The organism is Fodinicurvata fenggangensis DSM 21160 (assembly GCF_000686045.1).
GTDB lineage: Bacteria > Pseudomonadota > Alphaproteobacteria > Kiloniellales > DSM-21159 > Fodinicurvata > Fodinicurvata fenggangensis.
In genome coordinates, this window is sequence record NZ_JMLV01000002.1 from 337,643 (window position 1) to 393,549 (window position 55,907).

The 55,907-nt window shown below is 60.6% G+C and carries 57 protein-coding genes (1 of these 57 cut by a window edge); 36 read left to right on the top strand and 21 right to left on the bottom strand.

Going from position 1 to position 55,907, the window contains the following annotated elements:
* The 8 genes from argF to holA all read left to right on the top strand — a co-directional run.
* Positions 1-704, top strand: partial view of an ornithine carbamoyltransferase gene (gene argF, locus BP38_RS0104765; protein ID WP_026986799.1) — the 3' portion only. The gene continues 223 nt to the left of window position 1, outside the view; only the last 704 of its 927 coding nucleotides appear in the window; the start codon falls outside the window, past its left edge; it ends in the stop codon at positions 702-704.
* The gene (gene hslO / locus BP38_RS0104770) at positions 701-1,654 is read left to right on the top strand and encodes an Hsp33 family molecular chaperone HslO (protein ID WP_026986800.1); all 954 of its coding nucleotides are present in this window, start codon (positions 701-703) and stop codon (positions 1,652-1,654) included. Before argF ends, hslO begins: the two co-directional genes overlap by 4 nt.
* 175 nt (positions 1,655-1,829) lie before the next feature.
* Positions 1,830-2,357 carry a hypothetical protein gene (locus BP38_RS0104775; protein ID WP_155992200.1) on the top strand — a complete coding sequence of 176 codons (528 nt, stop codon included), beginning with the start codon at positions 1,830-1,832 and terminating at the stop codon, positions 2,355-2,357.
* A 170-nt stretch (positions 2,358-2,527) separates the two neighbouring features.
* Positions 2,528-3,115 (top strand): hypothetical protein, encoded by a 588-nt coding sequence (locus BP38_RS0104780; protein WP_026986802.1) that lies wholly within the window; start codon positions 2,528-2,530, stop codon positions 3,113-3,115.
* Between the two features lie 141 nt (positions 3,116-3,256).
* Positions 3,257-3,802: a DUF3576 domain-containing protein gene (locus BP38_RS0104785; protein ID WP_026986803.1), complete on the top strand. Its 546-nt coding sequence runs from the start codon at positions 3,257-3,259 to the stop codon at positions 3,800-3,802.
* A gap of 136 nt (positions 3,803-3,938) precedes the next feature.
* On the top strand, positions 3,939-6,515 hold the full coding sequence (gene leuS, locus BP38_RS0104790; RefSeq protein ID WP_026986804.1) for a leucine--tRNA ligase: 2,577 nt from the start codon (positions 3,939-3,941) through the stop codon (positions 6,513-6,515).
* Entirely contained in the window at positions 6,502-7,119 is a 618-nt protein-coding gene (lptE, locus tag BP38_RS0104795) for an LPS assembly lipoprotein LptE (protein ID WP_026986805.1), read from the top strand. Before leuS ends, lptE begins: the two co-directional genes overlap by 14 nt.
* A gap of 33 nt (positions 7,120-7,152) precedes the next feature.
* Positions 7,153-8,208 carry a DNA polymerase III subunit delta gene (gene holA, locus BP38_RS0104800; RefSeq protein ID WP_026986806.1) on the top strand — a complete coding sequence of 352 codons (1,056 nt, stop codon included), beginning with the start codon at positions 7,153-7,155 and terminating at the stop codon, positions 8,206-8,208.
* Between the two features lie 23 nt (positions 8,209-8,231).
* On the opposite strand, the gene BP38_RS0104805 is transcribed toward holA, so the two are convergent.
* From BP38_RS0104805 to BP38_RS0104835, 7 genes are all read right to left on the bottom strand, one after another.
* Positions 8,232-9,182: a ParB/RepB/Spo0J family partition protein gene (locus BP38_RS0104805; RefSeq protein WP_026986807.1), complete on the bottom strand. Its 951-nt coding sequence runs from the start codon at positions 9,180-9,182 to the stop codon at positions 8,232-8,234.
* 51 nt (positions 9,183-9,233) lie between these two features.
* On the bottom strand, positions 9,234-10,061 hold the full coding sequence (locus BP38_RS0104810; protein WP_026986808.1) for a ParA family protein: 828 nt from the start codon (positions 10,059-10,061) through the stop codon (positions 9,234-9,236).
* Positions 10,062-10,075: 14 nt separating this feature from the next.
* Positions 10,076-10,711: a 16S rRNA (guanine(527)-N(7))-methyltransferase RsmG gene (gene rsmG / locus BP38_RS0104815; protein WP_035723603.1), complete on the bottom strand. Its 636-nt coding sequence runs from the start codon at positions 10,709-10,711 to the stop codon at positions 10,076-10,078.
* Between the two features lie 8 nt (positions 10,712-10,719).
* On the bottom strand, positions 10,720-12,594 hold the full coding sequence (gene mnmG, locus BP38_RS0104820; protein ID WP_035723606.1) for a tRNA uridine-5-carboxymethylaminomethyl(34) synthesis enzyme MnmG: 1,875 nt from the start codon (positions 12,592-12,594) through the stop codon (positions 10,720-10,722).
* 75 nt (positions 12,595-12,669) lie between these two features.
* Positions 12,670-14,025, bottom strand: a complete 1,356-nt coding sequence (gene mnmE / locus BP38_RS0104825; RefSeq protein ID WP_026986811.1) for a tRNA uridine-5-carboxymethylaminomethyl(34) synthesis GTPase MnmE — start codon at positions 14,023-14,025, stop codon at positions 12,670-12,672.
* Positions 14,022-14,636, bottom strand: coding sequence for a nitroreductase family protein (locus tag BP38_RS19055; protein ID WP_081816456.1), 615 nt, complete (start codon positions 14,634-14,636; stop codon positions 14,022-14,024). The genes mnmE and BP38_RS19055 overlap by 4 nt, the downstream gene beginning before the upstream one ends.
* Before the next feature lie 61 nt (positions 14,637-14,697).
* Positions 14,698-14,973 (bottom strand): DUF6489 family protein, encoded by a 276-nt coding sequence (locus BP38_RS0104835; RefSeq protein WP_026986812.1) that lies wholly within the window; start codon positions 14,971-14,973, stop codon positions 14,698-14,700.
* A 129-nt stretch (positions 14,974-15,102) separates the two neighbouring features.
* Between BP38_RS0104835 and BP38_RS19060 the strand changes: the two genes are divergently transcribed.
* From BP38_RS19060 to BP38_RS0104850, 3 genes are read left to right on the top strand one after another with little or no spacing between them, the layout of a single operon-like run.
* Positions 15,103-17,199 carry a thioredoxin domain-containing protein gene (locus BP38_RS19060; RefSeq protein ID WP_035723609.1) on the top strand — a complete coding sequence of 699 codons (2,097 nt, stop codon included), beginning with the start codon at positions 15,103-15,105 and terminating at the stop codon, positions 17,197-17,199.
* Positions 17,200-17,249: 50 nt separating this feature from the next.
* Positions 17,250-17,948, top strand: coding sequence for a dienelactone hydrolase family protein (locus BP38_RS0104845; protein WP_026986813.1), 699 nt, complete (start codon positions 17,250-17,252; stop codon positions 17,946-17,948).
* Between the two features lie 16 nt (positions 17,949-17,964).
* Positions 17,965-18,942, top strand: a complete 978-nt coding sequence (locus BP38_RS0104850) for a quinone oxidoreductase family protein (RefSeq protein WP_026986814.1) — start codon at positions 17,965-17,967, stop codon at positions 18,940-18,942.
* Between the two features lie 91 nt (positions 18,943-19,033).
* On the opposite strand, the gene rho is transcribed toward BP38_RS0104850, so the two are convergent.
* From rho to hemE, 4 genes are all read right to left on the bottom strand, one after another.
* Positions 19,034-20,290, bottom strand: coding sequence for a transcription termination factor Rho (rho, locus tag BP38_RS0104855; RefSeq protein ID WP_026986815.1), 1,257 nt, complete (start codon positions 20,288-20,290; stop codon positions 19,034-19,036).
* A 249-nt stretch (positions 20,291-20,539) separates the two neighbouring features.
* Complete coding sequence (gene hemJ / locus BP38_RS0104860) at positions 20,540-20,980, bottom strand: protoporphyrinogen oxidase HemJ (protein WP_026986816.1); 441 nt, start codon at positions 20,978-20,980, stop codon at positions 20,540-20,542.
* Positions 20,981-20,992: 12 nt separating this feature from the next.
* On the bottom strand, positions 20,993-22,051 hold the full coding sequence (hemH, locus tag BP38_RS0104865; RefSeq protein ID WP_026986817.1) for a ferrochelatase: 1,059 nt from the start codon (positions 22,049-22,051) through the stop codon (positions 20,993-20,995).
* Between the two features lie 55 nt (positions 22,052-22,106).
* The gene (hemE, locus tag BP38_RS19065; RefSeq protein WP_051608979.1) at positions 22,107-23,159 is read right to left on the bottom strand and encodes a uroporphyrinogen decarboxylase; all 1,053 of its coding nucleotides are present in this window, start codon (positions 23,157-23,159) and stop codon (positions 22,107-22,109) included.
* 435 nt (positions 23,160-23,594) lie between these two features.
* Between hemE and BP38_RS0104875 the strand changes: the two genes are divergently transcribed.
* The 5 genes from BP38_RS0104875 to dnaQ are packed head-to-tail and all read left to right on the top strand — an operon-like array spanning position 23,595 to position 27,198.
* On the top strand, positions 23,595-24,422 hold the full coding sequence (locus BP38_RS0104875) for a pyruvate, water dikinase regulatory protein (protein ID WP_026986818.1): 828 nt from the start codon (positions 23,595-23,597) through the stop codon (positions 24,420-24,422).
* Positions 24,419-25,048 carry a Maf family protein gene (locus tag BP38_RS0104880; RefSeq protein WP_081816457.1) on the top strand — a complete coding sequence of 210 codons (630 nt, stop codon included), beginning with the start codon at positions 24,419-24,421 and terminating at the stop codon, positions 25,046-25,048. The genes BP38_RS0104875 and BP38_RS0104880 overlap by 4 nt, the downstream gene beginning before the upstream one ends.
* Positions 25,045-25,896: a shikimate dehydrogenase gene (locus BP38_RS0104885; RefSeq protein ID WP_026986820.1), complete on the top strand. Its 852-nt coding sequence runs from the start codon at positions 25,045-25,047 to the stop codon at positions 25,894-25,896. The genes BP38_RS0104880 and BP38_RS0104885 overlap by 4 nt, the downstream gene beginning before the upstream one ends.
* Entirely contained in the window at positions 25,896-26,528 is a 633-nt protein-coding gene (coaE, locus tag BP38_RS19070; protein WP_051608980.1) for a dephospho-CoA kinase, read from the top strand. The genes BP38_RS0104885 and coaE overlap by 1 nt, the downstream gene beginning before the upstream one ends.
* Entirely contained in the window at positions 26,521-27,198 is a 678-nt protein-coding gene (gene dnaQ / locus BP38_RS0104895) for a DNA polymerase III subunit epsilon (RefSeq protein WP_026986821.1), read from the top strand. The genes coaE and dnaQ overlap by 8 nt, the downstream gene beginning before the upstream one ends.
* A 97-nt stretch (positions 27,199-27,295) precedes the next feature.
* Here the strand turns inward: dnaQ and secB are convergent, their stop codons facing one another.
* Positions 27,296-27,859, bottom strand: a complete 564-nt coding sequence (gene secB / locus BP38_RS19075) for a protein-export chaperone SecB (protein WP_081816458.1) — start codon at positions 27,857-27,859, stop codon at positions 27,296-27,298.
* Between the two features lie 106 nt (positions 27,860-27,965).
* On the bottom strand, positions 27,966-28,511 hold the full coding sequence (locus BP38_RS0104905; RefSeq protein ID WP_026986822.1) for an FxsA family protein: 546 nt from the start codon (positions 28,509-28,511) through the stop codon (positions 27,966-27,968).
* Between the two features lie 157 nt (positions 28,512-28,668).
* Here BP38_RS0104905 and BP38_RS0104910 point away from each other — a divergent pair, with 157 nt between their 5' ends.
* The 7 genes from BP38_RS0104910 (at position 28,669) to BP38_RS0104940 (ending at position 34,698) form a co-directional block, all read left to right on the top strand.
* On the top strand, positions 28,669-29,382 hold the full coding sequence (locus BP38_RS0104910) for a Tim44/TimA family putative adaptor protein (protein WP_026986823.1): 714 nt from the start codon (positions 28,669-28,671) through the stop codon (positions 29,380-29,382).
* Between the two features lie 37 nt (positions 29,383-29,419).
* Positions 29,420-30,649 carry a murein transglycosylase A gene (gene mltA, locus BP38_RS19080; RefSeq protein WP_051608981.1) on the top strand — a complete coding sequence of 410 codons (1,230 nt, stop codon included), beginning with the start codon at positions 29,420-29,422 and terminating at the stop codon, positions 30,647-30,649.
* A gap of 67 nt (positions 30,650-30,716) precedes the next feature.
* Positions 30,717-31,568, top strand: a complete 852-nt coding sequence (locus BP38_RS19085) for a (Fe-S)-binding protein (RefSeq protein ID WP_051609034.1) — start codon at positions 30,717-30,719, stop codon at positions 31,566-31,568.
* Positions 31,569-31,574: 6 nt separating this feature from the next.
* Positions 31,575-33,017: a LutB/LldF family L-lactate oxidation iron-sulfur protein gene (locus tag BP38_RS0104925; RefSeq protein WP_026986824.1), complete on the top strand. Its 1,443-nt coding sequence runs from the start codon at positions 31,575-31,577 to the stop codon at positions 33,015-33,017.
* Complete coding sequence (locus BP38_RS0104930; RefSeq protein WP_026986825.1) at positions 33,014-33,685, top strand: LutC/YkgG family protein; 672 nt, start codon at positions 33,014-33,016, stop codon at positions 33,683-33,685. The genes BP38_RS0104925 and BP38_RS0104930 overlap by 4 nt, the downstream gene beginning before the upstream one ends.
* A gap of 6 nt (positions 33,686-33,691) precedes the next feature.
* Positions 33,692-34,300 carry a Smr/MutS family protein gene (locus tag BP38_RS0104935; RefSeq protein ID WP_026986826.1) on the top strand — a complete coding sequence of 203 codons (609 nt, stop codon included), beginning with the start codon at positions 33,692-33,694 and terminating at the stop codon, positions 34,298-34,300.
* Positions 34,297-34,698 carry a helix-turn-helix domain-containing protein gene (locus BP38_RS0104940; RefSeq protein ID WP_026986827.1) on the top strand — a complete coding sequence of 134 codons (402 nt, stop codon included), beginning with the start codon at positions 34,297-34,299 and terminating at the stop codon, positions 34,696-34,698. Before BP38_RS0104935 ends, BP38_RS0104940 begins: the two co-directional genes overlap by 4 nt.
* On the opposite strand, the gene BP38_RS0104945 is transcribed toward BP38_RS0104940, so the two are convergent.
* From BP38_RS0104945 to hrcA, 5 genes are all read right to left on the bottom strand, one after another.
* Positions 34,683-35,111, bottom strand: coding sequence for an OsmC family protein (locus BP38_RS0104945; protein WP_026986828.1), 429 nt, complete (start codon positions 35,109-35,111; stop codon positions 34,683-34,685). The two genes, BP38_RS0104940 and BP38_RS0104945, sit on opposite strands and share 16 nt — an antisense overlap.
* A 103-nt stretch (positions 35,112-35,214) precedes the next feature.
* The gene (dnaJ, locus tag BP38_RS0104950) at positions 35,215-36,360 is read right to left on the bottom strand and encodes a molecular chaperone DnaJ (protein WP_026986829.1); all 1,146 of its coding nucleotides are present in this window, start codon (positions 36,358-36,360) and stop codon (positions 35,215-35,217) included.
* 91 nt (positions 36,361-36,451) lie between these two features.
* Positions 36,452-38,389: a molecular chaperone DnaK gene (dnaK, locus tag BP38_RS0104955; RefSeq protein WP_026986830.1), complete on the bottom strand. Its 1,938-nt coding sequence runs from the start codon at positions 38,387-38,389 to the stop codon at positions 36,452-36,454.
* 549 nt (positions 38,390-38,938) lie between these two features.
* Entirely contained in the window at positions 38,939-39,604 is a 666-nt protein-coding gene (gene grpE, locus BP38_RS0104965; protein ID WP_026986832.1) for a nucleotide exchange factor GrpE, read from the bottom strand.
* A 71-nt stretch (positions 39,605-39,675) separates the two neighbouring features.
* Entirely contained in the window at positions 39,676-40,752 is a 1,077-nt protein-coding gene (gene hrcA, locus BP38_RS0104970) for a heat-inducible transcriptional repressor HrcA (RefSeq protein WP_051608982.1), read from the bottom strand.
* A gap of 209 nt (positions 40,753-40,961) precedes the next feature.
* On the opposite strand from hrcA, the gene rph reads away from it, so the two are divergent.
* From rph to hemW, 3 genes are read left to right on the top strand one after another with little or no spacing between them, the layout of a single operon-like run.
* A complete protein-coding gene (rph, locus tag BP38_RS0104975) occupies positions 40,962-41,681 on the top strand; it encodes a ribonuclease PH (protein WP_026986834.1) in 720 nt (239 codons plus the stop codon).
* A gap of 8 nt (positions 41,682-41,689) precedes the next feature.
* Positions 41,690-42,295, top strand: a complete 606-nt coding sequence (gene rdgB / locus BP38_RS0104980; RefSeq protein WP_026986835.1) for an RdgB/HAM1 family non-canonical purine NTP pyrophosphatase — start codon at positions 41,690-41,692, stop codon at positions 42,293-42,295.
* A gap of 20 nt (positions 42,296-42,315) precedes the next feature.
* A complete protein-coding gene (hemW, locus tag BP38_RS0104985) occupies positions 42,316-43,503 on the top strand; it encodes a radical SAM family heme chaperone HemW (RefSeq protein WP_035723612.1) in 1,188 nt (395 codons plus the stop codon).
* Between the two features lie 24 nt (positions 43,504-43,527).
* On the opposite strand, the gene BP38_RS19090 is transcribed toward hemW, so the two are convergent.
* Positions 43,528-44,787, bottom strand: coding sequence for a penicillin-binding protein activator (locus BP38_RS19090; RefSeq protein WP_051608983.1), 1,260 nt, complete (start codon positions 44,785-44,787; stop codon positions 43,528-43,530).
* Positions 44,788-44,839: 52 nt separating this feature from the next.
* Between BP38_RS19090 and rsmI the strand changes: the two genes are divergently transcribed.
* The 10 genes from rsmI (at position 44,840) to BP38_RS19105 (ending at position 55,236) form a co-directional block, all read left to right on the top strand.
* Entirely contained in the window at positions 44,840-45,709 is an 870-nt protein-coding gene (gene rsmI, locus BP38_RS0104995) for a 16S rRNA (cytidine(1402)-2'-O)-methyltransferase (protein WP_035723615.1), read from the top strand.
* On the top strand, positions 45,706-46,068 hold the full coding sequence (locus BP38_RS0105000; RefSeq protein ID WP_035723618.1) for a YraN family protein: 363 nt from the start codon (positions 45,706-45,708) through the stop codon (positions 46,066-46,068). Before rsmI ends, BP38_RS0105000 begins: the two co-directional genes overlap by 4 nt.
* A gap of 91 nt (positions 46,069-46,159) precedes the next feature.
* The gene (locus tag BP38_RS19095; RefSeq protein ID WP_051608984.1) at positions 46,160-46,849 is read left to right on the top strand and encodes a BON domain-containing protein; all 690 of its coding nucleotides are present in this window, start codon (positions 46,160-46,162) and stop codon (positions 46,847-46,849) included.
* 20 nt (positions 46,850-46,869) lie between these two features.
* The gene (locus BP38_RS0105010; RefSeq protein ID WP_245602321.1) at positions 46,870-47,724 is read left to right on the top strand and encodes a SirB1 family protein; all 855 of its coding nucleotides are present in this window, start codon (positions 46,870-46,872) and stop codon (positions 47,722-47,724) included.
* Positions 47,725-47,830: 106 nt separating this feature from the next.
* Positions 47,831-48,787, top strand: a complete 957-nt coding sequence (gshB, locus tag BP38_RS0105015) for a glutathione synthase (protein ID WP_026986840.1) — start codon at positions 47,831-47,833, stop codon at positions 48,785-48,787.
* 46 nt (positions 48,788-48,833) lie between these two features.
* Positions 48,834-49,547, top strand: coding sequence for a ZIP family metal transporter (locus BP38_RS0105020; RefSeq protein WP_026986841.1), 714 nt, complete (start codon positions 48,834-48,836; stop codon positions 49,545-49,547).
* 12 nt (positions 49,548-49,559) lie between these two features.
* Positions 49,560-50,771 (top strand): MFS transporter, encoded by a 1,212-nt coding sequence (locus BP38_RS0105025; protein WP_026986842.1) that lies wholly within the window; start codon positions 49,560-49,562, stop codon positions 50,769-50,771.
* A 132-nt stretch (positions 50,772-50,903) separates the two neighbouring features.
* Complete coding sequence (locus BP38_RS0105030; protein WP_026986843.1) at positions 50,904-52,433, top strand: YifB family Mg chelatase-like AAA ATPase; 1,530 nt, start codon at positions 50,904-50,906, stop codon at positions 52,431-52,433.
* Between the two features lie 79 nt (positions 52,434-52,512).
* Positions 52,513-54,222 carry a cation:proton antiporter gene (locus BP38_RS19100; protein WP_035723625.1) on the top strand — a complete coding sequence of 570 codons (1,710 nt, stop codon included), beginning with the start codon at positions 52,513-52,515 and terminating at the stop codon, positions 54,220-54,222.
* A 135-nt stretch (positions 54,223-54,357) separates the two neighbouring features.
* Positions 54,358-55,236, top strand: coding sequence for an ion transporter (locus tag BP38_RS19105; protein ID WP_081816460.1), 879 nt, complete (start codon positions 54,358-54,360; stop codon positions 55,234-55,236).
* A 21-nt stretch (positions 55,237-55,257) separates the two neighbouring features.
* Here BP38_RS19105 and BP38_RS0105045 read toward each other — a convergent pair whose 3' ends face one another.
* Entirely contained in the window at positions 55,258-55,437 is a 180-nt protein-coding gene (locus BP38_RS0105045; protein ID WP_026986844.1) for a PLDc N-terminal domain-containing protein, read from the bottom strand.
* A 61-nt stretch (positions 55,438-55,498) separates the two neighbouring features.
* A complete protein-coding gene (locus BP38_RS0105050) occupies positions 55,499-55,879 on the bottom strand; it encodes a histidine triad nucleotide-binding protein (RefSeq protein WP_026986845.1) in 381 nt (126 codons plus the stop codon).
* Between the last annotated feature and the right edge of the window lie 28 nt (positions 55,880-55,907).

Below are 55,907 nucleotides of genomic sequence, written 5' to 3' on the forward strand. Positions count from 1 at the left end.
CCATCGTACTGGAGCCCAGCGGTTCACAGCTTGGCCGTGGCGAGACCATTGCCGACACGGCCCGTGTGCTGTCCCGCTATGTGGATGCCATCATGATCCGCACCACCAAGGAAGAAAAACTCCTGGAGCTTGCGGAGTTTGCCACGGTTCCGGTGATCAATGGACTGACCGACCGCACGCACCCCTGCCAGCTGATGGCGGATGTCATGACCTTCGAGGAGCATCTGGGGCCCATCGAGGGGAAAACCGTCGTCTGGTCGGGTGACGGCAACAACATGGCAAGCTCGTGGATTCATGCGGCGGTTCGTTTCGGATTCGAGTTGCGCCTGGCCTGCCCGGCTGCGCTTTCCCCGCCGCGCGAAGTCGTTGCCTGGGGTCAGCAGGAAGGTGGCCGTATCCAGGTCACCGACGACGTGCAGAGCGCCATGAAGAATGCCGATTGCGTCGTCACCGATACCTGGGTGTCCATGGGGGACGATGTCGGAGATTCCATGCGCCGGCACAATCTGCTCAAACCCTTCCAGGTCACCGAAGACCTGTTCGCCCTGGCCAAGGACGAGGCCATCTTCATGCATTGCCTGCCAGCGCATCGCGAACAGGAGGTGACCACGGGTGTCATAGACGGACCGCGTTCCGTGGTCTGGGATGAAGCTGAAAATCGCTTGCACGCACAGAAGGGAATCCTGCTCTGGTGTCTGACATGACCGAAGAAGAGCGCCCCGTTGACTACACCCCCGACGACGACCTGGTTCAGCCCTTCCTGATCGAGCGAACCGGTATCCGGGGGCGCTATGTTCGTCTTGGAAGCGTGCTCGATACCATCCTGCAGCGCGCCGACCTGCCCGACCCTGTCGCTTCCCTGCTGGGCGAACTCGTGGCCCTGGGCAGCCTGCTCGGCAGCACCCTGAAGTACGACGGCATCTTCACGCTGCAGGTCAAGGCGGATGGCGCGCTCAAGACCATGGTCAGCGACATGACCAGCAGCGGCAGCCTGCGTGGCTATGTCGGATACGATGCAGACGCCGTGTCCCAGTTGCGCCAGGAAGTCGGCGACCAACCGGAAGACATCGTGGAATGGCTGGGCGAAGGCTACATGGCCTTCACCGTGGATCAGGGAGAGAACAGCGAGCGTTATCAAGGTATGGTGGAGCTTCAGGGCCCGCGCCTGGCCGATTCTCTGCGCCACTATTTCCGGCAGTCCCAACAGATCAATGCCGGTATCCTGGTGGCGGTGAGCCGGACCGAGCACGGTTGGCGCGGCGGCGCCATGCTGCTAGAGCGCCTGCCGGACAGCACCAAAGGCGATGTGACCGACATTTTGGAGGAAGACTGGCGTCGGGCCCTGATCCTCATGTCCAGCTGTACCGAGGATGAGCTGGTGGATTCGTCCATTTCGGCGGAACGCCTGATTTTCCGCCTTTTCCACGAGGACGGGGTCAGGGTTTTCGATCCGCAGAAACTCGATTCCAACTGTCGCTGCTCACGCGAGAAGGTGTTGAATGTGATCCGTTCGCTGCCCGAGGACCAGGTGCGCGATCTCAGTCACGAAGACGGCTCGGTGACAATGAAGTGCGAGTTCTGCAACACCGACTATCACCTTTCGCCGCAGGAACTCGATATGCTGCTGCAGGGAACAGGCACGACAGAGTCCTGAACGCGGCTTAACGGCAACGCCATCTGTCTTGGCTTTGCCTTATTCCGCTTCTAGGAAAGGGCAGAGGAAAGCATACCGGCCAACAAGAAACCGAGGTCACAAGACGATGTCGCCCCTATCCCGCCGTTCGCTTCTAGCCTCGTTTGCGAGCGTTGTTGTCCTTTCCGGTTGTGAAATGACGCCGCCGCAAAACAATTTCGCGGCAATCGGTTTCAGTCACCTGCAACCTTTGGTGCTCCAGGTGAACAGGGTCGAGATCCAGCAGGACTACGAGATGCCCCGACAGGCCCCTCATGTCGGTCATCGCTTCCCCGATCCACTGCCTGATGTTGCGGAGCGTTGGGGTCGGCAACGCCTGAAGGCCGCTGGGGGCGAAGCGCAGGCCCGTTTCAGGATACTCGAGGCTTCCGTCATCCAGGAGGAGCTGCCCACCACTCAGGGGTTGAAGCGTTTCTTCGTGATTGACCAGAGCGAACGCTATGACGGGCGCTTGCGCGTGGAGCTTGAGATCAGCGACCGCCTGAGCGGCCAAACCAAGACCGTACGCGCTGATGTCAGGCGCTCCGTAACCGTCCCCGAAGATGCTAGCCTGACGGAGCGCGAAGCCATTTGGTTCCAGTTGACCGAGGACCTGATGCGCCGTTTCGACCGAGAGATGGAACAGGCCATGCGAGAGAACCTGGGTGAGTGGCTGCAATCCTGAGGCAATCTCTGTCGTGTACACTGGCCCGCACAAGCCATGGGCCGCGCAAGCCGCAGAGGAAGCCGATCACTCTTGAGTGAATTCCGCTGGCAAGGGGATGACTTTGCATCTTCGCCACCCAATTCTTAGGATAGAATTGGAAATGACAGCAAAGCGCTCAGGGTGATCTCATGAAACGCCTTTCCGCCGCATTCGCCGTCCTGCTTACGGGCGGAGTTCTTGCCGGCTGCACCGCGATTACCATGGACCCGGTAACCATCGAGCCCTCCTACAAGGTCAGTGATCTCTGGTGGGCTGGCAAGGATGATGGCCTGCCGCTTTCAGTCAACGGCGCACCCTATGGCCTGAGCTCCGAAGAGGCGGCCGCCTCCTTTGCAGATCACATGCGCGTGCCCGGCTATGCGCCACAGGTTGAGATTCGTCCACGAACCTCAGCGGATGAGCGTGGTGGCTGGGGCGTGGTCCTGGCCTTCGATACACCGGAAAGCACGGCGGCAAGCGAAGTCTGCGGCATGACGCGCGGCCACGATCTGGAAAGCGTCTCGGCGGCTGATGGCCAGTCCCGCAGAATCTTTGCGGCCTATTGCCGGGGTGGCAGCCGTGTGACCAGCACCCGGGTTTCGCTGCCCGAGGGAATCGAAGGGCCGGATGACCCACAGCTGCACCGCAGCCTGCAGGATATCAGCCGCGCCCTGTTTCCCCGCAACAATCCCAATCTGGATGACCGGGACAATCAGGGCAACGACTGGAACAGCTGACTCCAGGCGTGCCAGACGGAAGACAAAACAAATCCCTGTATCGACACAACGATCTGTTTTACCTGCGGGGGAAATGCTGGCATAGTGCCGCGCATCGGTCTGCCAGACCGCGTTGTCAAGCCTATGCGGAACGTGATCCAGATGAAAACAAGCCAGCTCTTCCGGTTTTTTGCCGTTGTGAGTCTTTCCGGTCTGCTCCTCGCCTGCTCCTCCACGGAGCGGGAGTACGACTATCCCGTCGAAACCGACAGGAGAGGACGTACCGTCTATCAGTCCGAAACCGAACCCGGCGTTTTCGGAACAGACGGTATCCTACTAGTCGGCGAGCGCGAAGAAGATCCCCAGCAGGGTGGCGGCGGTTCCGGGATTGGCGTGAATGCCTATCTCTGGCGCGCCTCGCTGGATACCCTGTCCTTCATGCCCCTGGCCTCTGCGGATCCCTTTGGCGGCGTGATTCTGACCGAATGGTACACGCCCCCTGAAACCCCGGACGAGCGTTTCAAGGTCAACGTCTTCATCCTGGGACGCGATCTGCGTGCGGATGGAGTGCGGGCGACGGTCTTCCGTCAGGAGCGCGACCAGAATGGCAACTGGATTGACGCCGACGTAGAGCCGGACAGCAACCGGGAAATCGAGGATTCCATCCTGACCCGTGCGCGCGAACTTCGTATCGCCGGCCTTAATTGAACGTAGGATTTCGCCTCCACTAACCGATCCAATCCATAGTCAGTAAAGAAGGCGGAAGAGGTTCACGGCGATACGCCGCTCGCCGGAAAATGGCTCCGCGGCGCAGCCCTGTGAAATCCGCCGCGGACCAGAAAACATGAGTCGTTACAATCCGAAGGAAACCGAAAGCAAGTGGCAGAAGGCTTGGGAGACGGCTGACTGCTTCCTGACCCAGACGGATCCCGAGCGCCCCAAGTACTATGTCCTGGAGATGTTTCCCTATCCTTCCGGACGCATCCACATGGGGCATGTGCGGAACTACACGATCGGGGATGTGATTGCGCGCTTCAAGCGTGCCCGCGGTTTCAACGTCCTGCACCCCATGGGCTGGGATGCCTTCGGACTTCCGGCCGAGAATGCTGCCGCCGAACGTGATGTGCATCCGGCCGATTGGACCTATTCCAACATCGATGCCATGCGCGCCCAGTTGAAGTCCATGGGGCTGTCCATCGACTGGAGCCGTGAATTCGCCACCTGCCATCCAGGTTACTACAGTCACCAGCAAGCCCTGTTCCTCGACTTCATGCAGTCCGGGCTCATTGAACGGCGGGAATCCTGGGTCAACTGGGACCCGGTCGACCAGACCGTCCTGGCCAATGAGCAGGTCATCGATGGCAAGGGTTGGCGCTCGGGCGCGGATATCGAACGTCGTCGCCTTTCGCAGTGGTTTTTCCGGATCACTGCATTCTCAGACGAGCTTCTGGACGGCCTGGACGACCTTGAACGCTGGCCCGAGAAAGTCCGCTTGATGCAGCAGAATTGGATCGGGCGCTCGGAGGGTGCACGCGTCTTTTTTGACATCGAGGGGCGCGAAGAGCCCCTGGAGGTCTTCAGTACCCGTCCGGACACTCTGTACGGTGCCACCTTCGGGGCGCTTTCCCCGCATCACCCCTTGGCAGTCGAGTTGGCTGAGCGGGACCCTGCGCTCAAGGACTTCATCGCCGAATGTGATCGCCTGGGCACAAGCGAAGAAGCGATCGAGAAGGCGGAGAAGCGGGGTTACGACACGGGCCTGCGCATGCGGCATCCGCTCGTCGAGGGCAAGACGCTGCCCCTTTACGTGGCCAATTTCATCCTCGTCGAATACGGCACGGGCGCGATTTTTGGCTGTCCGGCCCATGACCAGCGCGACCTGGATTTCGCCCGCAAGTACGGCCTGGACGTCATTCCGGTGGTGCGACCGAAGGACGTGCCTTCTGCCGAATGGAGCATCCGGAACGAGGCCTATACGGGCGACGGCGTACTCTGCAATTCCGATTTCCTGAACGACCTGCCCGTTCCCGATGCCAAGCGCAAGGTTATCGAACGCCTGGAGGCGGAAGGCCTTGGCAAGGGCACGGTCCAGTTCCGCCTGCGCGACTGGGGCATCTCCAGACAGCGCTACTGGGGCTGTCCCATCCCGGTCATACACTGTCCGGACTGCGGGCCGGTGCCTGTGGCCAAGGAACAGCTGCCCATCGAGCTGCCGCGTGACGTTTCCTTCGATAAGCCGGGCAATCCCCTGGACCATCACCCGACCTGGAAGCATGTGAACTGCCCCAGTTGCGGTGGTGCGGCTCAGCGGGATACCGATACCATGGATACCTTCGTGGACTCCTCCTGGTACTTCGCACGCTTCTGCAGTCCACGGGCAGAGGACACCCCGCTCGAGCGTCGGGATGTGGACTATTGGCTGCCTGTGGATCAGTACGTCGGCGGAATCGAGCATGCCATTCTTCACCTGCTCTATTCCCGCTTCTTCACGCGCGGCCTGAAAAAGGCGGGCTATTTGAATGTGGAGGAGCCTTTTGCCGGGCTGTTCACCCAAGGTATGGTCTGTCACGAAACCTACCGCGCTCAGGACGGCCGGTGGCTGTCACCTGAAGATGTAACGCGTGATTCGGCAGGCGCCCTTGTGGATTCGGACGGCAATCCGGTTTCCGTCGGCCGTGTCGAGAAGATGAGCAAATCCAAGCGCAACACTGTCGATCCGGCTGAGATCATCGACAGTTATGGCGCCGATACGGCCCGCTGGTTCATGTTGTCCGACAGCCCCCCCGACCGTGAAATGGAATGGACGGATTCCGGCATCGAAGGGGCCTGGCGCTTTACCCAACGTCTCTGGCGCCTAGTGCGTGAGACGGCCGAAGACAAGCTGTTGCCACCGGCCGGCTTGGCCTGTCCGAAATCTTTCGGTGAGAAGGCTCTGGGCCTGCGTCGGCAGGTTCACAAGACGATCCAGGGCATGACCGAGGACATCGAGGCCTTTCATTTTAACAAGGCCGTGGCGCGCCTCTACGAGTTGACGAACACCCTGTCTTCGGCCACCGCAGCGCGGAATGAGGAAGGCATGGCCTGGGCCCTGCGGGAAGGATGCGAGAGCCTGGTTCGCTTGATCGCACCGATGATGCCCCATCTGGCGGAGGAGCTTTGGCAGGCGTTGGGTCACGACAATCTGCTCGCCGTTCAGGACTGGCCGGTAGCTGATACCAGCCTTGTCCAGGACGAAACCGTCACCATAGCCGTTCAGGTGAACGGCAGGCTGCGCGCCAAGCTGCAACAACCGCGTGACAGCGAAGAAAGCGTGCTGCGTGAAGCCGCGCTAGGCGACGAAACCGTTCAACGCTATCTTGAGGGCAAGGAACCGCGTAAAGTGGTCGTCGTGCCGAACCGGATCGTCAATGTCGTACTCTAGGAAACTCATTGCCCTGGCCATTGTCCTGACCGCAGGCGTCCTGCTTGCCGCCTGCTCGGTGCGGCCGCTCTATGCACCGGGAAGCATGGGAGAAACCAGCCAGGAAGCTTTTTCTTCAATCCGCATAGCGCCTATTCCGGATCGTGAAGGACAGATCCTTCATAACAAGCTGCGAAATCGCCTCAATCCGTATGGGCAGCCCACTGACCCCGATTATGTCCTGGTGGTGCGGCTGCGAGAATCTCGTGACTTCACGGCCGTGCGTCGCAGTGAAACGGCAACGCGCGAGAACCTCACGATCGAGGCCAACTTTGCGCTCCAGGACAGCCAGACACGACAGGACCAGACCGGCGGCCTGGCCATCGGCACCGTCGGCTACAACGTCAATCCATCGGGTTTTGCCACCTTTGTGTCCGAACAGGACGGTAAGGAACGGGCCCTGGAGGGACTTGCCCAGGAGATCCAGCGGCGCATCGGCCTGTTTTTCGCTGCCAGGGAAGAAGGCATCGGACCGGAAATCCATACCCAGGGCCCCTCGCCCGAAGCCTGGTCCACCTATGACGAGGATGACGAGGACGAAGCCACGTTCCAGGGCGATGATTGATTCGCCATCTGTACATTGGCATATGCCTGAGCGATGGAACTGAAGGGCGAACAATTCGACAAGAAGGTCAAGGCCGGGCCTCTCGACTACCGCGCCCTGCTGTTCTATGGGCCGGATCGTGGATTGGTGGAAGAACGCGCGAACGCAGCGGTTCGTTCGGTTCTTGGGGAAATCGACGACCCCTTTCGTCTTGTCGAGCTTACACCTGCGCAAGTAAAGGACGAGCCCGCACGCCTGCATGATGAGGCCTCGTCGCTATCCTTTTCCGGAGGCCAGCGCGTCATACGCCTGCGCGGTCTGGGCAATGAGGCCGGACTGCTGCGGGATTATCTGACAGAACTTCCGGGTGATGCCCTTCTGATTGCCGAAGCCGGCGAAATACCCCGCAAATCGGAGTTGGTGAAGCTTTTCGAGAAAGCGGGCGAATCTGCAGCCGCCGTTGCCTGTTATCGCGATGAAGGCGCCAACCTTGGCCGCTTTATCGATGCCTTTTTCCAGGAACAGGGTCAGCAGCTGGACCAGGAGGCACGCAGCTATCTGGCTGCCAATCTGGGGGGTGACCGGCAATTGACCCGCCGAGAGCTCGAGAAACTCTCCCTCTATGCCGCGGACAAACGAACCATCGATCTGGATGATGCGCGCACCAGCATCGGCGATTCCGCGGCACTTTCCCTGGACGATCTTTCCTTTGCCGTGGCAGACGGGCGGCTTTCGGAACTCGAACGGACTTTGAATCGCAGTTTGGATGAAGGCGTAAGTCCGGTGGCAGTGCTGCGGACCGTTTCACGTCATTTTCAACGCCTGCACCTCACGGCCGGTCTTCTGGCAAGCGGAGAGGATATCGACACAGCCATGAAAAAGCTGCGGCCGCCGGTCTTCTGGAAAGTGGCGGATCGATTCAAGACCCAGGCCCGGACCTGGCCAATCGGGCACCTGACTCGTGCGCTCGAACGCTTGATGGAAACAGAGGCCGCCTGCAAGAAGACGGGCGCGGCCGACAACCTGCTTTGTTCTGACAGTCTGTTTGCCATAGCCCGTGGTGCCCCGAGGCAGCGCAACAGGCCGCGGACAAACCGCCGCTCGCAATAACGGCTATTGATGGAACACGGAATTCACAAACCGCTGTCTTGAGCCGGGGTCTGGTTCAGACGCCGCAGCACATCGTCAAGCTGATCGAGCGTATCGTAGTGAACCGTTAGAACTCCGCCCTCGCCATTGCCATGCAGCTCGATATTCACCTTCAGTCCCAGCAGGGATGAAAGATCGCGTTCCAGAGCCAGCGTATCGGCATCCTTGGCCGCACTCGTCTTGTTTGAGCCGGCCTTCCTGGTCGCTGAGGCAGACTTGCCCTGGGCGTCCGTCTCACCTGCACCGGCTTTTCGGCTGCTGACCAGGCGTTCGGTATCCCGCACGGTCAAACCGCGACGCACCACTTCTTCAGCCAGACGTTCCGGTTCCTCTGCGGAAAGCAAGGCGCGCGCATGACCCGCAGAGAGACTGCCGTCGCCCACACGCTCCTTGACCCGGTCAGGCAGGTTGAGCAAGCGCAGAGTATTGGCGATATGAGGGCGGCTTTTCCCGATCAGACGGCTCAATTCTTCCTGGCTGTGGGAAAAGTCATCGATCAGACGGCGATAACCTTCCGCTTCCTCGATAGGGTCGAGGTCCTGCCTCTGTACGTTCTCGACAATCGCAAGCTCGAGCGCCGTACCGTCATCCAGCTCGCGCACGAGAATCGGGACTTCGTGCAGCTGGGCCCTTTGAGCGGCCCGCCAGCGCCGTTCGCCCGCAATGATCTCATACTCCGATGGACGCTCGGGATGCCGACGGACCAGAATGGCCTGCAAAAGCCCCTGTGCCTTTATGGATTCAGCCAGGGAGTCCAGGGCTGCTTCGTCGAAATGACGCCGGGGTTGCACCCGGCTGGGGTGTAGATGCTCAATCGGCACGGTCTTGTTAGCCCGCTGACGGTCCAGATCTGCATAGTCACCCGCGGCTTCCCCAAGCAGTGAGGCCAGGCCACGTCCCAGGTTATTGCGCTTCGACGACTGGGATTCGCTCATATCGCTTTGTGCTCCTTCTTCAACCCACCGGGGACGCGCACGACAGCGCGATCAGGACGCCAGGGCTTCCGTTGTCAGGGCGCGCCCCTCACGGCGCAGGACTTCGCGGGCCAGATGCAGGTAGGCCTGGGATCCTGCGCAGCGCAGATCATAGAGCAGGACCGGCTTGCCATGAGACGGCGCCTCGGAAACGCGAACGTTACGCGGAATAACCGTCTCGTAAACCCGCTCTCCCAGGAAAGCCCGCACATCATCCGCAACCATGTTGCACAAGTTATTGCGGCTGTCGAACATGGTCAGCACAACCCCTTGAAGCTCTAGATCCGGATTCAGTGTCTGGCGAACCCGTTCGACGGTCTTCAGCAGATGGCTCAGACCTTCCAGCGCATAGAACTCCGCCTGTAGTGGCACCACCAGCGCATGGGCCGCCACCAGGGCGTTGACTGTCAGAAGTCCAAGTGCCGGGGGACAGTCGATCAGGATATAGTCCCAGTCTCGCGCACTGCGCAGCAAGGCCTCGGCGAGCCGCCGATCCCGCTGCGGGAGGTTGACCAGCTCCAATTCGGCCCCGGACAGCTCCACGGATGAAGGCAACACATCCAGGTTCGGAACACGCGTTGGCAGCACCACATCATCCAGCTGCGAGGAGGCATGCAGGACTTCATAGACCGTTTTGCGGGATTCATCATGCTCAAGACCAAGACCTGTCGTTGCATTGGCCTGGGGATCCAGGTCTATGATCAAGACCTTCTCTCCGCAGGCCGCCAGGGCTGTGGCCAAGTTGATTGTCGTCGTGGTCTTGCCGACACCGCCTTTCTGGTTGGCAACAGCCAGTATGCGGGGGTCCGATTTCGTGGTCTTGGCAGTGTTGTCGCTCATGAGGCTGTCCCTGATCAACGAGTGAACGGACCGAGACGAAGAATTCGGCCCTCCTTGTCGGTGCGGCTGGCCATGACCTCCGCCTTGCAAGGATCTGCTGGCATCTTCCCTGCTTTCCGTAAAAGCGTCAATTCTTCATCCAATCTTGCGCCCTTCAGGAACAGGCAATAACCGCCCTCTTTGAGATGCGGTTCCGCATAATCCACAAGCCGGTCCAGCCCCGCGCAGGCACGGGCCGTTACGTAATCCATTGAAGGAACAGCCAGACTCTCAATACGCTGATTATGAATTATGGCCTGGCTTCCTGTTTCACGTGAAACTTCCCTCAGGAACGCACATTTTCGTGTGTCGGATTCGACAAGATGCGCCTCTCCTGCTCCCAGCAAACTGAGCACCAGTCCGGGAAAACCCGCTCCGCTTCCGAGATCGAGGAACTGCAATGTCGCGTTGGACTTTCCGTTCATGAATGCAAGAAGCTGTGCCGAATCCAGGAAATGACGGCGCCAAAGGTCCGGCAAGGTCGAACGGCTCACCAGATTGATCCGTTCGTTCCACTTCCGCAGCAGAGCGGCATAAACCTGAAAACGCTCCAACGTTTCACGTGAAACATTCAGCTCCCGCGAAAAGTCATGTTCCGTGTAGTGAGACACCGATTGACTCACGCAGCTGCGGGTCGACGGCGCCGAACGTGGCGCAGTAAAAGCAGCGTGGCAGCAGGCGTTACTCCAGGTATTCGCCCCGCTGCACCAAGAGTCGCAGGACGCGCAGCCTCTAGTTTTTCCCGAACCTCATTGGAAAGCCCTGAAATCCGGCCATAATCCAGATCTTCTGGCAATTCCAACGCTTCATCCTTGCGGTAGGCCCGTATGTCCGCTTCCTGGCGTTCAAGATAAGCGGCATAACGGGCGTCTATCTCGATTTGATCCGCAATCGAGGGTTCCAAATGGCCCAATTCGGGCCAATAGGACTTCAATCGCTCAAGCGTGATGTCCGGATAGCGCAGCAGGTCGAAGGCCTTGCGGCGCTGTCCATCGCGATTGATCGAGAAACCTGCCTTGCGCAGGGCATCGGGTGTCGCCTCCAGGGAACGGACAAGCTGCATGGCTTCTTCGAGACGGGACTTCCGGTCCGCATGCCGCTCCAGGCGCACCTGTCCGATGCAGCCCCAGGACAGTCCTTTATCCGTCAGACGTTGATCCGCATTGTCGGCGCGCAAATGGAGGCGATACTCCGCCCGGCTCGTGAACATTCGATAGGGTTCCGTGACGCCCCGCGTGATCAGGTCGTCGATGAGTACCCCGATGTAGGCCTCAGCGCGATCCAGCTGGACCGGCTGTTCCTGCCCTCCTGCTTTCAGCGCTGCGCTGAGACCGGCCATCAGGCCCTGAGCGGCGGCTTCTTCGTAGCCTGTCGTGCCATTGATCTGGCCGGCAAGATAGAGGCCCGGTATGCGTGATGTCTGTAGATCACATCCCAATTCACGTGGGTCTACATAATCGTATTCGATGGCATAGCCGGGCTGCAGAATGCGTGCGTTCTCCAAACCCGGAATGGTCTTCAGAAGAGACGCCTGGACATCTTCCGGCAACGAGGTCGAGATCCCGTTCGGATAGACCGTGGTATCATCCAGACCTTCTGGCTCCAGGAAAATCTGATGCTTGTCCTTGTCGGCAAAGCGAACCACCTTGTCTTCGATCGAAGGACAATACCGCGGTCCCGTGGAATCGATCTGACCCGAATATAAAGGAGCGCGATGAAGATTGTCGCGTATCAGGGCATGTCCGGCCGCAGAAGTATGCGTGATATGACAGTGGATCTGTGGTTGGCGGATACGATCCGTCATCCAGGAAAAAGGCTCCGGCGGATCGTCGCCTGGTTGTGATTCCAGGCTGTCATAGTCAATGCTGTTGCCATCCAGTCGGGGGGGTGTCCCCGTCTTCAAACGCCCCAGCGCAAAACCGGCCTCCTCCAACCGTAACGCCAGGCCGCTGGCCGGTTCATCGCCAACTCGACCTGCGGGAATCTTTCGGTCCCCGATATGAATCAATCCGCGCAAGAAGGTGCCGGTGGTCAGGACCACGCTTCCGCTCTTGAGCACTCGCCCATCCGCAGTCACCACACCTTCGCATTGGCCGTCCTGCATCAACAGGTCCTCGACAGAGCCTTCCAGGATATCCAGATGATCCTGCTGAGACAGGAAAGTCTGTATTGCTTCCCTGTAGAGACGACGATCCGCTTGGGCGCGCGGGCCACGAACGGCTGGGCCCTTGCTGCGATTGAGGACACGGAACTGGATACCGGCCTGGTCGATAGCGCGCCCCATCAGGCCGTCCAAGGCATCGATCTCGCGCGCCAAATGCCCCTTCCCCAGGCCGCCGATCGCGGGATTGCAGGACATGACCCCAAGCGTGGATTTCTTGTGAGTCACCAGAAGGGTGCTGGCCCCACAGCGCGCCGCCACGGCCGCAGCCTCGCAGCCGGCATGACCGCCTCCAACAACGATCACATCCCATGTCTCTTGCTTGTCCATCATGGGCGGAAAATGCGTGAGTGGCCCATCAGAAGTCAAGCTGACAAAGGCTGACGGACTCTGTTTCACGTGAAACAGTCATTTTCCTATACAGAAATCCCGGAAGATGACGTCCAGCAAATCCTCCACATCGACCCGGCCGGTTATCCGTCCAAGTGTGGACAAGGCATGGCGGATATCTTCGGCCATCAAGGAAATGTCCGGCGCCGATTCCGCACGCTCAAGCGCCGCGGCGCAATCCTCAAGGCTTTCCCGGTGACGCTGACGTGTCAGCAGTACGGGTGCTTCATCCGTTTCTGCATGGAGCCTGGTGAGTTGCTCTTGTATGGCTTCCAGCAGTTTTTCAAGGCCCTCACCCGTCTTTGCGGAGAGATGATAGGCCTTGTGCCCCTTAAAGCTGGCGGGCGGGTCTTGTCTCATCACGTCTCGCTTCGTGATCACGGCGATGGCCTTGTCGTCCAACAGCCCCAATCCACCCCTGTCGGGCTGCGCGATCTCCAGTCCATCAAAGAGCACAAGCTTGAGATCCGCCTCCTCTGCCCGCATCTGGCTACGGCGCATGCCTTCCGCTTCAATTGCGTCCGCAGACCCGTCCTGACGCAATCCCGCTGTATCGCTGAGGATGACCGGAAAGCCGGCGATATCCATCGCCACCTCAATGACATCGCGGGTCGTGCCCGCCATGTCCGAGACAATTGCGGCTTCGCGTCTGGCCAATTTATTCAAGAGTGAGGATTTGCCCGCGTTCGGGGCCCCCAGAAGCGTGACCTGAAACCCCTGGCGAATACGCTCGCCGACATGGCTTGTGGCCAGGAAGTCCTGCAGCTCTTCACGAAGTTCCTTTATCCCGAGCAAGCTGCGCTCCAGGAGCCCATTCGGAATTTCCTCGTCGCTGAAATCGATCGTGGCTTCCATATGAGCCGCCAGGCGAATCAGTCTGTGCCGCCAGCTTTCCACCTGGTCCGACAGCGCTCCATCAAACTGACGCTGGGCTTGTCGCCTCTGTACATCTGTCTGGGCATCGATAAGGTCAGCAAGCCCTTCAACCTCGCTCAAGTCCAGCTTTTCGTTGTCAAACGCACGCCTGGTGAAATCACCCGGTCCTGCCGCCTGGACGCCTTCAAAGCCCGAAAGAACCCGCAGAACGGCCGAAACCACCGCCTGACTGCCATGCAGGTGCAACTCCGCACTATCCTCTCCTGTAAAACTCCCCGGGCCGGGAAACCACAGCACCAAGGCTCGGTCCAGAAGTTCACCACTTATGGGGTCCCTGATGGATCTGACACGTGCTTCACGCGCCGGCGGTCGCGTGCCACAAAGACGATCCAGAACAGCGCCGCAAGCGGGACCTGACAGGCGCACAACCGCAACAGCCGAACGGCCCCTCCCGGATGACAGGGCATAGACCGTGCTATCAGGACAGGCGCTGTTCATTCCTTCTTGTCAGTCGGCTGGGCCCAGGGTTCCATTACGCCGGGCCCGAACCAGCTGCGGGTCACCTGCCAGGGCGAAAGACGCCTCTTCTCCTTCAGTGGCTCCCGAGGCGTACCGATGTAAAGAAATCCGACCAGGGCATCCTTGCCTTCCAGACCAAAGGCTGCCTTGACCTGTTCGTCGTAGGTGTTCGGACCGCTCAGAAACACCCCGCCATAGCCCAACGCTTCCGTTGCCAGCAGCATATTCTGCGATGCCGCCATTGCGGCCTCATACTGCTCGATGACGGGCACCTTGGGGTGTTCCGCATTGATGCGCGCACCCACCGCTATGATCAGTGGCGCGCGCAAGGGCTTGCCCCTTTGCTCTTCCAGCTTCTTTGCCGGCATGTCCGGTTCCCGGGCGCACGTTGCCTCGACAAAAAGGTCGCCCAGACGTTCGCGTGCCTGTCCCGTGATCAGGAAAAAGCGCCAGGGCTGCAAAGCGCCATGATCCGGTGCCGTAAGCCCAGCCTCCAGAATCTGAGTCAATTCCTCTTCACGCGGCGCAGGTTCGGCAAGTTTCTTGGCATCGGCCGAGCGCCGTCCGTGCAGCAAAGTCATGGCATCCATATATGCGGAACTCCCATCCAATTGAGGCTTCTGGTCGTCAGGGGCAATTTATCCGTGGAGCTCATTCCTTGTCCGTCTGTTTGCCCGATTTCTCCTGTTCCTGGTTGCCTCCCCCTGTAAACTGGCTCCAGAAAGTCTTCTGCAATTGCTCCCAACCCTGCATCGAACTCGGCAGCCAGGTTTTATAAAGGGTTTCGGGATCCATGGCCTGCAATCCGGAAAGCATGCGCTTTTCAATCTCTTCCATGGCCGCTTTCTGCATCGGGGCCACATCGGGAAGACCCAGAAAACTGCGGGCTTCCTCAGGTGTACAATCTATATCTATCTTGATTTTCATGGAAACGGGCTCCCGCTTTTGACTTGGACCGGGATGGCAGCGACGCAAGGAAAGTCTCCTTCCCCGCTTGTCTGCCCCGACCCCTGCCCTCCATATAAGGGGAAATGCCTCAGTGCGCAAAGGACAGCCATGAGCGAACAGCCCACAGCCCCGGAAAATCGACTTGCCGGAGAAACCAGTCCCTACCTGCAGCAGCATCGGCACAACCCCGTCGACTGGCACCCCTGGGGTCAGGAAGCACTGGGCAAGGCACGCCGCGAGAACAAGCCCATCCTGTTGTCGGTGGGCTATGCCGCCTGTCACTGGTGTCATGTCATGGCCCACGAATCCTTCGAGAATCCCCAGATCGCCGAGCAGATGAACCGCATGTTCGTCAACATCAAGGTGGATCGCGAAGAGCGGCCCGACCTGGACGGGATATACCAGTCCGCCCTGGCCCTGCTCGGCGAACAGGGCGGATGGCCCCTGACCATGTTTCTGACTCCCGAGGGAGAGCCTTATTGGGGCGGAACCTATTTTCCGGCGACAGCACGCTTTGGCCGTCCAGGCTTTACGGACGTGCTTCAGGCCATGTCCCAGGCCTATCACGACAAACCCGAAGCCGTGCAGCAGAATGTAGCGGCCCTGCGTGAAGCCCTGCAGAAGCTTTCGACTCCCCAAGCCGGCGAAGGCATTTCCCTTCAAGCCCATGACCTCGCAGCACGCAGCCTTGTTCGTCATGTCGACCCGGTGGAAGGGGGGTTGGGTGGCGCTCCCAAATTTCCCCAACCACCCATCCTGAAGCTGCTTTGGCTGGCCGGGCTCCGCAGCGGCCGGGACGAAGAGCGCAATGCCGTCCTAAGAACCCTGGAGCGCATGAGTCAGGGTGGAATTTACGACCACCTGGGCGGTGGCTACGCCCGTTATGCCACGGATGACAAATGGCTCGTCCCTCACTTCGAGAAGATGCTCTATGACAATGCCCAGATTCTCGATCTTCTGAACGAAGCCTGGAAGGAAACCGGACACAGCCTCTATGCAAAGCGCATTCACGAAACTGTGGACTGGCTGTTGCGCGAGATGATGGCCGAACGCGAACCGGGAGGAGCCGTTTGTGGCGGATTTGCCAGCTCACTCGATGCCGACAGTGAGGGAGAGGAAGGCCGCTTCTATGTTTGGAATGAAGCAGAAATCGACCGCATTCTCGGCACGGACAGTATGCTCTTCAAACAGGTCTATGATGTAAGTCCAGGCGGTAACTGGGAAGGAAAGACCATTCTCAACCGGTCAAGGCATTCTGAATTCCGTTCTGATGAAGAGGAAGAACAGCTTGCGCGCGCCCGGGAACGCCTTTTCAGAGAACGCAGCAAACGTGTCCGTCCTGGCTGGGACGACAAGGTTCTGGCGGACTGGAATGGATTGACCATCTCCGCCTTGGCGCGTGTCGGCTTCACCTTCGCCAAGCCTGAATGGCTGAAAGCGGCCCGAAACGCCTTTACCTTCGTACAGAACGAGATGTCCGATGGTGACCGGCTCTTCCATAGCTGGCGGCACGGCCAATTGCAGCACAAGGGCATGCTGGACGACTATGCACAGATGTCGGCTGCCGCCCTCACCCTCTACGAGATTACGGCGGAAGAATCCTTTCTGGCACAGGCTGAAAGCTGGGCGGAAACCGTTGAGGCCCATTTCAGGGACAAGGAGCATGGCGGATACTTCATTACGGCCGACGACAGCGACGACGTGGTCATGCGACCAAAGAACGCCCACGATAACGCCGCACCCTCGGGCAATGGCTCCCTGGCCGATGTTCTTGCACGGCTCTATCACCTGACGGGCCAGGAGCACTATCTCCACCGCTGCGAGGGGTTGCTTGCCGTATTTTCCGGGGAACTGGAACGCACCGTCTTTCCCTATGCCACGCTGCTGAATGGCGCCGTGATGCTTCAGGATGCCTTGCAGCTCGTCATATTCGGCGGTGCCGATGGGGCACGCAACGAACTGTTGGAAACCATCGCGGCCACCAGTGTCCCCAACCGGGTCATTCTGCAGCCTAAAAACCAGGACAAGCTGCCCTCCACCCACCCGGCAAACGGCAAGACAGCCATCGATGGACAGGAGACCGCTTATCTCTGCCGCGGCCAGCGGTGTTCACTGCCCTTGCAAGACAAAGCGAAGCTGCGCCAAGCTCTGCTTGAAGAACGCAAGGCGGCCCCGACGGACCTTTCCTTTTCGGCAAACACCTGAAACCTGAAAGACTTACCCCAATCATTCCAAGCAACGAGGAGAGCATTTCTATGACCGATGTGAAGATCACTTCCAAGGACGGCAGCGGCAGCTTCACTGGTTATCTGGCCAAGCCGAAGGAGACGTTAACGGCCGGGATTGTCGTCATCCAGGAGATTTTCGGCGTGAACAAGGTCATGCAGGACCTCTGTGACTGGCTGGCCGGTGAAGGCTATCTCGCCTGCTGTCCGGACCTCTTCTGGCGCCTCGAGCCCGGCGTCCAGCTGACCGACCAGACGGACGAGGAATGGCAACAGGCTTTCGGCTACATGAAACGCTTCGACCAGGACAAGGGCATCGAAGACCTTCAGTCCACCGTTGATTTCCTGAGAGACCACAAGGACTGCACCGGCAAGGTCGGTTCGATCGGCTACTGCCTGGGGGGTCGTCTGGCCTTCATGATGGCGACCCGTACGGACGCCGATGCCAATGTCAGTTACTATGGGGTTGGTCTGGATGACCTGCTGGGTGAAGCCGATTCCATCACCAAGCCGCTGATGCTTCATATTGCCTCGGAGGACGAGTTCTTTCCGGCCGAAGGCCGCGAAAAGGTACAGAAGGAACTGGCTGACCACCCCAGGGTCACGACCCACGTCTATCAGGGCAACAACCACGCCTTTGCCCGTGAAGGAGGAAAACACTACGACCCACAGGCGGCCGAGACTGCGAACAGCCGCACTCTGTCCTTCCTCAAGTCCAACCTGAGTTGATCGGAGGTTCAAGAACATGACCAAAGCCGTCCGCCTGTATGAGCATGGAGGCCCCGAGGTCTTCGTCTGGGAAGATGTGGACCTGCCCGCGCCCGGACCGGGTGAAGTGCGTCTGAAACACGCAGCCGTGGGATTGAACTATATCGATGTCTATCATCGAACCGGTCTCTATCCGACCGGGGAACCGCCGGTGACCATCGGTCTGGAAGGCGCCGGGACGATCCAGGCGGTCGGTGACGGCGTTGAGGAACTGAAAGAAGGGATGCGCGTAGCTTACGCATCTCCTCCCATCGGTTCCTATGCCCAGGAGCGCAACATGCCTGCGGATCGTCTGGTCCGCCTGCCCGATGGCATCGATGACCAGACGGCTGCTGCCATGATGTTGCAGGGCATGACGGTCCAGTACCTCATCCGCCGGACCTACCGTGTAAAGGCGGGCGAAACCGTGCTGTTCCATGCTGCTGCCGGGGGTGTCGGCCTGATCGCCTCTCAGTGGCTGAAGGCGCTGGGGGTCAAGGTCATCGGGACCGTGGGATCCGATGAGAAGGCAGAGTTGGCCAAGGCCCACGGCTGTACTCACACCATCAACTACCGGACCGAGGATTTCGTCGCCCGGGTGAAGGAACTGACACACGGTGTTGGCGTTCCAGTCGTCTATGATTCGATCGGCAAGGAAACCTTCGAAGCCTCGCTGGACTGCCTGCAGCCCATGGGAACAATGGTCTCGTTCGGCAACGCCTCCGGTCCCGTCGAAGCTTTCGATCTGGGCCTGCTGGCCGCCAAGGGTTCCCTGTTCGTGACGCGACCCTCACTGATGGCCTACACGGCCAAGCGAGCGGACCTGGTGGCCAGTGCAAACGAACTCTTTGAAGTCGTGCAATCGGGCGCGGTCAAGATCGAGATCAACCAGACCTATCCGCTATCGGAGACGGCGCAGGCACATCGTGACCTGGAGGCCCGGAAAACGACCGGCTCCACGATTCTGTTGCCGTAAGCCTGATAATCGAGCCGAGAAACCGGACAGGACAGGTGAGCGGCACCGGTCCTGTCCCCCTGGCGGCTTCCCATGATCGGGGACGGCCAGCCTACTGGTTCATGGAAGCGAAGAAATCGGCGTTGTTCTTGGACTGCTTCAGCTTGTCCAGCAGGAACTCCATGGAATCCACGGTTCCCATCGGCATCAGGATACGGCGCAGCACCCACATCTTTGAAAGGGTGTTCTTTTCCACAAGCATCTCTTCCTTGCGGGTGCCCGACTTGGCGATGTCGATGGCCGGGAAGGTCCGCTTGTCGGCCAGCTTGCGATCCAGGACGATCTCGGAGTTGCCAGTGCCCTTGAACTCCTCGAAGATCACTTCGTCCATGCGGCTTCCGGTGTCCACCAGGGCGGTGCCGATGATGGTCAGGCTTCCGCCCTCCTCGATGTTGCGCGCCGCACCGAAAAACCGCTTTGGACGCTGCAGGGCATTGGCATCCACACCACCTGTCAGGACTTTGCCCGAAGAGGGAACGACAGTGTTATAGGCACGCGCGAGCCGCGTGATGGAATCCAGCAGGATCACGACATCCTTCTTGTGCTCCACCAGACGCTTGGCCTTTTCGATCACCATCTCGGCGACCTGCACATGGCGCTGGGCCGGCTCGTCGAAGGTCGAGGAAACAACTTCACCCTTCACCGAGCGATCCATGTCGGTGACCTCTTCCGGACGCTCATCGATCAGCAGGACAATCATGTAGATATCCGGATGATTCGTCGCGATGGACCGTGCCAGGTTCTGCAGGATCATTGTCTTGCCGGTGCGCGGCGGCGCCACGATCAGTCCACGCTGTCCCTTGCCCAATGGCGTCGTCAGGTCGATCACGCGGCTTGTCATATCCCGGATCGTCGGATCCTCGACTTCCAGGTTCAGTTTCTCTTCCGGATAGAGCGGGGTCAGGTTGTCGAAATTGATCCGGTGACGGGTCGCTTCCGTCGGATCGAAATTGATCGAGTTGACCTTCAGAAGCGCGAAATAGCGTTCCCCGTCCTTCGGCGAGCGGATTTCACCCTCGACTGTATCCCCCGTCCGCAGACCGAAGCGGCGTACCTGGCTAGGGCTGACATAGATGTCATCCGGCCCGGGCAGGTAGTTGGACTCGGGACTGCGCAGGAACCCGAAACCATCTGGCAGCACCTCGAGAACGCCCGAGCCATAGATGGCAACGTCGTTCTCGGCCAATTGCTTGAGGATGGCAAACATCATGTCCTGCTTGCGCAGGGTGCCAGCGTTCTCGATTTCTAGCTCCTCGGCAAAGGCCAGGAGATCTGCCGGTGACTTGGCTTTGAGTTCTGCGAGATTCATTGTGGGTGCTCTGACGCGTGTTGGCTTGGGAGGCCGATGAGCGTTGAAGAAGTTCGCTCTGTCGCCGAATGGGAAGGATCAGTTGCCTTTATGGATCCGGAAACTGCGTCGATTGGCTCGACGTCACGCTCTACAGGGATCCGCATAATATTTTTGAAGGGAAATCGTCCAGGTGGTGAACCTGCACTTATCTGTAGTCTTATGCAACTGCCCTACACAAGTCAAGCCTTTGGCAAAGGCTTTCCTGCCTCAGAATGGCTTTGCAACAGCCAGCAGGACGATCAACACCATCAAGACAGTGGGAACTTCGTTCATGAAACGATAGAAACGCGCAGGATGACGATTTCGATCAGCCTCGAAATCCTTACGCCAGCGGGCCATGAAACCATGCATGGCGAACATGCCGACCAACAGCAGGATCTTGGCATGCAGCCAGCCCTGCTCGAAGATGCCGGGCGTTGCCAACAGAAGCAGCCCGAAAACCAGGCTGGCAATCATCGCCGGTGTCGTGATGGCCCTGAGCAGGCGGCGCTCCATCACCTTGAAGGTCTCGGACGTCTCGCTGTGCGGTTCCGTCCCGGCGTGATAGACAAACAGGCGCGGCAGATAGAGAAGACCGGCCATCCAGGCAATCACGGAGATGACGTGAAGCGCCTTGATCCAGGGATAGGCATCAGCGAGCCAGGGCATGGATTATCCTTTTCAAGCCTGTTCCTTCGTCTCGATCCAGCCTGAAAGCTCACGCTTCAGGAGTCCAGTCAACATATCAATGTGGGGCTTGCTGTCATTGAGGCAGGGTATGTAGGTGAATTGCTCTCCGCCGTTCTCCAGGAAGGTCTCGCGCAAGCCAATGTTCAGCTCTTCCAGCGTCTCCACACAATCGGCCGCAAAACCTGGACTGATGACAGCCAGGCGCCGGGTCCCCCCGCGTGCCAGTTCCGCCGTGGTGACATCCGCATAGGGCTGAAGCCATTCCTTGGGCCCGAAACGCGACTGGAAGACGATCTGCACAGGCGGTGCCGAGTTTCCGAGCCTCTCTCCGAGCAGACGGGCCGTTTTCTGACAGTGGCAATGATAGGGATCGCCCTTGTCCAGATTCTCGCGTGGCAGACCATGGAAGGATACGAGAAGCTTCTCCGGTTCCCAGGACAGGCTCTCCAGGTGTTTCCTCACGCTTCGGGCCAGAGCGTCAATATAATCAGATTCATCGTGGTAGGAAGGCGCGGTCCTCAGGCTTGGCTGCCAGCGCAGCTTCAGCTGCGCGCGGAAAACCTCGTCGCAAGCCGAGGCGGTTGTTGCCGCGCTGTACTGGGGATAGAGGGGAAATACCAGGATACGCCGGCAACCCGCCTCGTTCAGTCTGGCAAAGACGCTGTCGACACTCGGTGTTCCATAGCGCATGGCCCAGTCCACCACGATCCTGTCTCGTGTTTCCGGATCCTGTGAAAAGGACGCCGCAACCGCCTCTGCCTGGCCGCGTGTAATGGTGCGCAGAGGGGATTCGTTCTTCTCCCGGTTCCAGATCTTCTCGTAGGCTTCTCCGCTGCGTTGTGGCCTGCGGCTCAGGATAACACCTTGCAACAGTGGCTGCCAAAGAAGGGAGGGCAGCTCGATGACCCGCTTGTCACTCAGGAACTGGGAAAGGTATCGCCGCATGGAGCGGTAATCCGTTCCGCTTGGCGTTCCGAGATTGACAAGCAGGACCCCGATTTTGCCAAGCGCAATTTTCGGATGCCCGGCTGGAAAAGCTGTATCCTGCATGGTCGCCTTCCTGCTGTGGCTTGTCATATACACTCGAAAGCTAGGACGTTTCGCCTCACTGAAAAGTACGGCCGTCCTGCTGTGCGCTTTTGCCGCGAATGACCTGCATCATCCTGTCCACGTTCTCAGGCGGGGTCGTCTTGTCGATCCCATGACCCAGGTTGAAGACGAATGGACCCTTGCCCAGAACGCTCATCAATCGCCGTGTGGCCTCATCCAGAGCTGCCCCCCCGGCCATCAGGCAAGCCGGGTCCAGATTGCCCTGCAGCGTCACATGGGGCTGCAAGTTGTCCCTGGCCCACTCCAGGGGGACCGAACTGTCCAGTGACAGGGCCTGGGCCCCGCTTTCCCTGGCACATTCCTGATAGAGGACCCCCGCTCCCCGTGGAAAGAAGATGACCGGAACGTCGGGACAGTCCTTTCGAACCTTCTCGATGATACGCCGGGACGGTGAAAGCGACCACCGCCGAAATCCTTCATCGGGCCAAATTCCTGCCCAGGAATCGAAGAGCTGAACGGCCTCTGCACCCGCTGCGACCTGTTGGATCAGGTATTCACTGGTCACTTCAACCAGAAGATCTATCAGTTTTCCGAAGCCATCGGGATCACGATAGGCCCAAAGCCTGGACTTGAAGAAATCACGGCTGGAACCTCCCTCGATCATGTAGCTGGCTACGGTCCAGGGAGCACCGGCAAACCCGAGACGGGTAACATTTTCCGGCACGGATTTCCGCAAGCGTTTGAGGGTTTCGTAGATCGGCTGCAGTCCTTCGTGAAAGGCCGCACTGGAGAGCCGAGACAGATCGGCGGTCTCATCCAGGGGTTCCAGGCGTGGACCGATGCCTTCCTCGAACCAAAGCTTCTGCCCCAGGGCCTGGGGAACGACCAGGATATCCGAGAACAGGATAGCCCCATCCAGTCCATAACGGCGAATGGGCTGGAGAGTCACTTCCTCGGCCAATTCCGGTGTCATGCAGAGATCGAGAAAACTGCCGGCCTGGCTCCTGAGCTTCCGATATTCGGGCAGATAGCGCCCCGCCTGGCGCATCATCCAGACTGGCGGCGGATCGAGGGTTTTCCCTTTGAGGGCACGGAGTAGAGGTTTCAATCAGAGATCCACTTAGCTGAGAGCCAGGAGAAAAGGATCCACAGTTCTAATATCAATTATATTATTAAGAAAGGAATCTGGAGTCGTTGTAGGATGGGGGAAAGCTGGGGATTATTTTTCATCAACAGATCCATCCACAGCTTGGCATGGGTTACCAGAAACCGTGATTATCTGAGGACAGATCTGGGAAGAATCATCTGACAGGCGCTATTTCCAGGCCGTTTGAGAGCACTGTGGAGAAGGTGGATAAAACAGGTCGATGATCGAGAAGACAGGGATCCATCCACTGAATGGATATGGATCTGACTGGATGATCAACAGGGAACAACCCTTCGCATGGAATCTCCTGCTATGCGTATGCTTTTCCGGTAGGCTTTGATTGCGTAAAGGTTATCCCCATAATCCCCTTTCTATCCCCTTGGGTGCGCCTGTGACATGACCCTGCATCACCATCTTCACCTGGTCTCCGATTCCACCGGAGAAACCGTCAACTCCGTTGCCCGAGCCTGTGTGGCCCAGTTCGAAGGCATTGAACCTCAGGAACATATCTGGACTCTGGTCCGCACGCGGGGACACGTGGAAAAGATTGTTCAGCACATACGTCACGAACCCGGGCCTGTCGTCTATACGATGGTGGACGAGGGATTGCGCCGCCTTCTGGAGGAAAATTGCCGGGCCATAGGTGTTCCCTGCGTGGCGGTTCTGGATCCGGTCATTCGTGCGCTTGGCTTGCACTATGAACGAACCAGTGTGGGCCGACCTGGCAAGCAGCACACACTCGACAGTGAGTATTTTGATCGTATCGAGGCCATGAATTTCGCACTGGCCCACGATGACGGGCAGCTGAATGAAGATCTGAAAACAGCGGATGTCGTGCTGGTCGGTGTATCGCGCACGTCAAAGACACCGACCTGCGTCTACCTGGCGCAGAGAGGCGTACGTGCTGCCAATGTCCCCTATGTTCCGGGCGTTCCCCTGCCGGACGCACTGTTTCAGCTGCAGGGGACGCTGATAATAGGCTTGACGAAGGACCCTGCGAGACTGGTCGATATCAGGAAAAGCCGGCTGCGTGTCATGAACGACCGGGAGGAAGCAGGGAAGTATGCAGATATCGAAGCCGTCACGGAGGAGGTCAAGGAAGCCCGGCGCCTCTATGCGCGTCACCACTGGCCGGTTATCGATGTCACGCGGCGTTCGATAGAAGAAACCGCGGCGGCCATACTGACCCTGTATCAGCGCCATCGAGCAAAGGCCGCCGAATGACGCAAGCCGCTCCCTTCATGAAGCCGGATGGAGAGTTATTGGTTCTGGCCTCGGCGAGTCCGGCCCGTCGCCAATTGCTGGAGAATGCCGGTTTGTTGCTGGACCACCAGGCGGCAGCAGTCGATGAAGCGGAGTTCAAGGATTCCCTGGCGGCAGAAGGGGCGACGGCCTTGCAGACAGCCGAGACACTCGCCGAATTGAAAGCAGGCCGGGTCAGCCGGATGTGGCCCGGCGCGCTTGTTATCGGCGCCGACCAGATGCTCGACTGCAATGGAACCTGGTTTGACAAACCCCGGGACAGGGATCATGCCGCCGCGCACCTCAGAACCCTGGCCGGACGTATGCACACCCTTGAAACTTCAGTCTGTGTGGTGCGTGACGGGGAACGCCTCTGGCACCAAAACGAGACCGCCAGGTTGACGATGCGCGACTTTGGCGACTCATTTATCAATACCTATCTTGCAGCGGCAGGAGACACTGTCCTGGGATCTGTCGGTGGATACTGTCTGGAAGGCCAGGGTGTTCATCTTTTCAGCCGCGTGGAGGGGGATTTCTTCACAATCCTGGGGCTTCCACTGCTACCTTTGCTGGGTTATCTGCGCCAACGAGGAGCAATATCGGGATGAATCTTACGGGAAGAAGTCGCCTTGCCGGAGTGCTGGGCTGGCCGGTCGGTCATTCCCGGTCTCCGCGCTTGCACAATCATTGGCTGGAACGCTACGGCATCGATGGAGCGTATGTACCCTTGCCAGTACGGCCCGAAAGCTTTGCTTCGGCCGTCACGGCACTGGCAAACTTTAGTTTTCTCGGGGCAAACGTGACGGTTCCGCACAAGGAAGCGGCCCTTCGCGTCTGTGACGAGGTAACCAGCAGCGCGCGCCGGATCGGTGCTGTGAATACATTGTTCTTCCAGGATGAGCGTATCCTGGGTGACAACACCGATGCCTATGGATTCATACAGAACCTCTTCGAAGGCTGCCCAGAATGGCAGGCAACCATCGGGCCTGCTGTCATCCTGGGCGCCGGCGGTGCAGCCCGGGCGCTCTGTGTTGCGTTGCTGGATGCCGGGGCACCGGAAATCCTGATTGCCAATCGTACGCGTACACGTGCCGAGAAGCTGGCCGACAGCCTGTCCCAGGATCCGGGCGGTGAACGTCTCAGGATCGTCGAATGGGGACAGTGGTCGGACGTTCTTTCCGGTGCGAACCTGTTGGTCAATGCCACGAGCCTGGGAATGACGGGGCAGCCCCCGCTGGAAATCAATCTGACGTCTCTTCCCAGAAATGCCTTGGTCAATGATATTGTCTATGTGCCCCTGGAAACGGAACTGCTGGTTCGTGCGCGTGAACAGGGCAATCGGGTTGTGGATGGACTTGGCATGCTGCTGCATCAGGCTGTTCCCGGATTTGCCGGCTGGTTCGAACGGACGCCCGAAGTGGATGAGGAATTGCGACGCTTCGTGCTGGAGGAATAATGCAGGTCCTCGGGCTTACGGGGTCCATCGGCATGGGCAAGACGACCGCAGCTGGAATGTTGCGCCGTCTGGGGCTTCCTGTGCATGACGCAGACCAGGCTGTTCATCGCCTGTTTGCCAAGAGTGGCCGCGCCGTCGAACCGGTGAGCCGGCATTTCCCGGACGTCCTCGTGGATGGCGCCGTCGACCGCAAGCGTTTGGGCGAGCGTGTCTTTGCCGATGACGCAGCGTTACGTCTTCTGGAATCCCTGGTTCATCCCTTGGTTCGGCAGGAAGCGCTGGATTTCCTGAAGCGGCATCGCCGACGGAGGTCTCCCCTCGTGGTCCTGGATATTCCCCTGCTCTATGAGACGGGCGGCGATGACCTCTGCGACCATGTCATTGTCGTCAGTGCGCCATTGCGCATACAAAGGCAAAGGGTTCTGAAGCGCCCTGGCATGAACGAGGAAAAATTTCGCGCCGTTCTGGCCCGGCAGTTGCCTGATGCCCTGAAACGTCGTCGGGCGGACTATGTGATTCAGACGGGATTGGGCAAGGCGCTGACTTTCCGGCAGCTGGCCCGCCTCGTGCGCAAGCTGCGCCGGCGAGAACGTGAGAGAATCAGAGACAAGACAGGAAGCATCCATGCGTGAAATTGTTCTGGATACGGAAACCACGGGCCTGGATCCGGATGCCGGGCACAGGATTATCGAGATTGGCTGTGTCGAACTGGATAATCACGTTCCGACAAACAACAATCTGCAACTCTATATCAATCCGCAGCGGGATATTCCCGAAGAGTCCTTCAAGGTGCACGGACTGAGCCTGGACTTCCTGAACGACAAGCCCCTGTTCGGCGAGGTTGTGAAGCAGTTCCTGGAATTCATCGCGGATGCGAAGCTCGTAATTCACAACGCCGAATTCGATCTGAAGTTCCTCAACGCGGAACTGGCCCGCAGCGGTCATGCGCCCATTCCCACTGATCGAGCCATCGATACGGTACAGATTGCGCGCCGCCGCTTTCCTGGAGCCCAGGCCAGCCTCGATGCACTCTGTCGCCGCTTCGAGATCGACCTGTCGGAACGCAGCCTGCATGGCGCACTCCTGGACTGCCAATTGCTGGCCGCCGTTTACCTGGAATTGATGGGCGGGCGCCAGCCAGGCCTTGTTCTGGCCGATGACAAGGCATCTGCTGCTGCGTCAGAAGCGCTGCGCGCCGCTCGCCCTCACCGTGCACCGCGTCCGCATACGGCAAGTTCCGCGGAAGAAGAGGCCCATGCGCGCATGCTGGAAAAACTCAAGGATCCCATCTGGACCCGGTAATGGGGTCTAACAGGTGCCGGACGTCGTAAACGGATCGAGGGCAGTCCCCAACAGGCACTGCCCTCGATGGTCCGGACCCACATCAGGCCTGAGTATCTCAGGCCTGGGTATCGTCGCCGTTGCCTTCGGCAGCACCGTTTCCGGACTGTTCCTTGGCGGCAGCTTCACGCGCCTTCCGTTGGCGATAGAGCTGGACGAAGTCCACAGGATTGATCAGCACAGGCGGGAAGCCGCCTTCGCGTGTGGTGTCGGCAACGGCACGCCGTGCGAAGGGGAACAGCATGCTGGCGCAATCTATGAGGAGCACCTGCTCGACGCGCTCGTCCGGAACCGCCTGGCCAACGGTGACTACACCGGCATATTCCAGTTCGACGACGAAGGCTGTGCGCTCGTCTTCCTCGGTTTTCTGCTTGGCCGTAACCTTCAGATTCAGCACCACCTCGTAGATGCGGTCCTGAAGCGGGCGTGCACCGACATTGAGCTGGATATCCAGGTTGGGCGACTGCCCCATGTTGGTCAGGATGGTCGGGGCATTCGGACTTTCGAACGAAAGATCCTTCAGGTACTGCACATGGACGACAAGCGGAGATTCCTTGTTGCCCTGCTGCTGGTCCTGGGGATTTGCACCGGCCGGTGCTGCGCCGGGAGTGGTATCGTTCATGAGAGGCCTCTTGATCTGGGCTGGAGAATACGCGGATTTTCGTGAAACAAGTGCCGGTTGGCTAGCATGGAAGCGGTCACGGGCACAAGCACACAGCGTGCCGGTCCTAGCGGACCCATTTGCTGCCGCCTCCGCCGCGTTTCGAAGGATCGGAATCCTGCTCGTCCGTCAGTTCCTTGGGGGATGAGCCTTCCTGCTGGGGGTCGTCCTCGTTCGTGACGTCCACGTAATCGGCATCGATGGTCTGGTCATCACGTTTGTGGCGATAGGCTGCGTGGCCCTGCGCTGACATGCTGTGGACAGTGATGTTGCGCCCCAGGAACCGGCGCAGCCAGGTCCGGAAGATGGGTATGAACAACAGAAGCCCGATGGCATCGGTGAAGAAGCCCGGGACCAGCAGCAGGACACCAGCGATCCCGAGACAGAACGCGTCGAAGAGTTCTCGTGCCGGCAGTTCTCCGCGGTCCATTTCCGTTCGGGCGCGGCTCAGGGTTGCCAGCCCCTGGATGCGCAGCATCGTCGTCCCGGCAAGTGCGGTCAGGACGATGGCAGCCAGAGTTGGCCAGAGTCCGATCCAATCCCCGACCTCTATGAAAAGTGCGATTTCAATCAGGGGAATGGCGATAAAGGCGATGAGTATATAAAGGGCCATGCTTGTTCTTTCCTTGATGCTCCCCTATGTACTGGGGTAGAGACCAAAGGATGACAAGGTCTGTTGCTTGTTTCACACATGCGGATCGGCACAGGGGACGCTCGGTGAGGCCGGCCGCTCCCGCTCAGACCTGCGCCGGTCATGAACAGGATATCTGATGGGCGAAGGCTTTCAACTACTCGACATTATTCTTTTCGCAGCGATAGCGGCCTTTCTTATCCTGCGCTTACGTTCCGTCCTGGGTCGGCGAAACGGGGACGACTCACGTCCAGACGTTGATCCCTTCAAGCAGAACGAGGAAAATCAAACGGCCCGAAAGAAAGGCCCTGCTGGCGAGGACAAGGTGGTTCACCTGCCCAATCAGAAAGGCCAGCAGCAGTCCCAGGAAGATCAGCAAACCGAGTTCCGTACGGAAGGGCCCGCCGCTGCCGGCTTGACCCAGATCAAGCTGGCGGACAGCTCGTTCGACGAACAGAGCTTTCTGGAAGGCTCTCGCGCTGCCTTCGAAATGATTGTTTCCGCCTTTGCTGCCGGGGATCGGGAAACCCTGCGCAGTCTGCTGGCCGATCAGGTCTACGAGGACTTCTCTAAGGCGATCGACGAGCGCGAGAAAAACAACGAGAGCCTTCAGACCACCATTGTCAGTATCAAGTCGGCCGATATCGTGGACGCCCGGCTGGAGAACCGTGTCGCCTCCATCGATGTCAAGTTCGTCAGTGAGCAGATCAATGTGACCCGTGACGAAGAAGACCGCATCATCGAGGGCGATCCGAACGAAATTATCAATGTGACCGACATCTGGACCTTCGAACGCAACACGCGCAGCCGGGATCCGAACTGGGCGCTGAGCGCCACGGAAAGCCCGACCTGATCCAGACAGAGGAGCTTCTTTCCGTGAGCTGTTCCGCATGATTTCCCTACGTGCGCTTGTCCCTGTCGTCTTCGGCGCCCTGATCCTTGCCTCCTGCCAGGCGCCCTTGGACAAGCCGGCGGAAGAGAAGCCCCTTGCCCCAGATGAGGCAGAAGCCGATTTCGTCCCGGCGCGCTTTTCCGATCTTTCCGGCTGGCAGCAGGACAACCTGCTGGAGGCCCTGCCCGCCCTGCGTCGCTCCTGCCAACGCCTCCAGACACAGCCTTCGGAACGCGAGCTTGGTCCGGAGGGCAAGGCCGGGACAATTGCCGACTGGGAAAAGGTCTGCCGCAGCCTTCAGGACAGAACTTTCACCGATGACAGGGATTTGCGTGTTTTCCTGGAGCAGCAGTTCCATCCCTTTTACGTCGAGGCCCGACCGGCACAGGAAGGTCTCTTTACCGGCTATTACGAAGCGGAAATCCGGGCTTCGCGGCAGCCGGGAAACGGCTATGACGTGCCGCTCCATGCACCGCCGGAAGACCTGATCACAGCCGATCTGGGTGCTTTTGAGACCGAGCTTTCCGGGAAACGACTGGTCGGGCGCGTTTCGGGAAACAGTTTCGAGCCCTATCATTCGCGCAGCGAGATCGCCGAAGGTGCGCTGCAGGGCAAGGCGGATGTCGTGCTCTGGGCCGATGATCCCGTGGATGCCTTCTTCTTGCACATACAGGGCTCAGGAGTGGCCACACTTCCGGATGGAACGCGCCAGCGCGTCGGCTTTGCGGGATCGAACGGACACCCCTTCTATGCCATCGGACGAGCCCTGATCGAGAAAGGGGCTGTGTCCCGCGCAGAAGCCTCCATGCAGGCAATCCGGACGTGGCTGGATGAAAATCCGGAGCAGGCCCGTGCCCTGATGCAGAGGAATGCACGTTACATCTTCTTCCGCGAAATCGATGAAGAAGGTCCCATCGGCGCCCAGGGGGTTCCCCTGACTGCCGGGCGGTCCCTGGCCGTGGATCGCAATTTCCTGCCGCTGGGTGTACCGCTTTGGCTGGAAACCTACTGGCCCAACAGCAACGATGCGCTCAACCGACTGATGGTGGCCCAGGATACGGGCAGTGCGATCACAGGGCCAGTGCGCGGAGACTTCTTCTGGGGTAGCGGCGAAGCCGCTTTCGAAAGGGCAGGCCGCATGAAGGAACCGGGCCGCTATTGGATTCTTCTGCCGCGCAGTGTTGCCGAACGGCGTGGCGTTGATATCGCCGGCGCTTCGGGAAACTGACCTCTTCCCTTGCTTGCCTTTTCCAAGTGGTCATACCATTGTTCAGGCAAGGAGAATGAGCGTGTCCATGAAACAAGAATCGGCGGCGCAGCCGGCATCGAACGGAAACCCTGCCCGAGAGAAGCAACCAAATCCGCGTGTAGGCTTGTTCATCACCTGTCTGGTGGACCTGTTCCGACCCACGGTGGGCTTTTCCGCTGTTGCCCTGCTTGAGGACGCCGGCTGTACAGTCGAGGTCCCTCAGGCCCAGACCTGCTGTGGACAGCCGGCCTACAATTCTGGTGATCGTGAAGACGCGCGCGCCATTGCACGTGCCACCGTCAAAGCCTTTCAGGGCTTCGACTATGTGGTTGCCCCCTCCGGATCCTGTGCGGCCATGATCCGTGAACACTATCCCCGCCTGTTCCGCGACGCGCCCGATCTGCTTCCGGAAGTCGAAGCACTGGCCGGCCGGACACACGAGCTGACGTCTTTCTTGGTGGATGTCTGCAGGTACCGCCCCAGCAGCCAGCATCTCGAAGAAAGCGTGACCTATCACGACGGCTGTTCCGGCCTGCGGGAACTGGGCGTTTCCGCTCAACCGCGCCAGCTTCTTCAAGCTGTGGAATCGCTGGAGTTGAAGGAATTGCAAGACCGGGAGGTTTGCTGCGGCTTTGGCGGGACCTTTTGTGTGAAGTATCCTGACATTTCCAATGCCATGGTCCAGGACAAGAGCAAGGCGGTCCAGGAAAGCGGTGCAGAGATGCTTCTAGCCGGGGAACTGGGCTGTTTGATGAACATTGCGGGAAAATTGCGCCGACAGGGATCGGAAATGCAGGTCCGCCATGTGGCGGAAGTCCTGGCGGGACAACTTGAGGCGCCGTCGATCGGTTCGTCGGATGCGGAGGCCGCCTCCCGAATGCAACGCAGGAGCCGCTAGCAGCCCATGGAATCGACCAGCCGCAACTTCAAGGATAACGTCCGCCACGCCCTTACTGACGACCAGCTTCAAAGGGCCATGAGCAACGTCAAGCGGAACTTTATCGACAAGCGCCTTGCCGCTGTCGAGAAGCTTCCTGAATTCGAAGAGTTGCGCGAGGCGGCACGGGCCGTGAAGGATCACGCCCTGGCCCATCTGGACCATTACCTGGAACGCTACGAAGCCCGGGTCCGCGAGGATGGTGGCCAGGTACACTGGTGTGCGACGGCCGAGGAAGCCCGTACAGCCATCCTGGAGATCTGTCAGCGACAGGGCGCACGCAGCGTTACCAAGGGAAAATCCATGGTGGCCGAAGAGATCGGCCTGAACGATTTCCTGGAAGAACGGAATATTGTCCCGGTGGAAACGGACCTGGGGGAATACATCATCCAGCTGCGCCATGAAGCCCCCAGTCATATCATTGCCCCGGCCGTCCATCTCAACAAGGAACAGGTTGCGGATGATTTTCGTCGGGAGCACAAGGACCTGCCCGGCGACCGGGATCTCAGCCAGCCGGGCCAGCTGGTGGAAGAAGCCCGCGGGATGTTGCGCCAGCGCTATCTGGATGCCGATGTGGGCATTACCGGCGCCAATCTTCTGATCGCCGAGACGGGCAGTAGCGTGATCGTCACCAACGAGGGCAATGGCGACCTGACACAGTCCCTGCCCCGGGTGCATATCGTGATCGCCAGCATCGAGAAGGTGGTTCCGACGCTGGAAGATGCGTCGACAATTCTGCGCCTTCTGGCCCGCTCGGCCACGGGCCAGGAATTCTCAAGCTATACGACCTTTTCCACAGGACCACGCCGGGCCGAGGATGCCGACGGGCCGGATGAATACCATGTGATCCTTCTGGACAACGGTCGCTCGGCCATGCTGGGAAGCGAGTTCGAGGAAATGCTGCGCTGTATCAAGTGCGGCGCCTGTATGAACCACTGCCCGGTTTATCATGCGATCGGCGGGCACGCCTATGGCTGGGTCTATCCCGGCCCCATGGGCGCGGTCCTGACGCCAGCCCTGACCGGGGTCGAGCAAGCCGGGCATTTGCCGAACGCGTCCAGCTTCTGCGGACGTTGCGAGGCGGTCTGCCCCATGAAGATTCCCCTGCCCAAGATGATGCGGCATTGGCGTGAACAGGAATACGAGCGTCACCTGACGCCGGCAGCGGCGCGCAGGGGCCTGTCGCTCTGGGCCTATTTTGCGCGCAGGCCGGCGCTCTATCATGCGGCGACACGTCTAGCGATGCCATTGCTGGGTCTGCTGGGCCGACGCCGCGGGCGCTTTGCACGCCTTCCACTGGCCTCGGGTTGGACCGATTATCGTGATCTGCCGGCGCCCGAAGGGGCCACGTTCCAGCAGCTCTGGGCCCGGCAACGTCGTAGCGGGAAAACGACGGAGGCCAGGACGTGACAGACAGCAGGGCGCGCATTCTCGATCAGATCCGACGCAGTCGGGCTGCGGTTCAGGATGATGTGGTGGATCATCGGCTGGCAGAGCATCCACGCGGTCCGACCCCGGCACGTGGGCAGCTGTCCGCAGAAGATCGCCTCGCACTCTTTATCCAGCAGGCCACCGCCGTGGATGCCACGGTTACGCGGCTTCAGGCGTTCCAGGAGATCCCTCGAGAAGTCGCAAACTACTTGCGGGAACGAAACCTGCCGGCCACCCTTCGGATGGCCCCAGACAGGAAACTGACCGATCTGCCCTGGTCGAACCAGGCGTCGGGCCTGGACGTCCAGGCCGGCTGTGCCGAGGCCACGGATGCCGTTTCCTTGGTTCCGGCCTTTGCCGCTGTGGCGGAAACCGGCACCCTGGTCCTGCATTCCGGGGCCGAACGCCCGACGGGTCTGAACTTTCTGCCTGATACACACATCGTTATGCTTGAGGCGCGGGATATCGCCGGTACCTACGAACAGGTCTGGGACCGCTTGCGGGCGCAGAACGATGGACGACTGCCGCGCACCGTCAACATGATAACCGGGCCTTCGCGCACTGCTGACATTGAACAGACGATTCAACTTGGTGCACATGGACCGCGACGGTTACATATCCTCGTTGTCGGAGATCCAGAGGATTGATCAGCCATGTCCCGTCGGGGAAAAACGGGCCTCAGTCGTGAGGAAGCGCGGCTCTGGCAGCATGTGGTGCGGGATGCACATCCCCTGCCAGAACGCATGCGCCTGAAGGGCTCCGCGGCAACGACACTCTCCGACGACGCTGCCAAGGATGATGGCGATTCATCCAGCCAAAAACAGGCCCCGGCTAAGAAGCTGTCCAATCCCCCACCGCGCAAGGTCAGCCGCGCGCCTTCAAGCACGCGCTCGGAACTGTCTCATGGTGCTGTTGCCGGCCTTGACCGCCGCTCGGCCGAGCGCATGCGCCGTGGAAAAATGCCCATCGATGCCCGGCTGGATTTGCATGGACTGGGCCAATTGGATGCGCACAGCCAATTGGACAGCTTCCTTGCCCGGGCCCATGCCCAGGGCCTGCGGTGTGTTCTCGTCATTACCGGCAAGGGACGTTTCAGCGAGGAGGGCGGAGTCTTGCGCAAGCAGGTGCCGAAGTGGCTGAATCTCCCCGCCAACCGTGAACGAGTACTGGCCTTCGACTATGCGCGTCCACAGCATGGTGGCTCAGGCGCGCTTTACATTCTTTTGCGCCGCCAGCGCGAGAACCGGGAGTCGCGCAGATGACGCCTTTCGGAGCCGAATTGCGGAGAATAAGGAGGGAGCGGGGACTGACACTCAAGGAAATGGCGTCAGGCCTGGAAATTTCACCAGCCTATCTCTCTGCACTGGAACATGGTCACAGGGGGCGGCCGAGCCTGCGTTTCGTCCATGCCGTCTGTCAGTATCTCGGCATCATCTGGGACGAGGCTGAAGCACTCGAGCGCCTGGCAGCCCTGTCTCATCCGCGCGTGACCATAGACACAGCGGGCCTTTCCCCTGCCGCCACGGAGCTGGCAAACCGCCTGTCGGAGACGGTTTCAAGCTTGCCACAAGAGCGTATAGACGCCCTGCTCGCCGTCATGCAGGAGGCAGAAGAAACAGCTCAGACCCGCTCGGACGCCGGACTTCAGGACTCCAATTGACTGGCCAGCGTGATCTCGGCCTTCATTAGCTTGGAGACAGGGCACCCCGACTTGGCGCGTTCGGCAGCCGCATCGAAGTTCGCCTGGCTGGCGCCTGGAACCTTGGCTTTCACATCCAGATGGATCTTGGTGATGGCGAAACCGCCTTCGACCTGGTCCAGCGTGACAGCAGCCCGGGTTTCGACGCTTTCGGGGGACATGCCGTCGCCATCCAGTTCATTGGACAGTGCCATCGAGTAGCAACCCGCATGCGCGGCTGCAATCAACTCTTCGGGGTTGGTTCCCTTGCCGTCTTCGAATCGTGTGGCGAAGGAATAGGGGTTATCGTCAAGGACACCACTGTCACTGGAAATGCGGCCCTTGCCGTCCTTGAGATTTCCATTCCATACGGCGGACGCGTTTCTGCTTTTCATGGACAAGCTCCCTTCTCTTTATCCGTTTGCAAGACCGATGTGGGACGCTTGGGGTTCGATGTCCAGGAAAAAGAAGTACATAGAATATATCTTTAAGCCTGCCTCAGTCCCTCAGGTCCTCGAAGAATTCCTTTACGCGGGAAAAGAATCCGTGGCTTTCAGGATGGTGGCGATCGCTATCCTCTCCGGATTCCTCGCGGAACTCTTCCAGCAATTCGCGTTGACGCTTGGTCAGATTGACCGGAACCTCGACGGAGACCTGGATATAGAGGTCGCCCTTGGCATTGGACCGTAGGACCGGCATGCCCTTGCCCTTCATGCGGAACTGGGTCCCGGACTGCGTGCCGGCCGGGACGGTCAGCTTGGCCCGCCCGCCATTCATGGTCGGAACCTCGATCTCACCACCCAGTGCTGCCGTTGTCATGGGCACGGGGACGCGGCAGAAGAGGTTTGCGCCGTCGCGCTGGAAAAAGCGGTGGGGCTTCAGGGACAGGAAGATATAAAGATCGCCCGGCGGTGCGCCGCGCAATCCGGCTTCGCCCTCGTTGGCAAGACGGATGCGGGTGCCGTCCTCGACACCGGCCGGAATATTGACCTGCAGGGTCTTTTCCTGCTGTTGCCGGCCGACGCCGTCACAGTCATCACAGGGGTCCTCGATCACCTTGCCCTGGCCGTGGCAACTGGGACAGGCGCGTTCAATGGTGAAGAAACCCTGCTGCATGCGCACACGCCCACGGCTGCCGCAGGTCGGGCAGGTAACCGGTTTCGAGCCCGGTTGCGCCCCTGAGCCATCGCAGGTCTCGCAACTGACCCAAGTGGGAATGTGAATCTGGGTGTCCTTGCCGTTGAAGGCGTCTTCCAGCGTGATTTCCAGGTCATAACGCAGGTCCGCGCCATGCGGGGCGCCGCCACCGCCACGGCGGCCACCGCCCATCATGTCGCCGAACATCTCGTCGAAGATATCGGCAAATCCCTCGAAACCACCGAAGCCACCGCCTCCGCCGGGACGACGACCGCCGCCCTGCTCGAAAGCGGCATGTCCGAAACGGTCATAGGTGGCGCGGCTGTCCGCGTCCTTCAGGACCTCATAGGCCTCGCTGGCTTCCTTGAACTTGACCTCGGCATCACTGTCCCCCGGATTGCGGTCCGGGTGGTACTTCATGGCCAGTTTGCGGTAGGCCTTCTTGATTTCGTCGTCACCGGCGTCACGACTGACGCCCAGGATTTCATAGTAATCACGTTTTGCCATGGTTCAGGTTGCGCTGTCCCCTTGGGCGTTCCGATTTTCGGGAAAACAAAAGACGACGGGGCCGTCAAACGGCCCCGTCGTGATTTTCTGATCAGGCAGACTTGCCCTTCTTGTCGTCGTCGACTTCCTCGAAGTCGGCGTCGACGACACTGTCGTCATCCTGACTTCCCGAGTCCGCGGCTTCACCGTCTGCCGCGGCTCCGTCACCCGGAGCGGCACCGCTGCCATCCTCGGTGTCGTACATGGCGGCCCCGACCTTCATGGAAGCCTGGGCCAGCGCCTCGGTCTTCTCCTTGATGGCCTCCAGGTCTTCGCCGTCCTTGACTTCCTTCAGGTCGGCAATGGCCTGTTCCACTTCGGACTTGGCCGTGGCATCGACTTTGTCCCCGCTTTCGCTGAGAGTCTTCTCCGTGGTGTGGATCAGGCTTTCGGCGTTGTTGCGGGCGTCGATGAGCTCGCGCTTCTTTTTGTCGGCCTCGGCATTCTCCTCGGCCTCCTTGACCATGCGCTCGATGTCCTCTTCGGCCAGACCGCCGGAGGCCTGGATACGAATTGTCTGCTCCTTGTTGGTGGCCTTGTCCTTGGCCGAGACATTCACGATGCCGTTGGCGTCAATGTCGAAGGTCACCTCGATCTGCGGGACACCACGCGGTGCGGCCGGAATGCCCACCAGGTCGAACTGACCCAGCATCTTGTTGTCCGCAGCCATTTCGCGCTCACCCTGGAAGACCCGGATGGTCACGGCGGTCTGGTTGTCCTCCGCCGTCGAGAAGACCTGGGACTTCTTGGTCGGGATCGTGGTGTTGCGCTCGATCAGCTTGGTCATGACGCCGCCCAGGGTCTCGATACCCAGGGACAGTGGGGTCACGTCCAGCAGCAGGACATCCTTCACGTCGCCCTTCAGGACGCCGCCCTGGATGGCCGCGCCGATGGCAACCACTTCGTCCGGGTTGACGCCGCGGTGGGGGTCCTTGCCGAAGAAGTTCTTCACGTTCTCGATGATTTTGGGCATGCGGGTCATGCCGCCGACCAGGATCACCTCGTCGATCTCGCCGGCGCTGACACCGGCATCCTTCAGGGCCGCCTTGCAGGGCTCGATGGTGCGCTTGACCAGGTCATCCACCAGGGCTTCCAGCTTGGCGCGGGACAGCTTGATGTTCAGATGCTTCGGTCCCGAGGAATCGGCCGTGATGAACGGCAGGTTCACTTCGGTCTGGGTGCTGCTGGACAGCTCGATCTTTGCCTTCTCGGCGGCTTCCTTCAGGCGCTGCAGGGCCAGCTTGTCCTGGCGCAGGTCGATGCCCTGCTCCTTCTTGAACTCGTCGGCCAGGTACTCGATGATCTTGCTGTCGAAGTCCTCACCACCCAGGAAGGTGTCGCCGTTGGTGGACTTCACCTCGAAGACGCCGTCACCGATTTCCAGGACCGAGACGTCGAAGGTACCACCACCCAGGTCATAGACCGCGATGGTGCCGGAGGTCTTCTTGTCCAGGCCGTAGGCTAGCGCTGCGGCCGTCGGCTCGTTGATGATACGCAGGACTTCCAGCCCGGCGATCTTGCCGGCGTCCTTGGTCGCCTGACGCTGGGCGTCGTTGAAATAGGCCGGGACGGTGATGACCGCCTGCTCGACCTTTTCACCCAGATGGTTTTCCGCGGTTTCCTTCATCTTCTGAAGAATCTGGGCGGAGATCTGGCTGGGGCTGTACTTCTCGTCGTTCACCTGGACCCAGGCGTCGCCGTTCGGGCCCTCCACGATCTTGTAAGAGACAAGATCCTTGTCCTTCTTCGTGGTCGGGTCGTCATAGCGCCGGCCAATGAGTCGCTTGATGGCGAAAAGGGTGTTTTCCGGGTTGGTGACCGCTTGGCGCTTGGCCGGCTGGCCGACCAGTGTGCCGTCTTCGGAGAAGGCCACCATGGAAGGCGTGGTGCGTGTGCCTTCCGCATTCTCGATCACCCGTGCGTCCTTGCCGTCCATGACGGCCACGCAGGAGTTCGTTGTTCCGAGGTCGATACCGATAACTTTGCTCATTTACATCCTCTCTTTCGCAGCAGACTTGTGAGACAGCCTCATAAAGCGCCGTCCCTAGTCCCTTGGAGGTTTGGCCCGGAGGGGACCATCAAACCTGTTGATTTACCAAATGGCGGCGAATGCCGCCTACGTTCGCATATATAAGGCTTTCGCCCCAGCCTACAAGGCGGGCTGCGGCTTTCTTCTTCGGCTTGCCACGCTTCCGGAAGGGGGGCAGGATGACCCCATGTTCTACAGGAACCGTCCTCCCTTCCCCAACAATGGCATATATCTGACCATCCTATGGTTGATGGTGGCAAATATTGTGGTTGGTGCCCTGCTTGCTCTTTTTGGTGAAAGGCTTCTCGACAGTCCTGCAGCCAGCCAGTTCGGAACGGGCCTCATGCTTGTTGCTGGTGCCCTTTATTTCTTTTTCCGCTGGCTGGGCATCCGCGAGGCGAGGCGCCGCCTTCAAGATAGCCCCGACCCACAGAGCCAGGAGACTCCGCAGGACCGGGATCAGGACCAGCCCCCATCCAGGGGTCGGTCCTGATCCCTGTGTTGAGTGGGTCAGGCCTGGGTGTCCACCTGGCCGCCCGGGCCGCCGTTCTGGCCACCGCCCTTCGAGACGGCAACCCTGGCAGGGCGTAGCAGGCGGTCGTGCAACACGTAACCCGGTTCGAAGACCTGCGAGACCGTGCCCGCGGGGCGTTCGGGATCCTCGATCTCGACCATGGCCTCGTGATAGTGCGGGTTCAGGCGCTCGCCAACGGGATCGATCCGCTTGATGTGGTTCTTCTCGAAGGCTTCCAGCAGGGACTTCTCGGTCATCTCAACCCCGGTCACGAGGCTCTTGAGATGCTCGTTCTGCTCGATGGCCTCTGCGGGAACACTTTCGAGGGCGCGCCGCAGGTTGTCGGCCACGGACAGAAGGTCCTTGGCGATGCCGCTGGCCGCATACTTGGCGGCCTCGTCACGGTCCTTGCGCGCGCGATTGCGGGTGTTCTCCGCATCTGCCATGGACCGTAGCAACTGCTCCTTCAGAGCAGCGACTTCGGCCCGCAGGGCATCTGTCTCGTCGAGTTCATTGTCGCCCGGAGGCACTTCGCCGATATCCTCATTCGCCGCGATTTCCGGTTCGACAGTCTCGTCACCCTCGGCTGTCTTGCCCTGTTCGGCGAGATTCTCTTCCGTAGGAGTCTGTGTCGTTTCTGATTGCTGGGGACGTTTTGCCATGAGTCCTTTCCGAATAACTGTAACTGTTTCAGCCTGATTATCTGTGTGAATGACCCGGCTGTTTTAAGGGGTCAGCCGATCAAGCGGCCGATGACCTTGGCCGTGTAGTCGACCATTGGAATGATCCGGGCATAGTCGATCCGCGTCGGACCGATCACGCCAATGGCGCCCACGATCTGCTGTCGGCTGTTGTTGTAGGGTGCGACGACCATGGAGCATCCGGCCATGCCGAACAACTCGTTTTCCGCACCGATAAAGATCTGGACACCTTCCGCGTCGTCGGCCAGGTCGAGCAGACGCAGCAGAGCCTCCTTCTTTTCCAGGGCGGTGAAGAGCTGACGGATATGTTCCAGGTCTTCCAGGGCCTGGACATCACTGAGCAGCTGGGCCTGGCCCCGCACGATCAGGGCGCCACCACTGGTGTTGTCTGCCCAGGTGGCCAGCCCGGCCTCGACCACGCGCGAGGTCAGCTCATCCAGCCTGGCCCGTTGGGCCTCCATCTCCTGGCTGACGATCTGCCGGGTTTCCTCAAGGGTGCGACCGCGCAGATGCGCCGAAAGGAAATTGGAAGCTTCGACCAGGGAGGAAGGTGGCAGGCCGACCGGCACGTCGATCACGCGATTTTCGACATTTCCGGACTCGCCCACCAAGACCACCAGCGCCCGACCCGGGCCCAGGGAGACGAACTCGATGTGCTTCAGGGTGTCGTCCTGCTGCTTTGGCGCCAACACCAGTCCAGCACAGTGGGAAAGGTCCGAGAGAAGCGTGGTCGCTTCCTCCAGGACCTGCGACAGGGAACGGCCCGAGGCGGCACACTTCCCCTCGATGATCTCGCGCTCGTCCTGGCCGATGTTCCCGTGCTCCAGAAGACCATCCACATAGAGGCGCAGGCCCTGTTCCGTCGGCAGGCGACCGGCCGAGGTGTGCGGCGCCATCAGCAGACCCAGATCTTCCAGGTCGGCCATGACGTTACGGACCGTGGCCGGCGAAAGGTCCAGGCCCATGTTGCGCGAGAGGGTGCGTGAGCCGACGGGCGCCCCGGTCTCTACATAGGCATCGACGATCATGCGCAGGATTTCGCGCGAACGCTCGTTCAACGCGCCCAGTTCGGGGCGGTCGGCTAGGGACTTTGATGGACGCCTGGACATGGATGTCATGACTGCGAGTATACCGGATAAAATCAGTTGTCCGAGGGGATTATTCCACCCGGTTTGCACATTCCCCAGCATTTAATCCCTGATCACAGCGGTTTCAACGGCTTGGATGCGGCTGGACGGCCTTCTGTCGAAGCGTTAGGTTCGCGCCGTCCGCGGGCGGACTGCGCCGCCTGCCTTAAACCCTTGAAGGGAGTTCGCTCATGCGCCCCAGCGGCCGGTCCGCCGACCAGCTACGCGAAATCGTTCTGGAAACCAACGTCAACAAGTATGCGGAAGGTTCGTGCCTGGCCCGTTTCGGGGACACGCACGTGCTTTGCACGGCAAGTGTCGACCCTGGTGTGCCTGGCTGGTTGCGCAACAGCGGGCGTGGCTGGGTGACTGCGGAATACGGGATGCTGCCCAGGGCCACGGACGGGCGCACGGATCGCGAGGCCGCGCGTGGACGGCAGACGGGGCGCACCCAGGAAATCCAGCGCCTGATCGGCCGCAGCCTGCGTGCGGTAACGGACCTGACGGCTTTCGGCGAACGCCAGATCCGTCTTGACTGCGATGTATTGCAGGCCGATGGGGGAACGCGCACGGCCGCCATCACGGGTGCCTATGTGGCACTTCACATGGCTTTCGAGCATATGCGTCGCCTGGGTATCATGGCGGAGATTCCGCTGTCCGAGGAAGTGGCTGCGGTTTCCTGCGGTCTCTATCGGGGCGAAGCGATCCTGGATCTGGAGTATGCCGAGGATTCCGAGGCTGGCGCAGACGCCAACTTCGTGATGACGGCCAGTGGCCTTATCGTCGAGGTTCAGGCAACCGCAGAGGATGTGCCCTTCCGCCGCGACCAGTTCGATCATCTGCTGGGGCTGGCCGAGGCCGGCATCAAGCAGTTGACGGAGGAACAGCGTGCCGCGCTGGCCGCGCAGTGAACCGCCCGATGGCTGAGCAGGAGTCTCTTGGAGAACGGCTGGTCATTGCCAGCCACAATCCCGGAAAGGTCCGGGAAATCGCCGCATTGCTGGAGCCTTTCGGCATCCAGGTCGTCTCGGCTGGGGAGCTGGACTTACCGGAACCCGAGGAGACGGGACGAACCTTTGCCGAAAACGCAGCACTGAAAGCGGAAAGCGCAGCCGAAGCTGCGGGACTGCCTGCCCTGTCGGATGATTCCGGCCTGGTGGTTCCGGCCCTGGACGGTGCGCCGGGAATCTATTCGGCGCGCTGGGCGGGTCCGGACAAGGACTTTGCCCTGGCCATGGAAAAGGTGAACGAGAAGCTGGGCGACAGCCGGGATCGGCACGCCTATTTCGTCTGTGTCCTAGCTCTGGCCCATCCCGGTCGGGAGACCCGGGTTTTCGAGGGGCGCGTGGATGGAACCCTGGTCTGGCCCCCCCGGGGCAGCCTGGGGTTTGGCTATGATCCCATGTTCCTGCCCGACGGGCGCCAGGAAACCTTCGGGGAAATGGATCCCGCGGACAAGCATGCCATCAGTCACAGAGCGCGGGCCTTCCGCGATTTCGAAACCTGGTTGCGTGCGGCCGGGTGACAGCCGACAGGGACCTGCAGATGTCCAGTCTCGAAACCCATCCAGAAGCTGACGCTGAGAGTCCGGGCTTCGGGCTCTACATCCATTGGCCCTTCTGCCAATCCAAGTGCCCCTACTGCGACTTCAACAGCCATGTGCGGGACAGCATCGACCAGGACCGATGGCGGCAGGCTCTCCTGCGCGAGCTGGCGCATTTCGCCAACCGTACGGCCGGCCGCAAGCTAACTTCGGTGTTCTTCGGAGGCGGAACCCCCTCGCTGATGGCACCCGAAACCGTGGGCGCGCTGCTTGATGTCCTGCCCCGCTATTGGCAGCTGGACAGCAATCTGGAGGTGACCCTCGAGGCCAATCCCACCTCGACAGAGGCCGGCAAGTTCACAGCCTATCGCACGGCCGGGGTCAATCGGCTGTCCCTGGGCGTTCAGTCCTTTGACGACACGGCGCTCGCCTTCCTGGGGCGCCGCCATTCCGCGGCCGAGGCGCGCGACGCCATTGCGCTTGCCCGGCGGCATTTTCCGCGCTTTTCCTTTGACCTGATCTATGCCCGGCCGGAGCAAAGCCTGGCAAGCTGGGAAGCCGAACTGGAAAGCGCGCTACAGGAAGGCACCGAGCATATCTCGCTCTATCAGCTGACCATCGAGCCCAACACCGTATTCCACGGTGACTGGCGTCGCGGTGAACTGCAGCTGCCCCCGGAGGACCGTCAGGCGCAGCTCTATGAACACACCGCGGCGATCCTGAAGCCGGCCGGCCTGGAAGGTTATGAGATCTCGAACTACGCCCGTCCCGGCGCGGAGAGTCGCCACAACCTGGTCTATTGGCGCTATGGCGACTACCTGGGCATCGGACCGGGTGCGCATGGCCGCTTGAGCTTTGACGGAGCGCGTTATGCCCTGCGCCAGCACCGGGCGCCCGAAGCCTGGCTGGAAAGCGTGGAGGACCAGGGGCATGCCACACGTGCGGAAAGCGCTCTCACGCTTGAGGAACGCCTGACCGAACGCCTGATGATGGGCTTGCGTCTGGACGAGGGAATCAGCCGTGCGGCTGTCGAAGCCGAACAGGGCCGGTCCCTTGAGGCCTTGCTGGATCCTGAACGCCTGACGGCGCTTTGCGAAGCTGGCTACCTGGAACTGACGCACGAGCGTTTGCGCGCCCTGCCAGCCGGGCGCCAGCGTCTTGACGCCCTGCTCGGTTTCCTCCTGGGGTAAGGCTCCCTCCCGACTTGACCTGCTTCAGTTGAGCAGGCGTTCAAAGCTGCTTGGGGCCGGGTCCAGGCGCTGGAAGCCGTTGTCGGTCAATTCGTAAACCGCCAGACCGCGCTCCACCTCACCATTCGGCAGCATGCGGAACAAACCGTCCACACCGGTATAGCCGTCGCTGTCCGTCAGCACAGCCTCATCGTAGACCATCGAGTTGTCGCCGGTTTCGGCGTCACGCGCCAGGGCCGCGGCGAGGGCCGTGGCATCATAGGCGATGGAGGCGACACGCGGCGGTTCTTCGCCATAAAGGTCTTCATACTGGCGGGCAAAGGTCTCCCAGTTGTTGTGCTCGGGGGCTGCAAACCAGCCTCCGGAAAGCACGGGATCGCGACCGAGGTTACCGTTTTCCCAGAGGCGTGAGCCCAGAAGCTGCACGATTTCGGGATTGATGTCGTAATAGGGCAGCAGTGGTGCAATGTTCTCAACTTCGCGCCCGCCGGCCGGGATCAGCAGGCTGTTGAAGCCAGTCACGCCCATGCCCGAGCCGCTTATGGTGGTCTGATCGCCGCTGGTCTGGCTGGCGGACTGGGCCAGCGCGCGTACATCGTTGCTGATGTCCACGTCTGCCGGGTCATAGGATGCGCTCTGGGTGATCGTTGCCCCATAACGCGAAGCGGCGCGCTGGGCGGCATCCTGAACGGCCTGCCCATAGGAGTTGCGCGGGGCCAGGATCGCGATCCGGTCTCGACCCTGCTCCACCGAGTACTGGATGACGCGGGTAATGTCGTTGGCCGGGCCGATTCCCATCACGTAGACGCCGGGGGCCGCCACGGACCGGTCATTGGAAAAGGCCAGGACGGGGACCCCGGCTCGCGTGGCCTGGGGCCCGATCGCGGAGACGGACTGCGAGAACAGGGGACCCAGTACCAGTTGCACGTCTTCGTTCAGGGCCTCGTCCATTGCATCCTGCGCCTCGCGTGCGGTGTCGCCCGCGTCCTTGACGACAAGTTCGAAATCGTTTCCGGCCAGGCGGAACAGAGCCATTTGGGCGGCATTCACGAGGCTGCGCCCCAGTGCACGATGCTCGCCGCTGAGTGGCGCCAGCAAGGCGATACGGGTACGGCCGTCATCATAGGCCGCGAATTCTCCGTCCATACCGGCCTGGCTTTCTGGCGCAGCGCTTTCTCCGACCTGTTGCGCGCCGCTGTCCGGCTGCGTAGCCTGCTGTGACTGGCAGGCGGCAAGGCCGAGGATCAGGAAAATGGCGAGAAAACGAGTGGGCAGCAGGCTCATGGACGATCTCCTAACAACAAAGCGGCCTTCCGGCTGAAAGGTGCAGACAGGAATGCAATCCTCTTCACAGCCGTTGGCACCGCAGCTTTACCTTGTTGCGGTACCGATCGGCAACCTTGCAGATATCACTCTGCGAGCCCTGGATGTTCTTTCCAGGGTCGATCTGCTTGCCTGTGAGGATACCCGCATGACGGCGCGTTTGCTACAGGCGCATGGAATCGAGCGTTCCCTGACGGCCTATCATGAGCACAATGCCGCGCGTGTGCGTCCCAAACTTCTGTCTGCGCTGGGTGGTGGCAAATCTGTGGCGCTGGTCAGCGATGCCGGGACGCCGTTGGTTTCGGATCCCGGTTACAAGCTGGTCCGTGAAGTCCAGGAGGCCGGATACGAGGTGACCGCGCTGCCCGGCGCGTCGGCCGTCCTGACCGCCCTGACACTTTCAGGCCTCCCCCCGGACCGATTCTATTTCTCAGGTTTCCTGCCTTCGCGCAGCGGTGCGCGAAGGAATGAACTGGAAGCCCTGCAGAGCATACCTGGAACGTTGGTGTTCTATGAGTCGCCGAACCGTCTTGCGGCCTGCCTGCGCGACATGAGGGACGTTCTCGGTGGCTATCGCCAGGCCGCCGTGGCGCGGGAACTCACCAAGCTGTACGAGGAAGTGCGGCGGGACAGCCTGGAGGCGCTGGCCGAGCATTACAGCCAGCAGGGTGCACCCAAGGGAGAGATTGTCGTCCTCGTCGGTCCCCTGTCAGACAGTGCGCGCGCCGCTGCGGCAGAGGACAACCTTGACGATCGGCTCCGGGCGGCGCTGGCCGAGAGCAGCCTGCGCGATGCCGTGAACAGGGTAAGCTCAGAAAGTGGCCTGCCGCGGCGACGCGTTTACGCCCGTGCCCTGGAATTGACGAGCAAATCCGGAACATGAGCCGGTCTGCACGTCTTTCAGCCTGGAAGCGGGGCCGGCGTGCCGAAACGCTGGCCAGTTTCTGGTTGCGTATGAAGGGCTACCGTGTCCTGGCGCAGGGCTTGCGAACTCCAGTCGGCGAAATCGACCTGGTGGTAAGCCGGGGTGCGATCCTGGCTTTCGTGGAGGTCAAGCATCGGGCAACGCATGAACAGGCGTTGCTGGCAATAACCGAGCGCCAGCGCCATCGCATAGAACGAGCGGCAAGCTACTATCTCTCCCGCCGGCCCGAGCTGGCCGAGCGCCAATTGCGCTTTGACGGGCTTTTGCTGGTGCCCGGGCGCCTGCCGCGCCACTTGCCGGATCTGTGGCGTCCATGAAAGCCGACCTGTTCAGGAATTGCAGGAATGACGTATGATCCTGTCGTTTCATATGGAGGCAATCCCTTCTTTATTTTCCAGGAGGAACAGCTTGCATTGGCAGCCGAGTGAGACAGCACTGCCGGCCTGGTTTTCCGCGGCCCATCTGCCCGTCGCCCATCTGTATGTGTACGCCGTACGCGGCCTCTTCCTGTTGACTCTTGTCGTGATCCTGGCACTGGCAGGAGGATGCAGCCGCACCGGCATGATCGTGGGAGCCGCGGCCACGGGGGGTGTTGCAGCCAGCAAGGACAAGGGTTTCTCGACCACGGCGGACGACACGCGGATCCGCTTCGAGCTGAATGCCTTGCTGCTGCAGGAGGATTTCGAGATCTACAACGCCGTCCACCTTCAGGTGGAGGAAGGACGCGTACTTTTGAGCGGCAATGTGCCGACACCCGAGGACAAGATCCAGGTCTTCCGATTGGCCTGGCGTCCGGAGGGGGTGAATGAGGTTATTGATGAGCTGGTTGTGGATGACACCTCAAGCCTGAGCGATGCCGCACTGGATCGCTGGATCGAGTTGCGCCTGGATACGCTTCTGCTGTTTGACGTGGACGTCAAGGACATCAACTATTCCACTGAGGTGGTGAACCAGAGGGTCTACCTGATCGGAATCGCACGCAGCGAGGATGAACGCGAACGGGTCGTGGCGCATGCCAAGTCCGTGCCTTATGTTAAGGGTGTCACGGATTACCTGCGCGTGCTGGCCGACGAAAACGTAACAACGGGACCAGACTGAGAAACAAGAGGAGGTCACGGGTGAACAGCATACCCGCAACGACCCGCAAGGATATCGAGAGAGAACTGCAGGAGACCGGCAAGCTTCCCGACGAGGACATCGACCTGGCGCACACCGCCCTGTTGCTGGCGGCCTTGGAGCGCCCCGGCGTGGAGCTATCCACTTACGAACGGCATCTTTCCGAGTTGGCACGGGAAGCCGGCGCTCGCCTGATTTCCGAGAATGCGGGAGATAACCTGGAGAACATTGTCGGTGCCATGAATCGGGTCGTCTATCAGCAATTCGGATACAAGGGCGATGACGAAAACTACGACGACCTGAACAACGCCAACCTGATGTCCGTCATTGACCGCCGACACGGCCTGCCGGTGGCTCTCGGTATCCTCTATCTTCATATAGCGCGTCGCCTGGATTGCGAAGCCGTGGGCCTGTCCTTTCCCGGACACTTCCTGATCCGGGTCGGCTTCGGCGGTGAGCGCTGCATACTGGACCCCTTCAATGAGGGGCGCAGTTGCACTCCTGCCGACATGCGCCAGCTGCTCAAGGCGATGGCGGGGGTGGAAGCGGAATTGACCCGTGACCATTACAGCGCCAGCGGAAACCTGGAAATTCTTCTCAGGCTCCAGAACAACCTGAAACTGCGCCTGCTGAAAGCGCAAAGAGCCGACGACGCTCTGCCGGTGGTGGAAAGGATGCTACTGCTTGCACCGCAACGGGCCGAGCTTTGGCGGGAAGCCGGCTTGATCCACAATCATCTGGGTCGGTTGCACGAGGGAATCCATGCATTGGAGCAGTATCTCGATCTGGCCGGACCGGACAAGAACAGGCAGGACACCGCCCGCTTGCTTGAGGAGATGCGCGGGCGCCTGATTTGAAGCCTGAAGCCGGCCGGCCTGATGCGTTACGGCTGGGAATAGCTGTCGGAGAATGCTAAGGCCTGCAGCGGGCCGCAGACTGGACACGCGTGATCAAGGAGAAGTCATGTCACTTGCCGTTGCCATCCAGATGGATCCAGTGGAACCCATCGACATTAATGCCGACAGTACCTTTGCCCTGGCAATGGAAGCGCAACGCAGGGGGCATGGACTGTATCATTACCTGCCCCAGGACCTGACCTATTATAACGACCGGGTCTATGCCACCGTACGTCCCGCCGTCTTTCAACGTGAAGCGGGCCGGGCGGCCACCCTGGGTGAAGCGGAGAGCCTGAACCTTGCCTGTATGGATGTGGTGCTCATGCGCCAGGATCCCCCCTTTGACATGTCCTACATCACGGCAACGCATCTGCTGGAGCACCTGCCGGCCTCGACACTCGTGGTGAACAATCCCGCCGAGGTACGCAATGCGCCTGAAAAGCTGTTCGTCACCCATTTTCCGACGCTGATGCCGCCGACGATGATCACGCGCAGCAAGGCTGAAATCGAATCCTTCCGGCGTGAGCACAGGGACATCATCGTCAAACCGCTGTTCGGCAATGGAGGCGCTGGGGTCTTCCACCTGAAGGAGGGTGATGAGAACCTGAACTCCCTGCTGGAAATCTTCACGCAAATCTCACGCGAACCATTGATCGTGCAGAAGTATCTGCCGGAGATCCGCAAGGGGGACAAGCGGATCATTCTGGTCGATGGTGAGCCCGTTGGGGCCATCAACCGGGTCCCGGCCGAGGGCGAAGCTCGCTCGAACCTGCATGTCGGCGGCCGCGCCATGGCGGTGGAACTCTCCAAGCGCGATCGTGAGATCTGCACGACCATCGGCCCGATCCTGAAGGAGCGTGGCCTGATCTTCGTGGGCATCGATGTCATCGGCGACTACCTCACCGAGATCAACGTGACCTCGCCCACCGGACTGCAGGAGCTGGAACGCTTCGACAACGTCAATGCCGCCGGTCATATCTGGGATGCGATCGAATCACGTTTCAAAGGCCTGATGCCGGAATAGTGCGCCCAAGGTCTCTATCCAGCTCTGATACACAGGGGGGCGGACCATGCCTGATGTTTTCAGTGCCGTCGCATATGCCTTCATGGCGGGAGCCACCATTCCACTTGGCGGATTTGCAGCGCGGATCGAGGATTTTCGCCCCCAATGGCTGGAAACGGAATTCCGCCATTCGGTGATCGCTTTCGGCGGTGGCGCCTTGTTGGCGGCGGTGGCTCTGGTCCTGATTCCCGAAGGCATGAAACTGACCTCGCCGTCCTTCGCTCTTCCTGCCTTCACCCTGGGCGGGGTCTGTTTCTTCGTGGTGGACTACCTGATGGCCCGGGCAGGCGGATCGGCCTCTCAGTTGATGGCCATGCTGCTGGATTTCGTGCCGGAATCCCTGGCGCTGGGAGCCATGCTGGCCACAGGCAAGGCGGCCGGGCTGCTGCTTGCCGGTTTGATTGCCCTGCAAAACCTGCCTGAGGGCTTCAATGCCTATCGCGAGCTGCGTTCGGGAAACCGCTTGCCGGCAGGCGGAATCCTGGCCGCCTTCTGCGCCATCGTCCTGTTGGGCCCGCTGGCCGCCTGGATCGGTTTCAGCTACCTCCATTCCCTGGAGAACCTGCTGGGAAGCATCCTGTTCTTCGCTGCCGGCGGCATTCTCTACCTGAATTTTCAGGACATCGCGCCGCAAGCCCACCTGGAGCGCCACTGGGCGCCGCCATTGGGCGCGGTTGCCGGCTTTCTTCTCGGGCTCTGGGGTCATATGCTGTTGCATTAAAGGAGAAAAAGGATGACAGCGGCAGCGAACACCGCAGAGACGGCCAGCGCCAATAGAACGGCATTCGTTGTTCTCAGCGCGCTCAGTCTCTGCCATTTCCTGAACGACATGATGCAGTCGCTGCTGCCGGCGATCTATCCTGTCCTGCAACAGAACTTTGCGCTCAGCTTCACGCAGATCGGCCTTCTGCATCTGGCCTTCCAGGTCACGGCCTCGTTGCTGCAGCCGGCGGTGGGCTTCTATACGGACCGCCGACAGCGTTTCCGCCTGCTGTCCGTGGGAATGGGCTGTACGCTGGTGGGGCTGCTGCTGCTGGCCAGCGCGCAGCATTATCTCTTCCTGCTGTTTGCCGCCTGTGCGGTGGGACTGGGGTCCTCGATCTTCCACCCCGACGCCTCGCGGCTGGCCCGCACGGCCTCGGGCGGCCGCTTCGGCCTGGCTCAGTCGATCTTCCAGGTGGGCGGCAATGCCGGCACGGCCGTCGGCCCGCTGCTTGCCGCCTATGTGGTCCTGCCGCTGGGACAGCCGGGAGTGGCCTGGTTCTCCGCCGTGGCCCTGCTGGGAATGCTGATTCTCTGGTGGGTGGGGTCCTGGGCGAAGCGACAACACCTCCAGGCCAGCAGGAAGACAGCGACGGTCTCACGTGCCTTGCCCCTGCCGCGCCGGCGTATCCTCTTCGCTATTGGCGTGCTGGCGATGCTGATCTTCTCCAAGTACGTCTATCTCTCCAGCCTGACCAGTTATTACACCTTCTACCTGATCGAGACCTTCGGGGTGACCATCCGGCATTCCCAGATCCTGCTGTTCGTTTTCCTGGGGGCAGCGGCCGTGGGCACCATTCTGGGCGGACCGCTGGCCGACCGAATCGGCCGGCGTCCGGTGATCTGGATCTCCATCCTGGGGGTGCTGCCCTTCACCCTGATGCTGCCGCACGCCAGCCTCTTCTGGACCGGCGTGCTGTCGGTGGTCATCGGCCTGGTTCTGGCTTCGGCCTTCTCGGCGATCGTCGTCTATGCACAGGAACTGGTGCCCGGGCGCGTGGGGCTGATCTCCGGACTGTTCTTCGGTTTTGCCTTCGGCATGGGCGGGCTGGGGGCGGCCATTCTGGGTGTCCTGGCCGATGCCTACGGGATCGGCTTCGTCTATCAGCTTTGCGCCTTCCTGCCTTTCCTGGGCCTGCTGACAGCCCTGTTGCCCCGGGAATCACAGCTGCGCGGGGCATGATGCCCTCAATCTGATGGGCTAGCGAATTCCGAATTCAATTCGATACAGATAAAATCCCGTCGAAAATGGGTGACTTTTGATGCCCTCTGCCGTAACACCAAATGGTGGTAGTTGATCAGGCGGGGGCATTGCATGGTCGCACGTATCGGGACGGTGGCCTTCCAGGGGGTCGAGGTTGTCGATGTGGATGTCCAGGTCCTGGCGACCTCGGGCATGCCGAAATTCCTGGTGGTCGGCCTGGCCGACAAGGCGGTGGCCGAAAGCCGCGAGCGCGTAACCTCGGCCTTGACGGCGCTGGGCCTTTCGCTGCCGCCCAAGCGGATCGTGGTCAACCTGGCCCCGGCCGACTTGGTCAAGGAAGGCAGCCATTACGACCTGCCCATCGCCCTGGCCCTGATGGCCGAGATGGGGGTCCTGCCGGCCGATGCCCTGGCCACCCACCTGGCGCTGGGCGAGCTCTCGCTGGATGGACGTATCAATCCCGTGGCAGGTGTCCTGCCGGCGGCGATCCATGCCTCGGCGCGCAGCCTGGGCCTGGTCTGTCCCGCGGCGCAGGGTGGCGAGGCGGCCTGGGCCCCGGATATCGAGATCCTGGCCCCGCGCGACCTTCTGGGCCTGGTCAATCACATCAAGGGCAGCCAAGTGCTCTCCCAACCCCAGGCGGCCCTGGCCGAGAGCGATGTGTCTACGCCAGACCTGGCTGAGATCAAGGGCCAGGAATCGGCCAAGCGTGCGCTGGAGATCGCGGCGGCCGGAAATCACAACCTGCTTATGACGGGCCCGCCCGGGTCCGGAAAGTCCATGCTGGCTCAGCGCCTGCCCGGACTCCTGCCTTCGCTGTCACCGGCCGAGGCGCTTGAGGTTTCCATGATTCATTCCGTGGCCGGGACCCTGGAGGAAGGCAAGCTGTTGCAGCACCGGCCTTTCCGCGATCCGCACCACTCGGCCTCCCTGCCCTCGCTGGTCGGCGGCGGGCATCGCGCGAAACCGGGGGAGATCTCCCTGGCCCATCACGGTGTGCTCTTCCTGGACGAATTGCCGGAGTTTGCCCGCTCCACCCTGGAATCCCTGCGGCAACCGCTGGAAACGGGACGTGTGTCCATTGCCAGGGCCAACGCCCATGTGACCTATCCGGCACGCGTCCAGCTGGTGGCCGCCATGAATCCCTGTCGTTGCGGGTATCTGGACGATCCGGCGCTTGCCTGCAGCAAGGCCCCTCGCTGTGGCCAGGATTACCAGGCGCGCATCTCGGGTCCGCTGTTCGATCGCATCGACCTGCATGTGGATGTCCCGGCGGTCAGCGCGGCGGATCTGGCCCTGCCTCCGCCCGCCGAGGGCAGTGTTGATGTGGCCGCGCGTGTGGCCCGGGCGCGGGCGCGCCAGGCACAGCGTAACGGAGCCGTGGGTGATGGCATCGAGGGCCGCTGCCTGACCAATGCTGAGCTGGACGGCCAACGCCTGGAAAGCTGTGCGGAGCCCGACAGCGAGGGCCGCAGCCTGCTGCAGGAGGCTGCCAACCGCATGAAGCTCTCGGCCCGTGGCTACCATCGTGTTCTGCGTGTGGCCCGGACCTTGGCCGACCTTGAGGACTGTGAGGGGGTCCGGCGCCTGCACGTCGCAGAGGCACTGGGTTATCGCCGCATGATGGCGGCAATGGCGTAGCCGGCTTCCAGGCCGCTCTTTCCACTTGGCGCTTACATGTTAATCTGCCCTACACGGTGGACCAGACAGGCAGGGGCAGGTGGAGCACATCGATCATACGGTATTCTATGAGGTGGCCGGGCTTCTTGGCCTTGCTACCTTCGTTGGGCTGATTGGCGTTTCTCTGAGGCAGCCCCTGCTGGTCTGTTTCATTGCAGCCGGGATCATTGCCGGGCCGGATGTCACCGGCTTTGCCAGCGCCAACGAGGCCATCTCCCTGTTGGCGGAAATCGGCATTGCCCTGCTGCTTTTCCTGGTAGGACTGAAGCTGGACCTGCAGTTGGTCCGCACTCTGGGTCCGGTTGCGGTGGCCACCGGTCTGGGCCAGGTGCTCTTCACCTCCGTCTTCGGCTACCTGATCTGTCTGGCCTTGGGACTCAGCCCGATCGTGAGCCTCTATGTGGCTGTTGCCCTGACCTTCTCCAGCACCATCATCATCGTCAAGCTGCTGTCCGACAAGGGCGAGATCGACTCCCTCTATGGACGCATCGCGCTGGGGTTCCTGATTGTCCAGGATATCGCCGTCGTGGTGGCCATGGTGGTGCTGTCGGCGGTGGGCATTGGCGCCGGCGCCGGTGGGGATGGCGGGACCATGGCGGTCCTGACGGCTCTGGGCGGCGGCCTGTTGCTGGTCGCGGCGGTCGTGGTCTTCATCCGATACCTGGCTGATCCCTTGCTGCGCCGCCTGGCGCGCGTGCCCGAACTGCTGATCATCTTTGCGATCACCTGGGCGGTGATCTTCGCAGCCCTGGGCGAACTGGTCGGGGTCGGCAAGGAGCTGGGCGGCCTTCTGGCCGGCGTGTCGCTTGCCTCTTCCTCCTATCGCGACAACGTGGCGACCCGACTGTCCAGCCTGCGCGACTTCCTGCTGCTGTTCTTCTTCATCTCGCTGGGCATGGGGCTGAACCTGGACCTGCTTGGCAGCCAGGTGGGGCCAGCGACCATCCTGTCGCTCTTCGTCCTGATCGGGAATCCCCTGATCGTGCTGATCATCATGGGCGCCATGGGCTATCGCAAGCGCACCGGCTTCCTGGCCGGCCTGACGGTTTCGCAGATCAGCGAGTTTTCCCTGATCTTCATGGCCATGGGCCTGTCGCTGGGACATGTCGGTGACCAGGCCATGGGTCTGGTCACCCTGGTGGGCCTGGTCACCATCATGCTGTCCACCTATCTGATCACCTATTCCCAGCAGCTCTATCGCTGGCTGGAACCCCTGCTCGGCATCTTCGAGCGGCGGATTGCCCATCGCGAACAGGAGCACGAAGGTGCGGCGGCCGAGGGGGCCTATGACGTGATCCTGTTTGGCTTGGGACGTTACGGCCGGGGTATCGCGCGCGACCTGATCGAGCAGGAGAAATCCGTCCTGGGTGTGGACTTCGATCCGGAAACGCTGAAACGCTATCAGGCACGCGGCTATCCAGCGCTCTATGGTGATGTGTCGGATCCCGAATTCCTGCTGCACCTGCCCTATCGCACGGCCGAGTGGGTCATCATGGCAACCCCGCCGCAACGCACGGCCCTGATTGGTGTGGACCAGCGTGTCTCCCTGATCCAGACCCTGCGGGACAACGGCTATCAGGGCCGGATTGCCGTGACCAGTCATGACCTATGGGATGCGCGTCAGATGGTGAAGGCGGGAGCGGACGTTGTGCTCAACCCCTTCAACGACGGTGCGGCCCGGGCCGTGGAGAAGATCACCGGCCAGGCGGTGCGCCAGGAGGAAGAGATCTTTGGCGCTGGCCAGGCCTGACACTACTGTCACCCGCCTTTCGTACGAAAAGGGCTTGTCAGCCGGCCCCGCTTTCGTCTTATGTCTGCGCCTGAAGATCAAGCAGGCGGCTGGCCATTGCGCAGCGCCTTCCCAGACAGGGCAGAGGAGTCAGGCATGAACAGGCCGCAAGCCCGGCCGGGTGACGGAACGCGCGAGACCGAGAGCCGTCTGCGCGGCGGCTTGCGCAAGCTGGTTGAGCATCGCCGGACTCAACTGTTCATCACCGTCCTGATCGTGCTCAATGCCATCACCCTGGGCCTTGAGACCAGTGAAACGGCCATGGCTTCCGCCGGGGACTTCCTCGTGGCCGCGGATCGGACGATCCTTGCGGTTTTCGTACTGGAGATCCTGGCCAAAATGGTGGCCTATGGCTGGCGCTTCGTGAAGGACCCCTGGAACATCTTCGATACCCTGGTGGTGGGGATTGCATTGGTTCCGGCCACGGGAAGCCTGTCGGTCCTGCGTGCCTTGCGCATCCTGCGCGTCATGCGCCTGGTTTCGGTCGTGCCCTCCATGCGTCGTGTGGTGGGGGCGCTGCTGAGCGCGATCCCGGGCATGGGCTCGATCGTCGCGCTGCTGGGGCTGGTGTTCTATGTCTTCTCGGTCATGGCGACGAAGCTCTACGGCGAGACTTTTCCCGAGTGGTTCGGCACCATTGGAGCTTCGTCCTATACGCTGTTCCAGATCATGACCCTGGAAAGCTGGTCCATGGACATCGTACGTCCGGTCATGGAACGCTACGAACTGGCTTGGCTGTTCTTCGTGCCCTTCATCCTGCTGACCAGCTTCACCGTGCTCAACCTCTTCATCGCGATCATCGTGAATGCCATGCAGTCCCAGCATGATACGGACATCGAGGCCGAACGCGAAGCGGCCCATGCGGATGCCGAAGCCATTCTGAGGGAGGTGCGGGAAATCAAGGAGGAGGTCCAGGCAATGCGCCCGGACAGCGAAACTTCCGACCCGGAAGAAAGCGAAGGGCGCAGCGGCTGAGCCGCTGCGCCTTATCCTAGCTTACCCCTTGGGGCCGAACAGCAGCCAGAGAATGAAGCCCAGCAGCGGCAGCAGGATCAATACGACGATCCAGATGACCTTGCCGCCCGTGGAGGCGCCACTCTGCACCGTCTTGACGATGGCGTATATCACAAGGATCAGGAGGAGCAGGCCGAAAATGCCTGTAACTTCAATACCCATGAGGTGAGTCCTTTTTCGTTACGAAACCAGTGGCCTATCCGAACTTCGGATAAGCAAACTGTTACTTTTCCGGCTCCAGCAGGCGTCCCAGGTCGCGGCCGCCGGTGATGTGAACATGCAGGTGCGGAACTTCCTGGCGGGACTCCGGCCCATGATTGGCTAGCAGGCGATAGCCGTTCTCGGACAGGCCAAGCTGGCGCGCCACTTCCCCGACCGCGCGCATGAATCCGGCGATCTCGGCGTCACTGGCGCGTGCAGTGAAATCCTCGGGGGAAACGTATTCGCCCTTGGGGATCACCAGCACGTGGACCGGCGCCTGGGGGTTTATGTCGTTAAAGGCGAGCGCGTGCTCGTTCTCGAAGACCTTGTCGCAGGGAATCTCCCCGCGCAGGATCTTGGCGAAGATGTTTTCCGGATCATAGGAAACGGCAGTGTCCGTCACGTCAGCTTTCCCCTTCGATGTCCTGTTC

Bases quoted from the DNA above. Each gene is read 5' to 3' on its own strand.
- hslO (WP_026986800.1), top strand. From the start codon at position 701: ATGACCGAAGAAGAGCGCCCCGTTGACTACACCCCCGACGACGACCTG.
- BP38_RS0104775 (WP_155992200.1), top strand. From the start codon at position 1,830: ATGACGCCGCCGCAAAACAATTTCGCGGCAATCGGTTTCAGTCACCTG.
- BP38_RS0104780 (WP_026986802.1), top strand. From the start codon at position 2,528: ATGAAACGCCTTTCCGCCGCATTCGCCGTCCTGCTTACGGGCGGAGTT.
- BP38_RS0104785 (WP_026986803.1), top strand. From the start codon at position 3,257: ATGAAAACAAGCCAGCTCTTCCGGTTTTTTGCCGTTGTGAGTCTTTCC.
- leuS (WP_026986804.1), top strand. From the start codon at position 3,939: ATGAGTCGTTACAATCCGAAGGAAACCGAAAGCAAGTGGCAGAAGGCT.
- lptE (WP_026986805.1), top strand. From the start codon at position 6,502: ATGTCGTACTCTAGGAAACTCATTGCCCTGGCCATTGTCCTGACCGCA.
- holA (WP_026986806.1), top strand. From the start codon at position 7,153: ATGGAACTGAAGGGCGAACAATTCGACAAGAAGGTCAAGGCCGGGCCT.
- BP38_RS0104805 (WP_026986807.1), bottom strand. From the start codon at position 9,182: ATGAGCGAATCCCAGTCGTCGAAGCGCAATAACCTGGGACGTGGCCTG.
- BP38_RS0104810 (WP_026986808.1), bottom strand. From the start codon at position 10,061: ATGAGCGACAACACTGCCAAGACCACGAAATCGGACCCCCGCATACTG.
- mnmG (WP_035723606.1), bottom strand. From the start codon at position 12,594: ATGATGGACAAGCAAGAGACATGGGATGTGATCGTTGTTGGAGGCGGT.
- mnmE (WP_026986811.1), bottom strand. From the start codon at position 14,025: ATGAACAGCGCCTGTCCTGATAGCACGGTCTATGCCCTGTCATCCGGG.
- BP38_RS19055 (WP_081816456.1), bottom strand. From the start codon at position 14,636: ATGGATGCCATGACTTTGCTGCACGGACGGCGCTCGGCCGATGCCAAG.
- BP38_RS0104835 (WP_026986812.1), bottom strand. From the start codon at position 14,973: ATGAAAATCAAGATAGATATAGATTGTACACCTGAGGAAGCCCGCAGT.
- BP38_RS19060 (WP_035723609.1), top strand. From the start codon at position 15,103: ATGAGCGAACAGCCCACAGCCCCGGAAAATCGACTTGCCGGAGAAACC.
- BP38_RS0104845 (WP_026986813.1), top strand. From the start codon at position 17,250: ATGACCGATGTGAAGATCACTTCCAAGGACGGCAGCGGCAGCTTCACT.
- BP38_RS0104850 (WP_026986814.1), top strand. From the start codon at position 17,965: ATGACCAAAGCCGTCCGCCTGTATGAGCATGGAGGCCCCGAGGTCTTC.
- rho (WP_026986815.1), bottom strand. From the start codon at position 20,290: ATGAATCTCGCAGAACTCAAAGCCAAGTCACCGGCAGATCTCCTGGCC.
- hemJ (WP_026986816.1), bottom strand. From the start codon at position 20,980: ATGCCCTGGCTCGCTGATGCCTATCCCTGGATCAAGGCGCTTCACGTC.
- hemH (WP_026986817.1), bottom strand. From the start codon at position 22,051: ATGCAGGATACAGCTTTTCCAGCCGGGCATCCGAAAATTGCGCTTGGC.
- BP38_RS0104875 (WP_026986818.1), top strand. From the start codon at position 23,595: ATGACCCTGCATCACCATCTTCACCTGGTCTCCGATTCCACCGGAGAA.
- BP38_RS0104880 (WP_081816457.1), top strand. From the start codon at position 24,419: ATGACGCAAGCCGCTCCCTTCATGAAGCCGGATGGAGAGTTATTGGTT.
- BP38_RS0104885 (WP_026986820.1), top strand. From the start codon at position 25,045: ATGAATCTTACGGGAAGAAGTCGCCTTGCCGGAGTGCTGGGCTGGCCG.
- coaE (WP_051608980.1), top strand. From the start codon at position 25,896: ATGCAGGTCCTCGGGCTTACGGGGTCCATCGGCATGGGCAAGACGACC.
- dnaQ (WP_026986821.1), top strand. From the start codon at position 26,521: ATGCGTGAAATTGTTCTGGATACGGAAACCACGGGCCTGGATCCGGAT.
- secB (WP_081816458.1), bottom strand. From the start codon at position 27,859: ATGAACGATACCACTCCCGGCGCAGCACCGGCCGGTGCAAATCCCCAG.
- BP38_RS0104905 (WP_026986822.1), bottom strand. From the start codon at position 28,511: ATGGCCCTTTATATACTCATCGCCTTTATCGCCATTCCCCTGATTGAA.
- BP38_RS0104910 (WP_026986823.1), top strand. From the start codon at position 28,669: ATGGGCGAAGGCTTTCAACTACTCGACATTATTCTTTTCGCAGCGATA.
- mltA (WP_051608981.1), top strand. From the start codon at position 29,420: ATGATTTCCCTACGTGCGCTTGTCCCTGTCGTCTTCGGCGCCCTGATC.
- BP38_RS19085 (WP_051609034.1), top strand. From the start codon at position 30,717: ATGAAACAAGAATCGGCGGCGCAGCCGGCATCGAACGGAAACCCTGCC.
- BP38_RS0104925 (WP_026986824.1), top strand. From the start codon at position 31,575: ATGGAATCGACCAGCCGCAACTTCAAGGATAACGTCCGCCACGCCCTT.
- BP38_RS0104935 (WP_026986826.1), top strand. From the start codon at position 33,692: ATGTCCCGTCGGGGAAAAACGGGCCTCAGTCGTGAGGAAGCGCGGCTC.
- BP38_RS0104940 (WP_026986827.1), top strand. From the start codon at position 34,297: ATGACGCCTTTCGGAGCCGAATTGCGGAGAATAAGGAGGGAGCGGGGA.
- BP38_RS0104945 (WP_026986828.1), bottom strand. From the start codon at position 35,111: ATGAAAAGCAGAAACGCGTCCGCCGTATGGAATGGAAATCTCAAGGAC.
- dnaJ (WP_026986829.1), bottom strand. From the start codon at position 36,360: ATGGCAAAACGTGATTACTATGAAATCCTGGGCGTCAGTCGTGACGCC.
- dnaK (WP_026986830.1), bottom strand. From the start codon at position 38,389: ATGAGCAAAGTTATCGGTATCGACCTCGGAACAACGAACTCCTGCGTG.
- grpE (WP_026986832.1), bottom strand. From the start codon at position 39,604: ATGGCAAAACGTCCCCAGCAATCAGAAACGACACAGACTCCTACGGAA.
- hrcA (WP_051608982.1), bottom strand. From the start codon at position 40,752: ATGTCCAGGCGTCCATCAAAGTCCCTAGCCGACCGCCCCGAACTGGGC.
- rph (WP_026986834.1), top strand. From the start codon at position 40,962: ATGCGCCCCAGCGGCCGGTCCGCCGACCAGCTACGCGAAATCGTTCTG.
- rdgB (WP_026986835.1), top strand. From the start codon at position 41,690: ATGGCTGAGCAGGAGTCTCTTGGAGAACGGCTGGTCATTGCCAGCCAC.
- hemW (WP_035723612.1), top strand. From the start codon at position 42,316: ATGTCCAGTCTCGAAACCCATCCAGAAGCTGACGCTGAGAGTCCGGGC.
- BP38_RS19090 (WP_051608983.1), bottom strand. From the start codon at position 44,787: ATGAGCCTGCTGCCCACTCGTTTTCTCGCCATTTTCCTGATCCTCGGC.
- rsmI (WP_035723615.1), top strand. From the start codon at position 44,840: ATGCAATCCTCTTCACAGCCGTTGGCACCGCAGCTTTACCTTGTTGCG.
- BP38_RS0105000 (WP_035723618.1), top strand. From the start codon at position 45,706: ATGAGCCGGTCTGCACGTCTTTCAGCCTGGAAGCGGGGCCGGCGTGCC.
- gshB (WP_026986840.1), top strand. From the start codon at position 47,831: ATGTCACTTGCCGTTGCCATCCAGATGGATCCAGTGGAACCCATCGAC.
- BP38_RS0105020 (WP_026986841.1), top strand. From the start codon at position 48,834: ATGCCTGATGTTTTCAGTGCCGTCGCATATGCCTTCATGGCGGGAGCC.
- BP38_RS0105025 (WP_026986842.1), top strand. From the start codon at position 49,560: ATGACAGCGGCAGCGAACACCGCAGAGACGGCCAGCGCCAATAGAACG.
- BP38_RS0105030 (WP_026986843.1), top strand. From the start codon at position 50,904: ATGGTCGCACGTATCGGGACGGTGGCCTTCCAGGGGGTCGAGGTTGTC.
- BP38_RS19105 (WP_081816460.1), top strand. From the start codon at position 54,358: ATGAACAGGCCGCAAGCCCGGCCGGGTGACGGAACGCGCGAGACCGAG.
- BP38_RS0105045 (WP_026986844.1), bottom strand. From the start codon at position 55,437: ATGGGTATTGAAGTTACAGGCATTTTCGGCCTGCTCCTCCTGATCCTT.